This is a genomic window from Brevibacillus sedimenti, from assembly GCF_020923495.1.
GTDB classification, from domain to species: domain Bacteria; phylum Bacillota; class Bacilli; order Brevibacillales; family Brevibacillaceae; genus Brevibacillus; species Brevibacillus aydinogluensis.
This window is the reverse complement of the sequence record NZ_CP064048.1, coordinates 3,176,894-3,233,870: the sequence shown is the minus strand read 5'-3', so window position 1 is coordinate 3,233,870 and position 56,977 is coordinate 3,176,894. Positions and strand designations below refer to the sequence as shown.

At 58.6% G+C, this 56,977-nt stretch carries 55 protein-coding genes (2 of these 55 cut by a window edge); 36 read left to right on the top strand and 19 right to left on the bottom strand.

Annotated elements, in window-relative coordinates:
- Positions 1–11 carry the beginning of a small acid-soluble spore protein P gene (locus tag IRT44_RS15890; protein ID WP_230076979.1) on the bottom strand. The gene continues 142 nt to the left of window position 1, outside the view, so the window shows 11 of its 153 coding nt (coding positions 1–11); it begins with the start codon at positions 9–11; the stop codon falls past the left edge of the window.
- Between the two features lie 195 nt (positions 12–206).
- Here IRT44_RS15890 and IRT44_RS15885 point away from each other — a divergent pair, with 195 nt between their 5' ends.
- On the top strand, positions 207–1,094 hold the full coding sequence (locus tag IRT44_RS15885; protein WP_230076978.1) for a HEPN domain-containing protein: 888 nt from the start codon (positions 207–209) through the stop codon (positions 1,092–1,094).
- Positions 1,095–1,264: 170 nt separating this feature from the next.
- Here the strand turns inward: IRT44_RS15885 and IRT44_RS15880 are convergent, their stop codons facing one another.
- The gene (locus tag IRT44_RS15880; RefSeq protein ID WP_230076977.1) at positions 1,265–2,317 is read right to left on the bottom strand and encodes a phosphodiester glycosidase family protein; all 1,053 of its coding nucleotides are present in this window, start codon (positions 2,315–2,317) and stop codon (positions 1,265–1,267) included.
- A gap of 121 nt (positions 2,318–2,438) precedes the next feature.
- On the opposite strand from IRT44_RS15880, the gene IRT44_RS15875 reads away from it, so the two are divergent.
- The 3 genes from IRT44_RS15875 (at position 2,439) to IRT44_RS15865 (ending at position 4,107) form a co-directional block, all read left to right on the top strand.
- Entirely contained in the window at positions 2,439–2,582 is a 144-nt protein-coding gene (locus tag IRT44_RS15875) for a hypothetical protein (protein ID WP_171566721.1), read from the top strand.
- A gap of 141 nt (positions 2,583–2,723) precedes the next feature.
- Positions 2,724–3,914 (top strand): DEAD/DEAH box helicase, encoded by a 1,191-nt coding sequence (locus IRT44_RS15870; RefSeq protein WP_171566722.1) that lies wholly within the window; start codon positions 2,724–2,726, stop codon positions 3,912–3,914.
- Between the two features lie 37 nt (positions 3,915–3,951).
- Positions 3,952–4,107, top strand: a complete 156-nt coding sequence (locus IRT44_RS15865) for a hypothetical protein (RefSeq protein ID WP_171566723.1) — start codon at positions 3,952–3,954, stop codon at positions 4,105–4,107.
- A 30-nt stretch (positions 4,108–4,137) separates the two neighbouring features.
- Here IRT44_RS15865 and IRT44_RS15860 read toward each other — a convergent pair whose 3' ends face one another.
- A complete protein-coding gene (locus IRT44_RS15860; protein ID WP_230076976.1) occupies positions 4,138–4,974 on the bottom strand; it encodes a serine/threonine protein kinase in 837 nt (278 codons plus the stop codon).
- A gap of 109 nt (positions 4,975–5,083) precedes the next feature.
- Here IRT44_RS15860 and IRT44_RS15855 point away from each other — a divergent pair, with 109 nt between their 5' ends.
- Together IRT44_RS15855 and IRT44_RS15850 are read left to right on the top strand one after the other, a co-directional pair.
- The gene (locus IRT44_RS15855) at positions 5,084–6,196 is read left to right on the top strand and encodes a DUF3900 domain-containing protein (RefSeq protein ID WP_230076975.1); all 1,113 of its coding nucleotides are present in this window, start codon (positions 5,084–5,086) and stop codon (positions 6,194–6,196) included.
- A 26-nt stretch (positions 6,197–6,222) separates the two neighbouring features.
- Positions 6,223–7,071 carry a DUF1444 family protein gene (locus tag IRT44_RS15850; RefSeq protein ID WP_230076974.1) on the top strand — a complete coding sequence of 283 codons (849 nt, stop codon included), beginning with the start codon at positions 6,223–6,225 and terminating at the stop codon, positions 7,069–7,071.
- Here the strand turns inward: IRT44_RS15850 and IRT44_RS15845 are convergent.
- The 3 genes from IRT44_RS15845 to IRT44_RS15835 form a co-directional block, all read right to left on the bottom strand.
- Positions 7,068–8,009, bottom strand: coding sequence for a hypothetical protein (locus IRT44_RS15845; protein WP_230076973.1), 942 nt, complete (start codon positions 8,007–8,009; stop codon positions 7,068–7,070). The genes IRT44_RS15850 and IRT44_RS15845 overlap by 4 nt on opposite strands.
- A gap of 23 nt (positions 8,010–8,032) precedes the next feature.
- Positions 8,033–9,079 (bottom strand): DUF2515 family protein, encoded by a 1,047-nt coding sequence (locus IRT44_RS15840; protein WP_171566728.1) that lies wholly within the window; start codon positions 9,077–9,079, stop codon positions 8,033–8,035.
- A gap of 146 nt (positions 9,080–9,225) precedes the next feature.
- Positions 9,226–9,366 carry a hypothetical protein gene (locus IRT44_RS15835; RefSeq protein WP_171566729.1) on the bottom strand — a complete coding sequence of 47 codons (141 nt, stop codon included), beginning with the start codon at positions 9,364–9,366 and terminating at the stop codon, positions 9,226–9,228.
- 101 nt (positions 9,367–9,467) lie between these two features.
- Here IRT44_RS15835 and IRT44_RS15830 point away from each other — a divergent pair, with 101 nt between their 5' ends.
- The gene (locus tag IRT44_RS15830) at positions 9,468–9,788 is read left to right on the top strand and encodes an iron-sulfur cluster biosynthesis family protein (RefSeq protein WP_171566730.1); all 321 of its coding nucleotides are present in this window, start codon (positions 9,468–9,470) and stop codon (positions 9,786–9,788) included.
- Between the two features lie 9 nt (positions 9,789–9,797).
- On the opposite strand, the gene IRT44_RS15825 is transcribed toward IRT44_RS15830, so the two are convergent.
- The 4 genes from IRT44_RS15825 to IRT44_RS15810 form a co-directional block, all read right to left on the bottom strand.
- A complete protein-coding gene (locus IRT44_RS15825) occupies positions 9,798–10,247 on the bottom strand; it encodes a DUF441 domain-containing protein (protein WP_171566731.1) in 450 nt (149 codons plus the stop codon).
- 228 nt (positions 10,248–10,475) lie between these two features.
- Positions 10,476–10,784, bottom strand: a complete 309-nt coding sequence (locus IRT44_RS15820; RefSeq protein ID WP_171566732.1) for a DUF1811 family protein — start codon at positions 10,782–10,784, stop codon at positions 10,476–10,478.
- A gap of 375 nt (positions 10,785–11,159) precedes the next feature.
- Positions 11,160–11,783, bottom strand: a complete 624-nt coding sequence (locus tag IRT44_RS15815; protein WP_230076972.1) for a cell wall hydrolase — start codon at positions 11,781–11,783, stop codon at positions 11,160–11,162.
- A 236-nt stretch (positions 11,784–12,019) separates the two neighbouring features.
- Positions 12,020–12,712 carry a peptidylprolyl isomerase gene (locus IRT44_RS15810; RefSeq protein ID WP_171566734.1) on the bottom strand — a complete coding sequence of 231 codons (693 nt, stop codon included), beginning with the start codon at positions 12,710–12,712 and terminating at the stop codon, positions 12,020–12,022.
- 110 nt (positions 12,713–12,822) lie between these two features.
- Here IRT44_RS15810 and IRT44_RS15805 point away from each other — a divergent pair, with 110 nt between their 5' ends.
- The 8 genes from IRT44_RS15805 to IRT44_RS15770 all read left to right on the top strand — a co-directional run bounded on the left by IRT44_RS15805 (position 12,823) and on the right by IRT44_RS15770 (position 20,170).
- The gene (locus tag IRT44_RS15805; protein ID WP_171566735.1) at positions 12,823–13,998 is read left to right on the top strand and encodes a trans-sulfuration enzyme family protein; all 1,176 of its coding nucleotides are present in this window, start codon (positions 12,823–12,825) and stop codon (positions 13,996–13,998) included.
- Positions 13,999–14,287: 289 nt separating this feature from the next.
- A complete protein-coding gene (locus IRT44_RS15800; RefSeq protein ID WP_171566778.1) occupies positions 14,288–14,851 on the top strand; it encodes an RNA polymerase sigma factor in 564 nt (187 codons plus the stop codon).
- Entirely contained in the window at positions 14,848–15,921 is a 1,074-nt protein-coding gene (locus tag IRT44_RS15795; protein WP_171566736.1) for a PD40 domain-containing protein, read from the top strand. The genes IRT44_RS15800 and IRT44_RS15795 overlap by 4 nt, the downstream gene beginning before the upstream one ends.
- Positions 15,922–15,939: 18 nt before the next feature.
- Positions 15,940–17,022 (top strand): hypothetical protein, encoded by a 1,083-nt coding sequence (locus IRT44_RS15790; protein ID WP_230076971.1) that lies wholly within the window; start codon positions 15,940–15,942, stop codon positions 17,020–17,022.
- Positions 16,974–18,191 carry a hypothetical protein gene (locus tag IRT44_RS15785; protein ID WP_230076970.1) on the top strand — a complete coding sequence of 406 codons (1,218 nt, stop codon included), beginning with the start codon at positions 16,974–16,976 and terminating at the stop codon, positions 18,189–18,191. Before IRT44_RS15790 ends, IRT44_RS15785 begins: the two co-directional genes overlap by 49 nt.
- On the top strand, positions 18,184–19,110 hold the full coding sequence (locus IRT44_RS15780) for an ABC transporter ATP-binding protein (RefSeq protein ID WP_171566738.1): 927 nt from the start codon (positions 18,184–18,186) through the stop codon (positions 19,108–19,110). Before IRT44_RS15785 ends, IRT44_RS15780 begins: the two co-directional genes overlap by 8 nt.
- The gene (locus IRT44_RS15775; RefSeq protein ID WP_230076969.1) at positions 19,110–19,976 is read left to right on the top strand and encodes an ABC transporter permease; all 867 of its coding nucleotides are present in this window, start codon (positions 19,110–19,112) and stop codon (positions 19,974–19,976) included. The genes IRT44_RS15780 and IRT44_RS15775 overlap by 1 nt, the downstream gene beginning before the upstream one ends.
- A 23-nt stretch (positions 19,977–19,999) precedes the next feature.
- Entirely contained in the window at positions 20,000–20,170 is a 171-nt protein-coding gene (locus IRT44_RS15770) for a hypothetical protein (protein ID WP_171566740.1), read from the top strand.
- A 49-nt stretch (positions 20,171–20,219) separates the two neighbouring features.
- Here the strand turns inward: IRT44_RS15770 and IRT44_RS15765 are convergent, their stop codons facing one another.
- Positions 20,220–21,137: a TIGR01777 family oxidoreductase gene (locus IRT44_RS15765; RefSeq protein WP_230076968.1), complete on the bottom strand. Its 918-nt coding sequence runs from the start codon at positions 21,135–21,137 to the stop codon at positions 20,220–20,222.
- Between the two features lie 187 nt (positions 21,138–21,324).
- Here IRT44_RS15765 and IRT44_RS15760 point away from each other — a divergent pair, with 187 nt between their 5' ends.
- Together IRT44_RS15760 and IRT44_RS15755 are read left to right on the top strand one after the other, a co-directional pair.
- Positions 21,325–22,761: an ATP-binding protein gene (locus IRT44_RS15760; RefSeq protein ID WP_216369499.1), complete on the top strand. Its 1,437-nt coding sequence runs from the start codon at positions 21,325–21,327 to the stop codon at positions 22,759–22,761.
- 82 nt (positions 22,762–22,843) lie between these two features.
- Positions 22,844–23,149 carry a DUF1292 domain-containing protein gene (locus IRT44_RS15755; RefSeq protein ID WP_171566742.1) on the top strand — a complete coding sequence of 102 codons (306 nt, stop codon included), beginning with the start codon at positions 22,844–22,846 and terminating at the stop codon, positions 23,147–23,149.
- Positions 23,150–23,607: 458 nt separating this feature from the next.
- Here IRT44_RS15755 and IRT44_RS15750 read toward each other — a convergent pair whose 3' ends face one another.
- Positions 23,608–23,985 carry a YflT domain-containing protein gene (locus IRT44_RS15750; protein ID WP_171566743.1) on the bottom strand — a complete coding sequence of 126 codons (378 nt, stop codon included), beginning with the start codon at positions 23,983–23,985 and terminating at the stop codon, positions 23,608–23,610.
- Positions 23,986–24,256: 271 nt separating this feature from the next.
- Between IRT44_RS15750 and IRT44_RS15745 the strand changes: the two genes are divergently transcribed.
- The 9 genes from IRT44_RS15745 to IRT44_RS15705 all read left to right on the top strand — a co-directional run bounded on the left by IRT44_RS15745 (position 24,257) and on the right by IRT44_RS15705 (position 37,726).
- Positions 24,257–25,126: a hypothetical protein gene (locus IRT44_RS15745; protein WP_230076967.1), complete on the top strand. Its 870-nt coding sequence runs from the start codon at positions 24,257–24,259 to the stop codon at positions 25,124–25,126.
- 23 nt (positions 25,127–25,149) lie between these two features.
- Entirely contained in the window at positions 25,150–26,280 is a 1,131-nt protein-coding gene (locus IRT44_RS15740) for an Rv1355c family protein (protein ID WP_044898058.1), read from the top strand.
- Positions 26,281–26,358: 78 nt separating this feature from the next.
- Positions 26,359–27,111, top strand: a complete 753-nt coding sequence (locus IRT44_RS15735; protein WP_029099103.1) for a YebC/PmpR family DNA-binding transcriptional regulator — start codon at positions 26,359–26,361, stop codon at positions 27,109–27,111.
- A gap of 312 nt (positions 27,112–27,423) precedes the next feature.
- Positions 27,424–29,385, top strand: coding sequence for a DNA gyrase/topoisomerase IV subunit B (locus IRT44_RS15730; RefSeq protein ID WP_230076966.1), 1,962 nt, complete (start codon positions 27,424–27,426; stop codon positions 29,383–29,385).
- Between the two features lie 2 nt (positions 29,386–29,387).
- Positions 29,388–31,940 carry a DNA topoisomerase IV subunit A gene (gene parC, locus IRT44_RS15725; protein ID WP_230076965.1) on the top strand — a complete coding sequence of 851 codons (2,553 nt, stop codon included), beginning with the start codon at positions 29,388–29,390 and terminating at the stop codon, positions 31,938–31,940.
- Between the two features lie 5 nt (positions 31,941–31,945).
- Complete coding sequence (locus tag IRT44_RS15720) at positions 31,946–32,272, top strand: hypothetical protein (RefSeq protein WP_230076964.1); 327 nt, start codon at positions 31,946–31,948, stop codon at positions 32,270–32,272.
- Between the two features lie 201 nt (positions 32,273–32,473).
- Positions 32,474–32,677 (top strand): hypothetical protein, encoded by a 204-nt coding sequence (locus IRT44_RS15715; protein ID WP_171566750.1) that lies wholly within the window; start codon positions 32,474–32,476, stop codon positions 32,675–32,677.
- A 231-nt stretch (positions 32,678–32,908) separates the two neighbouring features.
- A complete protein-coding gene (locus tag IRT44_RS15710) occupies positions 32,909–35,320 on the top strand; it encodes an AAA family ATPase (RefSeq protein WP_230076963.1) in 2,412 nt (803 codons plus the stop codon).
- A gap of 180 nt (positions 35,321–35,500) precedes the next feature.
- The gene (locus tag IRT44_RS15705; protein ID WP_230076962.1) at positions 35,501–37,726 is read left to right on the top strand and encodes a S8 family serine peptidase; all 2,226 of its coding nucleotides are present in this window, start codon (positions 35,501–35,503) and stop codon (positions 37,724–37,726) included.
- A gap of 45 nt (positions 37,727–37,771) precedes the next feature.
- Here IRT44_RS15705 and IRT44_RS15700 read toward each other — a convergent pair whose 3' ends face one another.
- Positions 37,772–38,752 (bottom strand): PucR family transcriptional regulator, encoded by a 981-nt coding sequence (locus IRT44_RS15700; RefSeq protein ID WP_230076961.1) that lies wholly within the window; start codon positions 38,750–38,752, stop codon positions 37,772–37,774.
- A gap of 5 nt (positions 38,753–38,757) precedes the next feature.
- Positions 38,758–39,447 (bottom strand): PucR family transcriptional regulator ligand-binding domain-containing protein, encoded by a 690-nt coding sequence (locus IRT44_RS15695; protein ID WP_230076960.1) that lies wholly within the window; start codon positions 39,445–39,447, stop codon positions 38,758–38,760.
- Positions 39,448–39,572: 125 nt separating this feature from the next.
- Here IRT44_RS15695 and IRT44_RS15690 point away from each other — a divergent pair, with 125 nt between their 5' ends.
- The 4 genes from IRT44_RS15690 (at position 39,573) to IRT44_RS15675 (ending at position 44,975) form a co-directional block, all read left to right on the top strand.
- Positions 39,573–41,081 carry a CoA-acylating methylmalonate-semialdehyde dehydrogenase gene (locus tag IRT44_RS15690; RefSeq protein WP_171566754.1) on the top strand — a complete coding sequence of 503 codons (1,509 nt, stop codon included), beginning with the start codon at positions 39,573–39,575 and terminating at the stop codon, positions 41,079–41,081.
- An 18-nt stretch (positions 41,082–41,099) separates the two neighbouring features.
- Positions 41,100–42,464 (top strand): aspartate aminotransferase family protein, encoded by a 1,365-nt coding sequence (locus IRT44_RS15685; protein ID WP_171566755.1) that lies wholly within the window; start codon positions 41,100–41,102, stop codon positions 42,462–42,464.
- A gap of 219 nt (positions 42,465–42,683) precedes the next feature.
- A complete protein-coding gene (locus tag IRT44_RS15680) occupies positions 42,684–43,541 on the top strand; it encodes an AraC family transcriptional regulator (RefSeq protein ID WP_230076959.1) in 858 nt (285 codons plus the stop codon).
- Between the two features lie 99 nt (positions 43,542–43,640).
- Complete coding sequence (locus IRT44_RS15675; RefSeq protein WP_171566757.1) at positions 43,641–44,975, top strand: hypothetical protein; 1,335 nt, start codon at positions 43,641–43,643, stop codon at positions 44,973–44,975.
- A 1-nt stretch (position 44,976) separates the two neighbouring features.
- Here the strand turns inward: IRT44_RS15675 and IRT44_RS15670 are convergent, their stop codons facing one another.
- Positions 44,977–45,390, bottom strand: a complete 414-nt coding sequence (locus tag IRT44_RS15670; protein WP_171566758.1) for a hypothetical protein — start codon at positions 45,388–45,390, stop codon at positions 44,977–44,979.
- Between the two features lie 9 nt (positions 45,391–45,399).
- Entirely contained in the window at positions 45,400–45,942 is a 543-nt protein-coding gene (locus IRT44_RS15665) for a hypothetical protein (RefSeq protein ID WP_171566759.1), read from the bottom strand.
- 194 nt (positions 45,943–46,136) lie between these two features.
- Between IRT44_RS15665 and IRT44_RS15660 the strand changes: the two genes are divergently transcribed.
- From IRT44_RS15660 to IRT44_RS15645, 4 genes are all read left to right on the top strand, one after another.
- The gene (locus IRT44_RS15660; protein WP_230076958.1) at positions 46,137–47,504 is read left to right on the top strand and encodes an NAD(P)-dependent oxidoreductase; all 1,368 of its coding nucleotides are present in this window, start codon (positions 46,137–46,139) and stop codon (positions 47,502–47,504) included.
- A 27-nt stretch (positions 47,505–47,531) separates the two neighbouring features.
- Positions 47,532–48,818, top strand: a complete 1,287-nt coding sequence (gene preA, locus IRT44_RS15655) for an NAD-dependent dihydropyrimidine dehydrogenase subunit PreA (RefSeq protein ID WP_230076957.1) — start codon at positions 47,532–47,534, stop codon at positions 48,816–48,818.
- 94 nt (positions 48,819–48,912) lie between these two features.
- Positions 48,913–50,298, top strand: coding sequence for a dihydropyrimidinase (gene hydA, locus IRT44_RS15650; protein ID WP_212132514.1), 1,386 nt, complete (start codon positions 48,913–48,915; stop codon positions 50,296–50,298).
- A 19-nt stretch (positions 50,299–50,317) separates the two neighbouring features.
- Entirely contained in the window at positions 50,318–51,208 is an 891-nt protein-coding gene (locus IRT44_RS15645) for a nitrilase-related carbon-nitrogen hydrolase (RefSeq protein ID WP_171566763.1), read from the top strand.
- A gap of 6 nt (positions 51,209–51,214) precedes the next feature.
- Here IRT44_RS15645 and IRT44_RS15640 read toward each other — a convergent pair whose 3' ends face one another.
- A complete protein-coding gene (locus tag IRT44_RS15640) occupies positions 51,215–51,373 on the bottom strand; it encodes a hypothetical protein (protein WP_171566764.1) in 159 nt (52 codons plus the stop codon).
- A 26-nt stretch (positions 51,374–51,399) separates the two neighbouring features.
- Here IRT44_RS15640 and IRT44_RS15635 point away from each other — a divergent pair, with 26 nt between their 5' ends.
- Both IRT44_RS15635 and IRT44_RS15630 read left to right on the top strand, forming a co-directional pair.
- Positions 51,400–51,918 (top strand): hypothetical protein, encoded by a 519-nt coding sequence (locus IRT44_RS15635; protein WP_171566765.1) that lies wholly within the window; start codon positions 51,400–51,402, stop codon positions 51,916–51,918.
- A gap of 160 nt (positions 51,919–52,078) precedes the next feature.
- Positions 52,079–53,791 carry a methyl-accepting chemotaxis protein gene (locus IRT44_RS15630; protein WP_171566766.1) on the top strand — a complete coding sequence of 571 codons (1,713 nt, stop codon included), beginning with the start codon at positions 52,079–52,081 and terminating at the stop codon, positions 53,789–53,791.
- A gap of 58 nt (positions 53,792–53,849) precedes the next feature.
- On the opposite strand, the gene IRT44_RS15625 is transcribed toward IRT44_RS15630, so the two are convergent.
- Together IRT44_RS15625 and IRT44_RS15620 are read right to left on the bottom strand one after the other, a co-directional pair.
- Positions 53,850–55,340 (bottom strand): NCS1 family nucleobase:cation symporter-1, encoded by a 1,491-nt coding sequence (locus IRT44_RS15625; RefSeq protein ID WP_171566767.1) that lies wholly within the window; start codon positions 55,338–55,340, stop codon positions 53,850–53,852.
- Positions 55,341–55,513: 173 nt separating this feature from the next.
- Positions 55,514–56,977, bottom strand: partial view of a menaquinone biosynthesis decarboxylase gene (locus IRT44_RS15620; protein WP_212132512.1) — the 3' portion only. Its footprint extends 297 nt past the window's final position; only the last 1,464 of its 1,761 coding nucleotides appear in the window; the start codon falls outside the window, past its right edge; it ends in the stop codon at positions 55,514–55,516.

Below are 56,977 nucleotides of genomic sequence, written 5' to 3'. Positions count from 1 at the left end.
TTGTCCATCATCATATCAACTCCTTTTTGTATAGCATGCCGGACAAGCAGGATGACGAACCATAGGAATTGCTGGTATTCTATAAGGAAGCATGTTGCAGACTGCAGAGTAGATGACATAACATTTATTATGTAATCTTTTTGGGCTGAACCAAGACTGCCCGTCGGCCGGACGCACCTGTAAAGAGCCGGAAAGGAGACACGCCCATGCCGTATCTGATTGCCCCGGTCTTTAACTCAACGACGCTCAGACCGGTTCGGATTGAATTACCTCAGTCGTTTCTGCTGCTGTCGGGAGAAGAAAAACTGTACAAGCTGGCCTCCCGTTTTCTTAAAAACCAAATGGACGAGAGCCGTCTGCTGTTTGACCGCAAAGTAAGGGCGGACAGCCTGTTTTTGTTTGCCGAATACCCTGATTTGAAGGTAAGGCAGGACCAAGCCTGGATCGAAGAAATTGAACAAAAGCTGAACCTGTCGGCATTGGACGGCATCTGCTCCATCCCGTACATCATCACGGCCCAGCCGCCGGTGTTTGGGATCACCTATTTGAAGCGGTCCAATGACGGGAAGAAATTTATCTTCGACGAGCGGACCGAAGAAATTTTTCAGTCCCTCATCTGGGACAAGCCGTCCCTGCCTCAACTGGCCGTTCGCCGCTACGCCCTCTCCCTGGAGAAGAAAAATCTGGAGGATCAACTGCTGGACTTGTGGATTGCGCTGGAATCGCTGTTTGTGCCCGACGGCAAAAAAGGAGAGATCACCTACAAGCTGCGGCTGCGCATGGCCTATTACTTCGGGGATACGTATGCCGAACGGGAACAGGTGGCCCAGTTTGTCAAGCGCTCCTACAACCACCGCTCGGAGATCGTCCACAGCGGGAAGATGCTGGGCAAAGCGTTGGAGCACGATGTGCGCCGCCTGCGGCAAATGGCGCGCGCGGTTATTTTAAACACGGCGATGGAGGGCATTACGCTGCAGGAATTGCGCATACGGCTGGACGAGCTGGTCATCGCCGGAGAGAGTTACGCCAGCCGGTACAAGCCCGCCTTCTTTGAACGAGTAAACTTGGAGTCGATAAACAAGCGAAAATCATGAGTGTTCTCCTGGAGATAAACTCCAGGTGCCGGACAAATCGAGTGGATGCAAAACAGGCAGCCCGACACTTTCTGTAAGCGGGCTGCCTGTTTTTGATGCGTGAGACTGACCATGCGGCGTGGCGGAATGCTGCGGATGGGGGCGTGGTTCAAACTGGACAACGGTTGGTCTTAGTAGACGGCCCATGCATTGGGCAAAAAGCGGCCGCGTTCGTACGGGCAGGATGTCCTGGTGATGGCTTCCCCGTTGTACAGCATCATCGAGCTGGACCCGCCGTCCATGGCCATCGCATTGACGACGCCCCGTGCTGCCAGGATTTCCGCGACGTCGTTCATGCTGGCCCCGATGGAGTGGCCGGGCTGCCGTCCGTCGATGACCAGGAACACGATGGTGCCGTCCGCTTTTTGGCCGACAGCGGTGCGCGGCTGTATCCCCCAGCTTTTGGCGGGCTTGTCCGCAAACAGGTTTTTGCCGTTGACGATGAGCTGCGGCCGGAAACTCATCGCGTCCCGAACGCCCATGTTTACCAACTCCTGGGCGGAGTAATTGCCGGTCACCAGCCTGCCGTCGTAAGTGATGCCCAAGGCTGTTTCCCCGCTCTTGGGGTTGTACCCCTGCAGGATTTTGCCGTCCTTGATCACCACGCCGTACGCTTTGGTTCCCTTGCCGTAGCCGTCCGGGTCGTAAAACCCGCTGGCGTTGACGATCCCGATGGCGTTGTACTTCTTGGCGAACTCGTCGAGAAGATCGCCCCGGTCTTTGCGCGTGGTGACGACCAGATGGACGCGGTTGGGATCGCTGATGTACATCAGCTTGCCTTTGAAATAATAACTGCCGCGCGCTTCGTCGATCTCCTCGATCTCGATCAGCTCCCTTGGCTTTTCCGGCGCGGGGATGTCGACCGGCCGGACGCCCGGCTGCTTCGTGTCCGCCACCGAATTAATGACGACAGGATTGCGAATCTGTCTTTTTAGTTCTTCCAATTTGTCGTCGGGCAAAAACGTGTACGGTGCCCAGTAGTCGTGCTGCGTCGTCAGCAGCGTGCCGGCTGCCCATTCCCGCAGCTCTTCGCCCGTATCCGTGCAAAACAGAAAGAGCGCGCCTCCCAGGGCAAGGGTGGAAAACGTGAACGTGCAGACAGCCGTCAACCGCCAGAACCAGTTCCACCGCCGGCTGCGCCGATGCCTTCGCTTCCGCGTCAAGGTTCGTGACAAGGTGGTCATGCGTGATCTTCCCTACATTCATATTTATTTTTGTCGTATAAGTTTGACGATCGGACGGGAAAAAAGTTTCAGGGGACAGCGGGAGCGTTGGCGGACAGACTAACTGCAGGAGGTGAGGCGCATGCGCGGTTATGACAAGGAATTTCAACAACAGGTGGAAGAGTACATGAAAAATCCGCCCGGGACGCACAACCAGCACAGCGAGAAAGATCGGCACGACAAAATGGAAAAACGGGAAACCCGTCTCGATTCCAACAACCGTTGAGGGCATCAGGCGGATTTCAGCCGGATGGATCAGGTGGACGTACGGGTTGGATCAAGCGTTGAGGCATCCTGATTGGCGGTTTCGCTTGGCAGTCATTTGTGGTAAGCTTACCCATGATCATGTCTTGCCAGGAGGATTGTTGTGAGTACCACGTTTGCTGATTTCAAGCTGAGCGCACCGCTGTTGGAAGCGCTTGAGGAACGAAACATGAAGCGGCCCACACCCGTGCAGCAGGATGCCATTCCCGTCATTCAGAGCGGCCGAAACGCTCTGGTGGAATCGCCGACGGGAACGGGGAAAACGCTGGCCTATCTGCTGCCGCTGATCGACAAAGTGGAAGCGGACACCAAGGAGCTGCAGGTGCTGGTGTTGGCACCGACGCATGAATTGGTAATGCAGATTGCCAGAGAGGCGGAGCCGCTGCTTGCAAAAAAAGGGGCAACCGTGGTGCCGATCATCGGCGGCGTCGATGTGAAGCGGCAGGTGGAGCGCCTGAAAAAACGGCCGGCGCTGATTGCCGCCACACCGGGACGTCTGCTGGAGCTGATTGAGCAGCGGAAAGTAAAGGTGCACACCGTCAAAGCAGTGGTGGTGGATGAAGCCGACCGTCTTTTGGACGAAGGGTTTTCGCGACCGGTCCAGGACGTGTTGAAACGGACGATGCGGGACACGCAGCGGCTGTTTTTCTCCGCTACCTTATCAGAACAGGTGGTGCAGCTTGCCTCGGCGCTTGCCGCCGAACCAGTGGTGATCCGATCGGCGGCGCCGGAGAACACGGCGGGTGTGGCGCACATGTACCTGGTCAGCGATCCCCGCAAAAAGGCGGACACGCTGCGTCGGCTGCTGCGTCTCGTCAACGCACGCGCGTCGATCGTGTTTGTCAATCAGATCGACAAGGTGGAGGAGATCACCGCCAAGCTCACATATCACCACCTGCCGTGCCGGTTGCTGCACCGTGACGCCAGCAAGGAGGAGCGGGCCCATACTTTGCAGCAGTTTCGCAACGGTGCATTTCCCGTCCTGATTACCACGGACGTGGCGGCCCGCGGTCTTGACATACCGGGCGTGGAATGCATCGTCCATTACGATCCCGCTCCCGATGCGGATACCTACATCCACCGCAGCGGCCGTACCGGCCGGATGGGACGGGCGGGTCTGGTCTTTTCCATTGTCACGCCGCAGGAGTTGTTTATCGTCCGCAAGTTTGCCAAGCAGACCGGTTTGTCCATCGTGGAAAAAGCGATGTCGTACGGTGCGCTGGTCGATCCCTCTGAGCTGCGCAAAAAGAACAGCGGCCGCGTACATAAGAAAGGACGCTTTCGTACAAAGTAGGAAAAGGAATACCTATTGATGCCCACAGGAGGTCCCCATGCGCAAAGATCGATTGGATGAAGAAGCTCTGCTGGTAAACGGCCCTGTTGGCGGCGAGCGCCTCTCCAAAAGCGAGCGGCAAACGCTGCGCCGGGAAGCGGGGGAACTGAAACGGCAGATGGAAACGGCCAAGAAGCAGCCGATTCACGAGTAAGCAAAAAAGAGCAGACGCAATCGGTATTGTTCATCGATTGGACTGCTCTTTTTTCACGTTCAAATACCCATCCAGATCAGCGAGCCACTCCTCGACACTGTCGTATGCCGGGTCGATTTGCAGCAGGCGGCGGATCATCTCCCGGATCTGCGGGGAGAGCGTCAACTCTTCTTCCCAACTGCGCTCCGGCTGGTTCTCATCTGCGCGATACCCGGAGTAGAGCAAAAACAGGAAAAAGTGGCCGAGGGCATACAGGTCGCTTGTCGGCTCCACTTGCCGCTTCAACTGTTTTTCCTCCGGATAGTCACTCAGGTCCTGGGCGATGTAGGTGGGCGGATCTCCCTGGAACCGGGCCAGTCCGAAGTCGATCAGATGGAGCCTGCCTTCCTGCCAGATCACGTTGGGGATGCGGATGTCGCGATGAATGACGTTTTTTTCGTGCAGATACGCGACCAGCTCATCCACCTGCCGCATCAAGCGGGCCGCTTCCCACTCACTGAGCGCGGTCCCCTCTTCGAACAGCAGCTCTTCCAGCGTCGGCCCGGCGATGTATGACATCACCAGAAACGAATCGTTCCCGTGCCGAAACGACTCCAGCCAGCGCGGGATCTGCGGGTGGGAGAGGGCGGCCAGCACTCGCTGTTCGTAGTGCTGCATCGCTTCTCCCTTGGGGGAGCGGCGCAGGCTGGGCTTCACCTGTTTGATCACGACAACCCGTCCGGACGGGAGATGGACGGCCCGGTAGGCGATTCCGTAGCTGCCCATGCCCAGCACCTCTTCGATCCGGTAGCTGCCGACCAGCATGCCGGGCTTGTACGGTCTGTCGCGCACGTTGAGGTTCCACCAGGCGCAAAGCTGTTTCCACATGAAGTGTCCCTCCTGTCTCCATGATACCATTTTCGGAAAAACGCCTGACCGTTTTTTCCGGCTTTGCTATAATCATGTCGTTCAGATATGGGACAGGAGCGAAGAACTGATGAATTTTGTCATCGATTGGCTGACGTTTTTTTTGATCGAACAACCGGAAGGAGAGGGAGGCGCCAAGCACGTTCGGATGAGCCGGTTCTTGTCCGGGGATGAATACCAGAAAAGCGAGCTGCGCCCGTTCTTGGACGGGGAATTTGCCCGGATTGCCAAGCGCAAGGTGGAGCCGAACCCGAAGAGCGAAGCCAGCCCAACCAAGCTGGGCCGCTTTGTGCTGGAGGAGGGACATCCGCTGGAGTCCAACCCCAATTACGCCCTGCTGCAGCGGCTCTTGGCCGCAGAGACGCCGGGGGAGAGCAGGGAACCTTGTCAGGAGCTGGTTCAGTCCTATCTGCGCACATCCCAGGTGAGGGGCGGGGTGCTCCTGGTCGTCCGCACACGGCTGGAAACGCTGGACGACCGGTACGTATTCATACTCAAATGCGACTTTGAACAGAAAACGGCCATCATCACTGATGAACACAGCCTGATCGCCAACGTCAACATGGCGATCAGCGCGAAAAACATGAAGTCGCTGATGTACCCGCACATGGTCGAGCAGGGGATGAACGATCCGTATCACGTGAAGATCCATCAATTTTCCCATGCCCGGTACTTTGAAGAATTTATGCGTTTCATTGAATATCCGCAAACGCTGACCCAGCTCGTCTCGGAAGAAGTGCTGTCACTGGCCCGTCAGCACATCGAATACGTCTATCCGGAAGAAACGGAGGAGCGGCAGCGGGCAGAAGAGGAGATCGAGCTGATCGCCGCCAGCCCCAAGCGGGAACTGGCCGAAAAATGGGAACACGACACGGTGATGGAAGCCGCGCAGATCATCACCGAGCGGCAGCCGGAAGCAGAGCTGAAATTCAAGCTGGACCACATGCAGGTGCGGGCACTGTTGGCCGACTACGGGATCAATCTGCACATCGCCAAGACAAACGGCCGGTACGTGGTGCTGCTGGAAGGAGATGCGCTGCAGTTCGAACGGGGCGTATCACCTGTGGAATTTGCCAAGCCCAAAAGCCTGCATGAGGTCATAAGCGAGATTGAGGAACGCAGCCGTTCCTGCTCGGCAGCGCCGCCCGCCGCCGATCCGGACGACCGGCCGCCGTGGGAGTGAGATATGACAAACGAGGGGGAATCATCATGACAAACAATGTGCGCCAGTCACTGAAGCGGCGGGTCGTCGAACTGATCGGCAGGGAACTGCCGGACGAGCTGTTTTGCGAAGCGGAGGAGGACAGCCTCAGCATCATGCGGCGAGCGGACGGCTCGCCAATCGTGTCCGCGATCCCGTTGGAGCCGCTTTATCGCCGCGTAGAGGACAAGCCGGATGAGCGGCGGACGGCTCTATACGCATTTGTCTCCCGCGTGCTCGCCGCCGTTCGCGGGCAGACGGCTGATCGCACCTTGGCCGGACGGGAAAGTCGGATCTATCCAGTCCTGCGGCATGCCTCGCTGCTCCGGGAGAATTCCGGGCGCTGGGTGTCTCGTCCGCACACGGAGGAGACGGCCATCCTGTACGCCTTGGACCACGGTGAGGGGTATACCCTGATTGAACGGGTGGCGTTGGCGGAAGCGGGCTGGTCGGAGGAGGAGCTGCACCGCCATGCGATGGCCAATCTGCAGGGACTGCCCGTTCCCATCAAGACACAGCTGGTGGGACCCAACCGCATTCATTTTATCAGTCCGCGCGACGGGTATGCAGCCAGCCGCGTGCTGCTCACATCCATGCTGGAGGAGATGGAACGCAGCAAGACAGGGGATGCCCTCGGCGTGGCTGTTCCCCATCAGGACGTGTTGATCGTGGCCGATCTGCACGGTGAGACCGGGGCCACGCTGCTGGCCCGGCTCGCGCAAGATTTCGCGGCCAAAGGGCCCGTGCCAATCTGTCCGCTCCCCTTTTTCTGGGAAAAGGGTGAATTGGTGCCGTTCCTGGTGGTGCAGCATGGCACTCACCCCCGCGTCAGGAAGCAGACGAACCGTCGAGATTAGGCGGCGGATGCACCGGCAGCCTGCATCAGTTCGATAAACCGGCCCGATTCGTGGATGAGCCAGTAGGGATGGCGTGGACCGCGTATGTACAGTTCAGCCGCAGTCTGCAGCATGCGCTCCACCCTGCGCATGTCGCCCACCCGTCTGGCGCATTCTCCCATGATCATCCAGGGGTACAGGTCGCCGGTCTGAAAGATGTCGTAGTGGGGAAAGGCGGCCGTAATGCGCTCGTACAGGCCGCTGGTTGCATCGGGGGAGGCCAGTCCGTACACGATCGGAAACGCCTGGGAGGTGACGTCCGGGTACCACTTGCGCCAGCCGGGATACTTGCGATCGTACATCGCGTAGGCTGCCCGCGCCGGGCTGTACATCGCCGCAATTCCCCTGCGGCAGGCTTCCGCCCGATACCGCGCTTCCTTCGCCAGCGCGTCGTCACCGATAGCTGCAAACAGGGTGGCCGCATCTTCCAGTCCGACGGCCACTTCGCAATTGTCCATCAAATATTTGACCCGATACGAATGCTTCGCCCAGGTCAACCCGTCTTTTTGCTGCAGCCGCCCCACTGCCTGAAGCATTTTGGCCAACTCATCCCGGCGCTGCCGCAGCCAGTCTGTGTCGCCGGTGAGCCGCAGCCATTCCACAAGCAGACTGAAAAGCGTGGCGTGATAGCTGTCCTCGCTGTCGGCATTGCCGGTGTCCACTTCCCGTTCGCCGTCCAGCCGGTAGTCGTTGATGTAACCGCGTTCGTTGACGTGGTCCAGATACCAATCCACGTACTTTCGCACTGCCTCCCCTTCGCCGAGCCGGACCAGGGAGATCAGCGCCAGGTTGGTGAAGTACGGATTGATCTGGACGCGCCTGGGGGCCAGCCGAAATGCGCCGCTCGACAGTTGGCAGCCCAGCAGATACGCCTTCTGGTTTTCGATCAATGATTTCACGCTTCCGACACCTCCACATCGTGTCATTTCATGGCCGTAATCCTCTCCAACCCTTTCTCGGCGAGCTGCAGCGAGCGCAGATACGCCTCGCTCTCCATTGTCGGCAGATCATCCTCGTCTTCCAGCGCCTCCAGCCATTTCTCGTCACGATACCAGTCCACGCCGTCAGCCGGGGCGTGTTCCACATCCGGCCAGACAGCGCTCAGCACTGGGCTGTACAGCTTGGGACAGCCCGGCCGCAGCGCAGTGCCGTCGATGCGCGGCACGTAGACGGGGGCCGCTATTTCGTCGTGAGGTTTGGGAGAAAACAGGTGGGGCCAGTAATCGGCACGCGATCCCGTATGCGGAATGCGCTCCGCCCACCTGACAATCGCCTCGTGCCGTTGGTCATCGGCGTAGAGGAGCCGGTACAGCGTCTTGCCTGTGGATATGCGCTGCCGGACAGCGGGAAAACGGTTTGTCGCGATGCCGACGATGCTCAGCCGCCGGTCGGCGGGATGGGCCTTGTAGGGAAACAACACCTGGTTGAGCGAAAGCACGGACTGCACCTGATCCGTGAGGTTGGCTAAGACCTGCTCTCGGATGAACGGTTTGCGCACCACGCGCTGCTCAATGTACTGCTGTTCGTTGACGATCAGGGCGCGGGTGAGCCGCACGCTGTCCTTCTTTTCCAGAAACTCGCGCCACACTGGCTGCATGAAGCGGGAGACACCGAGGTGGGGCAGGAGGTGAGTCAGATCGGTTCCTGTCCGCTTCATCTCCGCATAGAGCAGCAGTTGGGCGTAGGCGTCGTGAAAAATCAGCCAGTTGTTTCGCTCCAAAAACCAGAAAAACGCCCGGATGTCCTGCTCGTCGATCAGGCGGGGGAGCCATTCGCCGCACAGATCGGTCATGCTCCAGCCGCTGTTGCGGGAGACCAGGTGGGCAAGCAGGGCCCAGTGCACTTCCGGGTGCTCGCGATAGAATGCGAGGTAGGCGGCCGTGCGGCTCACATTGTTGCGGTTGGCTGCCGCTGTCCGCCGACGAATCTCAGCGACCAGCGACATGTCGTGCGTGATGAAGGAAGACATGATGTTGCGCTCCTTGTGCAGTGGTTTTTCAGCAGGTGATACGCCAAGCGGCCCATTGGAGAACAGGGCTTTGGACGTGTCGGTGAAAAGTCATCCAACGGCTTGGGGCGTGAAAAAAGCAGGTCTCTGGCGACCCGCTCCTTCCGTCATCCAATCATTTCCAGAACGAGAAGCCTCATCTGCAGCCTCTCCCAGGCTTCTTCCCACGAGTTTCCGCAAATGACGACCAGTTCCGATTGGTATTCCGCTTCTGCGATGAAGATGCCGTCTCGTTCGTATATGCGCATGTGCAATCGTCCTTTCCTTGCTGCCTTTCAACTATTCTATGCTATGATGGGAAGGAAGATGCATCCAAAACGGACAAGACGGAAGAAATGGAGGACCATGCATGCGTGTAACTTTGACGGATGCAGCCCGTTCTGTTCTCACAGCGCTGGCCAACGAACGAAAGCAGGCGCTGCGAATCAACGGAGAACTGACAGGGGGCTGCGGCATGACGGTGGAATACAGCCTGTGTTGGGACGAACCGCTGAGCGGCGATCGGGTGCTGGAGGTAGAGGGGATGACCCTGTTGGTGGACAAGGAGACCGAGACCTATGTCGGAGCGGAGGAGTTGGTCATCGATTACCGTGAGCAACAGGGCTTTCGGCTGGTGACGCCGCAGGAGATTCTCGCCTACGGCCTGAAGGTCAAGGAGCGGTGGGGCTGACACCGCCGCTCACTTTGGGAGAAATTGCAGGAGAAAGGCGAGCATGCCGGCCGCGATGAGCGGTCCGACCGGGACGCCGCGGAAAAAGGTGACGCCAATGATCGTGCCGAGCAAAATGCCGGTGACGACCAGCGGATTTTGCGTCATCAAGCTGGCCCCCTTCCCGCCCAGATAGGCGACAAAAATGCCGATCAGGACGGCGAGAACGGACTGCCAGTGAGTAAAGATGGAAAGAATCGTATCAGGGCGGATCTTGCCGCTCGCCAGAGGCGAAAGCACCCCGATCGTTAACACGACAATGCCAATCTGCAGGCCGTACTGTTCCAGAAAAGGGAACATTCGCTCCAGGTGGAGCAGGCGGATGAGCAGCAAAATCGCCACCGCAATGGAGACGGCCGGATTGTTGCCGACAATGCCCAGCGCCAGAAGCGCGAGCAGAACAAGATTGATGACATCCATAGTTGACGAAACTCGCTTTCTTTATTTTGCCCCTATTATATCCAATGCGGGGCAGTGTGTGGACAATATTTGACAGTCAAGCACCGCACCCGGGCCGTCCATGGAAGGAACGGGCGGTGCTTCTGAAACGGTGTGCAATGAAACAGCCGGCTGCAGCGAAGCGCCGGCTGTGTGGCGTCAGCGTCAATCACAGGGACAACGGCCGCAACCTTCCCCAGCTGCTATCGCCTACACCCACGGCTCCAGCATGCCGACGGGATAGCCGACAGGCTCCGGTGAAGCGGGAAATTTGCCCCAGGCAAACACGCCGTTAAAGTATTCGATCGTAAACGGTTCGTCGTGGCCGTAGACTCGATAGCTACCGCCGACGCGAAACTCTGCGGTTCCGATGTAATACGATTTGGCCAGGAAAAATTTTTGCTGCAGGACGGCGTACTGTGACTCGTCACCGGCCTGCTTCTTTTCTTCTGCCGCGAGGCGCAGCCGTTCCATCTCTTCCTGCAGTTCGGCAAGGGTCATTTGACTGTACAAGCGCACGGTGCCCCCTCCTTTCATCCCTATCATTGTAACAGGAAACAGGGGTTTCGGCCACGGAGCAAAGGCGGCGGATAAAAAATGGCACTCCCAATGCAGGAGTGCCCAAGGGTAGGGGGCGATTGAGAAAAAAACCGATGGGCGCGGCGGACGCCGTTGGCAATCAGGCCAAACGTCACCGCCAGCAACAAGGTGCGTCACAGTAATCATGACGAGTTGGGGTCACAATTGAGACTTGCATGACGACAAAAGCATCGGTGCTTTTCTCAATGATTGAAAAAGTGCGTACTGGTACAGATTAGCAAATAATTGTAAACTAACGGTAAAATAAAAATAAAGTTATGTTAAATGTGATGCCAATAACAGGCATGCCTGCGGTCAGCGCGCAAACACGTGGTTGGCGATTCGCACCGTCAGCGGTCTCGTCCGAATCCAATCGGACGTCGCCGTTTTCGGATTGTAGAAGTAGAGGGACCCGCGAGATGGATCCTTGCCGTTAACGGCGTCCCGGACGGCCTTGCGCGCCGTATCGTTCGTCTTATACGTTAGATGGCCGTCATTTACAGGTGAAAAGGCGTTGGGTTGATAGATGACCTCTCGCACCGTGTTGGGAAATTGGGGCGATTTTACACGATTCAATACGACCGCCGCGATGGCCACTTGGCCTTCGTAGGGTTCGCCCCGGCCTTCCGCGTAAACGAGTCGGGCCAGCAGTTCCAGTTCACGTTCGGTCAGCCGAACACGCGCTCTTGTGGCCGTGCGCCGCTCGTCACGACTCGCCCGGACCGCTGGGCGCCGCTCCTGTTGTCGGGGTTCAAGAGTTTTGGGGACGTCCGTCGCCCGTGCCATAGGTCCATGTGGTCGAGGCTCGTTCTGGGCGGGCGCGGTTTTTTTCGCCTGGGGTGCCGTTGCGCTGGTCGGCGTCACCAGCAGGCACACCAAGAGCAGCAAAATGCTGCCGGAAAAGAAGAAAAAGCGCGTTCGCGCCTCTCGTTTCATCACGAAGACATCACACTCCTTTTCGCTCTTAGCTTGCGGTCGCGTAAAGCGAATCGGGTCATTTGCAAGTCTATCGGTGAAACAACTGTGGTTCAAGAGGGAATGGATTCCATGCCCGCCAAAACAGCTCAGCCGGACCGCCGCGCGCATTGGGTGAACACGAGCGGACGGAACCGGAAAAGTCGGGCTGCGTCAAAAGCAAACGGCGCCGATCAAGAGACTGGCGCCGTTTGCTCCGCTTATTTTTCCTGAATGGTAATCGTTTTGATTTTGATCGGATCGGCAGGCATGCTCGCTTCGCCCGTAAGCGGGTTGTTTTTCACCTTGACGGATTCAATTTTTTTCACGACGTCCATGCCGCTGATTACCTTGCCGAAGATGGTGTAGTACGGGGTGTGCTTCAGGTTTTTCACATCATCGCCGGAGCCGATGAAGAACTGGCTGCCGTTGGTGTTGGCACCAGCGTTGGCCATGGCGACGACGCCCGGTTCGTAGACGTGGCCGTTGTTCAGCTCGTCTTCGAAATTGTAGCCCGGACCGCCGGTTCCGTTGCCCAGCGGATCGCCTGTCTGGATCATGAAATCCTTGATCACGCGGTGGAACGTCAAACCGTCATAAAACTTGTCCTTTGCCAAAAAGACGAAATTATTTACCGTTATGGGCGCGTCTTTGGCAAACAGTTCCACCGTGATGTCGCCCATCGTCGTGGAGATAACCGCCTGGTATTTTTTGTTTTTGTCAATTTGCATGGCCGGAGGTGTGGCGTACTTTTTCTCGCCCGTCGGCCCCGGCGGTTGTGCCGGTTCCTTGGAATTTTCCTTGACAGGCGGCTTCGGTTGAGGGGGCGCCGTTTCACTGCTTCCGCCGGAACATCCCGCAATCAATGCGGCTGCTGTCAGACATGCGAGTAGGGTGGTAAACAGTCGTTTCATCTTGTGCACCTTCCTTTCCTGCTTGTCCTGATATGGGGACGCAGAGGATTATAGCACAAACATGCAAGAGAACGCCAATAGGGTGGTCGGAATGGCCGGCGCGTGATAGAATGTTAGAAAAGTTGACGCTGGAGGGATTTCTGGTGGGCGAGCGCTTCGAGACGAAAACAGTACATATCGGCCACAAGCCGCTTCAACAGGTGGCCAGCAAGTCTACCCCCATTTATCAAACGTCCGTGTTTGCCTTTTCTGGGCTGGAGGATGTAGAGCGATACTACGCAGGAGAAGGAGAGTACCTGTACACCCGCAACGGCAACCCGAACCAAACGGAACTGGCATTGGCTGTTGCCCGGTTGGAACAGGCGGAGGCAGGCGTCAGTGCCGCGTCCGGGATGGGCGCAATCATGGCCGGCCTGCTCGCCGTACTGGGACCGGGCGACCACGTACTCGCCTCCCATGAACTGTACGGCGGAACCTATGCGCTGCTGCACAAGGAACTGTCCCGGTTCGGGATCGAACTGGAGTGCATTGACCTGAGCCGAAAGGAATCGCTGGCGGCCCATGTCCGGCCGCAGACCAAGCTCCTTTTCACCGAGACGATTACCAACCCGCTGCTGTCGGTGCCGGATCTGCCATATTGGATACGCGAAGCAAAACAGTACGGACTCGCCGTCATGGTGGACAACACGTTTGCCACTCCGTATCTGGTCCGGCCGATTCAACTGGGAGCCGATCTGGTGGTGCACAGCGCGACGAAGTACATCGGCGGCCACAGCGACGTCACGGCGGGCGTTCTGGTCGGCCGGCAGGATCTGGTGGAAAGGGCCGCGGAGATCGTGGTCAACTACGGCGCGTCCCTCAGCCCGTTTGAAGCGTGGCTGACCGCCCGCGGGCTGAAGACGTTGGCGCTGCGCATGGAGCGGCAGTGCGACAACGCGAGTGCAGTGGCGCAGTTTTTACGGAACCATCCGGCGGTCAAGCACACCTATTATCCGGACCCGGCTTCCACTTCGTTTTTTCACACCGATAAGCAAGGAGCGATGATCTCGTTCTGCCTGGCGGACGAAGAAAAGGTGTACGACTTCTTCCGCTCCCTCGACTGGATCAAGCTGGCCCCGTCTCTGGCGGGTGTGGAGACAAGCGTGTCTCATCCCGTCACCACCTCCCACCGCGCATTGTCGGAAGAGCAGCGGCGGGAAGCCGGCATCACCCAGGGGCTGATTCGCCTTTCGGTCGGCATAGAGGCGGTAGAGGACATCATCGCCGAACTGGACCGGGCACTCTAGGTCCTGAGACGGCAGCTTTGCATCACCTCAAAAAATTTTCTGCCAGCCTTGTGACTTTTTTCCGCCTCCATACGTAATACTCATTTGGATAATAAAGCATCTGTATGAGGTCCGTTCACGGGACGGCCGCATTCGCGGATGCTTTTTCCTCGTCCGCAAGCGCTGACCGGAAAGGGGTGCTTGCTTTTGCGTTTGAAACGAGAAGACCTGACCGCGCCGGAGTGTGCCCGCGTCGTTGGAACACGGCGATCGGGCTTCCGGCCGATACGGCGGGGTGGAGGAAATCACGATGGCAATGGCGATGAAGCGTTCGACGCGCCCGTCGTCAGACTCTTCGGCCGAGTATTACGAGTCCCGCGATTTTACCGAGTTGTACGACGAGTACTTTGACCGCGTCAACCGCTATTTGCGCTGCCGCGTGCAAAATCCGTGGGATGCCGACGACTTGACGACGACAGTGTTTTTAAAAGCGCTTGAAAAATTTGATCAATACAGCAGAACCAGTCCGTTTGCTTCCTGGATATTTCGCATCGCTCACAATACGTACGTCGATTTCATGCGAAAAAACCGGGAGTTTCCAGTCGATCAGGACGACCTGCTCGGCGGTGAACCGGACGATACATGGCAGCCGGAACGGCAGGCGCTGACCAACGAAGAGATTCGCCTGCTGCGCGACCGGTTGGACAAGTTGACGCAGGATCAGCGTGACGTCCTGACCCTGCGTTATTTTGCCGATCTGAAAATCAGCCAGGTGGCGGAAGTGCTGGGCAAAACGGAATCGAGCGTAAAGATGATCTCCTATCGCGCTTTGCATCAGCTACAGAAGATGTACGAAAGGGGAGAGGGCGAATGAGAGACGAGAAGCACATCCCCACCGACTGGTCAGAAGATCATTCCGTCGCCCAACTGCTGGCCCATCTGCAAAAGCTTCGCCGGTCCGTGCCGGTGAACTACCAGCTGAAAGCGGAGTTGAAAAAACAGCTGTTGCAGCGGATCAAGGAACTGGACAAGGAGCGGCAGCAAAGCCTGGTGGGGTCCCGGCCAAACAGGTTCCGCCTGGTCTGGAGCCTGGCAGGTGGGGTGGTCCTGCTCGTGCTGGCTGTCTGGTACGGCTTCTGGCCGCATGGTGTGCTGTCGGTTCGGCAGCCGTCGCTGCTCGCCATGGAAGCGGTGATCGATCAGGAGCGGGTCGATCTGAATGCCGACGGTACGCGGATCGCGTACGTGACGGGCGGTTCAACCATCCGCACGTATGCGCTGCATGAGCCGGATAAAAAAGTGGACCTGTCACTGCCGGTCGATCACGGCGATTTCACTTCCCTGTCCTGGAGCAATCGGGCCGACCAGTTGGCCGTGGTGGAGCAGCAGGGAGAGACGTCCCGGCTCTGGATCGTGGACGTGCCCGACGACAAGCAGTCGGGCAGCAGCCGTTTGATCAAGGAGGAAGAGGGGGCTGCGTTTCGTTCTCCCAATTGGTCGCCGGCCGACGACAGCATTGTCTATACGCGCACGAGCGACGGCGTGGAGGAGATATGGGTAAGCAGCATCGTTTCCATGCGGGATTGGAAGGTGGCAGAAGGCAGTCAACCGGAGTGGTCGCCCGACGGACGCCTGCTTGCCTTTACAAAACAGGGCAGCGTGTTCGTGATGGAAATGCGCTCCGGTCGGACTACGCTCGTCGGTCGAGGCGGCTGGCCGTCCTGGAACAGTGAGTCCAGCCTGACGTTCACCACTCCGGAAGGCACCCTCGCGGAAGCGGAAGTAAACGAACAGCCGCCTGTGCTAAAAGAGGTGCCGATCCGATCATGGAAGGGCGGACGTCTGGTGCGGGCTCACTGGGCGGCTGACCGCGAGCACTTGCTGCTGCTCCAGGCTGGCGACGAGACAGAGAACACATTGGTCGTCTCACTGGCGTCACGATAACGAGCGGAGGAGAACGAGATGAACAGGAGTTGGCTGCTCGTCTTCGCGGTCGTGTGGTTGAGTTTCGCCGCTCAGCCGGCTGCCGCCGAAGGCAGCGTTGAGATGAAAGTACACATGCCGTTCAACGGAGTGTTCAAATACGATGCCTGGGTACGACTGGAAGTGACCGTGCACTCGCAGGAACAGCCGTTTTCCGGTTTGGTCGAGCTGTCCAATGCAAGAAAACCGAGAAAAACCGGGTATGGCGTGCTTCGGCAGCCGGTAAAGCTGACGGCAGGCGAAAGCAAGACGATCGCCTTTGACATGCCGGCGCAATTGTTTTTGGAAGAATGGCGGCTCTGGCTGACCCAGGGTGACAAGGTGGTCGCGTCGGAAAAGCTGCGGATGCGTTTTCCCAATGAGGGACGCATCATTGGCGTGCTGGATTCCGGCAGCGGCGCTTTTCATGTATTGACGCTGACACAGCGGCAGATGGACGGCGGCCACGTCCTCGTGCAAAACCTGACCGCCGAGATGCTGCCGGACGAGCCATGGCTGTACCGCAACCTGGATATTCTCGCGCTGATTGGAGAACAGGTGAAGCAGCTGCGCGATGAACAGGTAAGGGCGATTACAGAGTGGATCAAGAGCGGCGGCGTCGTCATTTTGTCCGCCGGACCCGGTCAGGAGGAAGCAGTCCGGCGGTTTGCCGATGTTTTGCCGATCGAGCCGAAAAGCGGACGCGTCGATCTGAAACAGGCGCTCTCTGCCTATATGCCGGCGAAAAATCTGCCTGACGGAAGCATTCCCGTTTACAACAGCACGCTGCCGCTGTTCGTTGCCCAAGAGGCGGGCCACGGCCGGCTGCTGTTTGTCAATTATGACGTGACGACAGAGCCGCTTGCGTCCTGGCAGCACGGTGACGAGTTGTGGCAAAACGTCCTGATCCGTCATGGTGTGCAGGATGTGCTCGAACAGGGACGGCGCATCAACCAGTTCAATCGCCACTTGCTCGAGCTGAGCCGCTACATTCCCGACGTGCAACCGCCTCATCCCGTCTGGATCGCCGTGCTGTGGGTCGTGTACGTAGGGGCGGTGGCCCCGGCACTTATTTGCTATTGAAGCGGTTGAACCGGCGGCAGTGGGCGTGGGGCGTCATTCCGGGAATGGCTGTGCTCTTGATGGTCGGGGTCTTTTTCATCGGCAAGCCGATGGTCGTCCGGGAAAACAGCAGTTACTCCGTCAATCGGGTGCGGATTCTCGATGGGCAGCTGGCTGAAGTGGAGTCAGCGTCCACGTTTCTTTCGGTCAGCAAAGATCGTTTCAGGACGGAGGTCCAGCCGGGGATTGTTGCCCTGCCGCTTTCCTACAACCGATATAATTTCCAACCGGACGGGTTGATGTCGGAAAAGCAGGCGGACACGACATACGTCCTGGAGTTTCAGAAAGTGCCGTATCTGACGCCGCGGCAGGTGGTCGGATTCGGACTGATGCGCGATGCAGGCGAGTTTGCGGCCAGCCTTTACGTGCGAAAAGACAGGCTGCGCGGGACGGTGACCAACAACACGGCATTTCCGCTGGAGACGGCCTACGTGGAGGTGGGACCGCAGCGGATTCCGCTCGGCAGCATGCGGCCGGGAGAAACGAAGCGGGTCGACGCCAAACTGGAGCCGCTCTACCTGCCCAGCCGAAGTGATTACGAGAATACGAGTCCCTCTGTGGAAGAGCGTATCCGCTGGATGAAGGACGACGTGCTGTCAGTCGAGGGCGGTGATTCTGTGCGAATTCTCGGCGTCAACAGCCAGCCCATCCCGCTCATCACCTTTCAGGAAGAGCATCGTTCCCACTACTGGAACGTGATCAGCCAAACGGTGCGGCTTCAACCGGATAAGCGCGGCGTGATCACGTATCCGTACGGTCTGCTGGACGTGAGCATACAAGAGTCGACCGGAGAATTGGAGCCGAAATCGCCTTATCTGTGGGATGTGGCAAAAGGCAGCGTCACGTTTTCGCTGAAGCTGGGTCAGGCGAGACACCACGCGGAGCGGCTCATCGTGCCGCTCGACCACAGTTCGTTCCGCCCGTTTCAGAAAGCGATTTTCCACCAAAAGAGCGGGCAGTGGAAGCCGCTGCCAAGAGACAAGCGATTGGTCCTCGAGGCGGACTTGAGCGAGTACCTGACGCCCGACGGCACTGTCCTGCTTCGCTTCTCCCACCCGGGTGCAAAGCGTCTTTCGCTGCCGATCCCGTTCTTCCAGGTAGAGGGGAGGGAACCTGTGCGCCATGATTGAAACGATCCATCTGAGCAAGCGATACGGCAGCCTGCGGGCGCTTAGCGACCTCAATCTGCGGATTGAGCAGGGAAAGGTGTTCGGCTTCATCGGTCCCAATGGCGCGGGGAAGACGACCACCATGCAGATTTTGTCCACGTTGCTGGAGCCGAGTGAGGGACAGGCGTTTGTCTGCGGCTACGACGTGATGAAGGAGCCTGCGGACGTTCGGCAGTCGATTGGGTACATGCCTGATTTTTTCGGCGTTTATGACAACCTGACGGTGCGAGAGTACCTGGACTTTTACGCCGGGGCCTACAAGATTCCGGCGAACAAACGGAATGCCCTGATCGCCGATCTGCTGGAATTGGTCAACCTGTCCAACAAAGTGGACGCCTACGTCGATTCGCTCTCCCGGGGCATGCAGCAGCGTCTGGGACTGGCGCGGTGCCTGGTCCACGATCCCGCGGTGCTGATTCTGGACGAGCCCGCTTCCGGACTTGACCCGCGCGCCCGCATTGAGCTCAGGGAAATCCTGAAACAGCTTCGCGCGATGGGCAAGACGATCCTGATCAGCTCCCACATTCTGCCAGAGTTGGCGGAGCTGTGCGACGAGATCGGCGTGATCGAGCAGGGCAGGCTGATCGCCTGCGGAGCGCTGGATGACGTAAGCGTCCGAGCCCGCGGCATTACGCTCATGCTGGTGCGGACGCTGACCAATCGCCATCAGGCGGGACACGTTCTGTCACAGTGTCCCCTGGTAAAGGATCTGGAGGAACAGGAAGACGGGTTTCGCTTTCGGTTTGTCGGAGGCGAAGCGGAAAAAGCCCAATTGCTGCAAGAATTGGTGAACGCGGGTGCGACTGTCACGTACTTTGGCGAGTCCAGCGAAAACCTGGAAGCCGTCTTTTTGGCCATCACGGAAGGAGTGGGAGGCTGATGCGGGATTTTCTGTCCAATCCGATCCTCGTCAAGGAACTGCGGGAACGGTTCCGCACAAAGCGGACCGTGTGGATTCTCACGCTGTTTCTGCTGATCATGGGAGGCATTCCGCTTGGGCTGCTGCTGATCAGCCCGTCCAGTGCGGGAACGCTGGGAGAAAACGGGGAACTGTTCCTCATCTCGGCAGCGATCCATTACGCCATGATCTGCTTTGTCGTTCCGGCGCTGACAGCGGGCGCCATCAGCGGCGAGAGGGAACGTCAGACGCTCAACATTTTGCTCACTACCCAGCTGTCGCCCCGCACGATCGTCTGGAGCAAGCTGGTCACGTCGCTCGCCTTTACCAGCCTGCTTCTGACCGCGTCCATGCCCCTGTACAGCCTGGTCATGCTGTACGGCAGCGTGTCGCCGGAACAGGTGGTGAAGCTGGTCCTGTTCTTCGCCGTCAACATCCTTTTTCTGGGATCGCTTGGCTTGTTCTGTTCCACCTGGATCAAGCGAACCGCCGTCAGCACGATTACCGCGTACGGCATCGCGTTTTGCTTTGTCGTCGGAACCGGCCTGCTGTTTTTCTTCCTCGGCGAAATTTTGCAGCAGATCGATCCGGAACGGTATTCCCAGGCAGTGGTGTGGAGTCTTCCGGAACTGCAAATTCTGGCTGGAATCAACCCGGTGATCGTGCTCTTCGCCATCCTCGACGATTCGCTGATGCCGTCGGTGGAGTTTGCCTTTACCCCCTGGCTGTTTTTTGCCTGCTGTTACCTGGCGCTGAGCGTGCTGTTCATGCTGTGGAGCGGATATCTGCTGAAACCGGTGCGGCGCAGGTGGTGGAGTTGGAAGAAGCGCCCGGTTCGTGTACAATAGGAAGGGTATAAGGGGGGAACGTCGTGAGCGACCAGCAAGTCCAGATTCTCGACTTTGAAGAACTGCTTCGGTATATCGAACGCCGCCTCGCCGAATCCGGCAAATACGTCCAGCGGGATGCCATCATTGCCATCTTGCAGGCGGAAGAGGCGTTCCTGATGGAAAAAGGCGTGCTGCAAGAAGTAAAAGAATAGAATCGAGGGCAGCCTGCGGGGGACCGCAGGCTGTTTCTTTTTGGCGGGACTACGGCTTGCCGAGCAGGTCGAACAGCGCTGCCTCCAGGTCTGGATGGCGGAAGCGAAAACCGTGATCCGCCAACCGCTTTGGCACACAATTTCTGCCGGTCAGTGCCAGGCTTGGTTCCGTCCGCATGAAGACGTATGCTCCCAGCCACACCAGAGGCGCAGGAGTCGGGGGTGCCCACCCCTTGTTCAGCACCTTTCTCAGCACAGCCATGAATTCCTTGTTTGTGACCGGGTGCGGCCCGGTCGCGTTGTAGATGCCGGTCATCCTGTCGTCTTCGACAGCTGCGAGGAAGATCTGGTTCATATCGTCAATATGCAGCCAGCTGATGTACTGATTGCCCTTCCCGATGGTTCCTCCCAGGTTGTACCGGGTCAGCTTGATCATCGGTTCAAGCGCGCCGCCGTCGCGACCCAGTACAAAGCCGATCCGCAATAGCACTTGTCTGGTCGAAGGCAGCTTCCTGGAAAAAAAGGCTGTTTCCCATTGTTTGCAGACGTCAGCGGAAAATCCCGTTCCATGTGGGGCATCCTCGTCGCAGAGGTTTCGCGTGTCGCCGAAAATGGCCAGGGACCCCGCCTGAACAAAGACTTTGGGCGGATGCTTGCAGGTCAAAATGGTGTCGGCCAACACGTTGACGGAATCCAGGCGGGAGCGGATGATTTCGTCCCGGTTTTTTTTGGTATAGATGCAGTTGACGCTTTTCCCGGTGAGGTTGATGACGGCATGGCTTCCGTCGATTTCGTCCGTCCACGTGTCGATGGTCGCGCCGTCCCAGTGAACGTACCGGACATGATTTCGTTCGGTCGACGCGCCTCTCGTCAAGATGACGACGTCATATCCTTTCTGAGTCAACAACGCAGCCAGTGATTGCCCGAGAAAACCGGAACCCCCTGCGAGAATGATTTTTTTCTTCACACGACCACCCTTTCTCGGAGAGATGTGCCCACAACCCATCCAATTATACCAAAAATAGAAAGATTTTGACAAAACCATGCGGGCGCAGATTGCGGAAGATACGATTTTTTAGGAAAAAAGAGGAAACGTGGAAGGCACAGCGAATTCTTGTTGCATCTCATTCTCAGGGTAAAGGAGTGCTCGCCTGTTGCAAGCAGGGATCTACACCGGAAAACCGTCGGTCGACTTGAACAAGGACGAACTGCGCCGAACTGTGGAAAATCTGCACAATCACATTTTCAAGTACAAGCGTGACGCAGACGGTCAGTTCGTGTTCACCCTCTCGGAAGGAAAGTTGGCCAGAGAGTTCGGACTGACGACGGACAGCATCAGCGGCAAGCGGCTGCAAGACGTATTGCAGTTGTGCAGCGATGACATCATGTCCATGTACGAAAAGGCGTATGACGGCCATGTGGTGGAGTATGAGTCAACCATGGGGGAACGAATTTTTACGACGACCCTCTCCCCGATCATCGAACAGGGGCGTGTCGTGGAAGTGGTCGGCTCCTCGACGGAGATTACGGAGCGCAAGCGCATCGAGCATGAACTGCAGGAAGCGGAGGAATTGTACCGCAGTCTGGTCGAGGACACGTTGGTCGGCGTGTACATTGCGTACGTGAACGAACACAGCTTCGTCTACGTCAATCCCCGCATGGCCGAGATGTTCGGCTACACCCAGGAGGACATGATGCGGCTGGGAGCGGTCGATCTGGTCGTGCCGCAGGAACGGGAGATTGTGCTGAAAAACCAGAGCCGCCGCAGCAAGGGAGACCGCTCGCCCATTCGTTATCAGTTTCACGGTCTGCGCAGCGACGGCAACATTGTTCATCTCGAAGTGCTGCAGAAGACCACGATCTACAAGGGGAAGCCGGCCGTAATCGGCATTCTGCAGGACATCACGGAGCGAAAACAGGCGGAGGAGATGGTCCGCAAGTCGGAACTGCTCTCCGTCATCGGTCAGCTGGCGGCCGGAGTGGCGCACGAGATCCGCAACCCCCTGACCTCGCTCAAGGGCTTTTTGCAGCTGATGTACTCCCACCATCAGGACAAGCAGCAGTACTTTACCATCATGTTGTCGGAGTTAAACCGGATCGACAAAATTATCAGTGAACTGCTCGTGCTGGCCAAACCGCAGGACATCGCCTTCAAGGAGAGGGACGTCGTTCCCATGCTGGAGCATATTATCGTGCTGGCGGAGACACACGCCGTCATGCACAACGTCCGCATCTTCATCCATCACGAACCCAATCTGCCTGCGGTCATGTGCGAGGAGAACCAGCTCAAACAGGTGTTTCTCAATCTTTTGAAAAACGCCATCGAGGCCATGCCGGACGGAGGCGAAGTGCACGTGAGCGTGCGGCGGGAGGAAGACACGGTTGTCATCAGCTTCCGCGATCAAGGCTGCGGCATTCCCGAAGATCGTCTGGCGAGACTGGGGGAGCCGTTTTACACGACCAAGGAGAACGGGACAGGTCTGGGGTTGATGGTCAGCTACCGGATTATTCACAACCACGGCGGAACCATTTCCGTCACGAGTCAGCTGCACCAAGGTTCCACCTTCGAGGTGAGGCTGCCTGTCAGCTGACAGCCATGCGTGTTTGCGTCTTTGCGAAAAAACCTGTATGATGGACACGTATCATGAATCTTTCAATAAGGACGTGAACACATTGACCGCAGAAAACAAAGACCTGGAACTGGGCGACATCATTACGCTGGACGACGAAAACGGCGAACCGCTTGGCGACTTCGAAGTCATCGCCTTGTTTGAACTAAACGGAAAGGAATACGTCGCCTTGACCGACGCTGTTGAAGACGAGGCGCAAGCAGACGACGTGGATGAAGAAGTGGACATCTTCGTATTCCAGGTCGACGGCGGTGAAATGGTGCCGCTGGAGGAAAACGAGGAAGCAGCCGTCTACGTCAAGCTCAACGAAGTGCTGGAAGGCATCGAACTGGTCGACGAAACAAAGTAAGCATCACAAAAACACATGCAATAAAGCCGCTGCGGCATAGCAGCGGCTTCAGCGTGTAGACAAAGTCCGGTGGTGTCATGGGTGATGAGGCCCGCTCGCTCACTTGACGACCAGCAAAGAAGTGGATGATGTCCGCTCCAAAACGCGACGCGGGCAGGGGGGCAAACATCTGGGTAGTTCAACGAAGTGAGACTTGTGCCCCCTGTTTTCCCCGCGTCCTGCGTTTTTTCGCTTGGCAGGTCGTCAAAGGAGCTCGCTTTGCCCATCACCCCATGCCTCGTACTTTTTCTCCACCTTGGTTGATCAATGTGCAGGCCTTGCGGCCTGGAACCGATGGGAAAATCGGTTCCTTACGAACTCGTAATGATAAAAAATGCACTTTGTCTTCAGTCAGAGGCCGCTGCGGCATAGCAGCGGCTTTTTTCAGTGCGCGAAAGGCACCTCTCTTATGCGAGGAATCAGTTGCTCATCTTTATGATATTGTCCTTGAGATCCCGCACGACCAGCAGGCAGGAGTAATCCGACTCCTGCAGCTCGCGGAACAGTGCCGAGGCTTCGTCCTTGCTCAGCCCCAGCTTCTCCAAACGAGTCCGCAGCTCTTCGCCGCCGTTTTCAAAGACATGTGCTTTGCTGTCGATATCGCCGATGACATCCTCGGAATGGCTGCTGTACTTGTAGTAGTTGTCGCGCTGGTTGGAGTGGTTTTTGTCCGGATTCCACCGTAGGACCCAGATATCGTCCTTGTGGTAGCCGGAGGAATTAAGCGCCTGAATGTCGGAGACCAGCTCCTGGTCATAGCGGTGAAACTTCACAAACGGTTTTGTTGCGCTGATCAAGGAACTTCCCCCTTTGTCTGCCTTGGGTTTTCAACTCCTCCATAGCTTGCCCCATCTTCAGGCAATTAGCCGAAAAACATGGTGTTGACCACACGGTTCGACGTTTGAAAAGAACAAAAAGTTTAAAAAATTGGAAAACGTTGTATGTTTTTGGAGGAAAACCGTGCATTTTGTAGAACTTTTTTCCTGTTTCAAAAATCTCATCCCATCCGTGGCCGTCCGCTGTCGACAGACACGGCGCCCTGCATGGGAGATTGGAGGAACAAACGGAATGGTGTACTCCCGCTCTTGTCAAACGGTAACAGAATTGGTCCCTTTTAGTTCCAGCCCATTCAGCTTGCTGCCGAACGATTGGTTGGTGCAGTCTTCCTCAGCGGGTATCAAAAACACCAAGCTGACCTGCTTGTTCGACAAGCTGGTGCGTCCCGTCCGTGAACAGCGACATGCATGTCTCGACACCGCCTTGTACGAGTGCAGGACACTGGACGAGACGGAAACGCATCTGCACGAGCAGGTGAACGACATCGTCAATTTCAGCTACAACCTCCGCTATCTGCATGACCAGCTTGAGTTTGAAGATGTCGGCACCCATACGGAAAAACAGGCGCACGTGTTTGCCGTCGTCCAGCAGGTCGGCAGCCATCCGCTGGTGCTGACGACCGCGCGGGCCGTGGTGGACGACGAACTGGACTGTTACGAGCTGTTTGCTGGCGTAAACAAGCCGGCAAAAGCGGCGGAGTTCGTCCGCTTCGCTTTTCATCCGCTGCTGGATTTTATCGGCAAAGACGAAGGGACGAAGCGGTATCGACCGCTCCTCGATCTGCACAAGCGCTACCTGTTTCGCCTTCTGCTCCGCCACATGTTCGCGTTCATGGAAGCGCGGGAAATCCGCACGGTCTTTGCCATCCTGCCGCTTCACGTCAAAGTGTTTCTGGAACAGACAGGCATTCAGCTGACCAGAGTGCCCGCTGCGGTTCCCGCTGCATCGGACAAACACGCGTTCATGCGGCAGGCTTTTTACAAGTACTGGCGGCCGGATGCAAAAACCTGCCGGCAGCCGGCCCTGTACACGGTAGGCTTTTGCATGTCGCCGCTGGTGCAGACCGTGGACGGGCTCAGCATTGTGATTGATCAGGAGTGACGAAAGAAAGGGGGAAGTTTATCATGACGGACCTGCGTTCGCTGCTGGCCGAACGAACAGAGATGAGAAGAGAGGACTGGCTGTTTGCCCCGCTGTTTTTCCGCCTCCAGCGGGAGGATGACCGCCGCCGCTTGCAGGACCTGTGCCGCAGGCAAGACGATGTCGTGATTCTCAATCCGTTTCGCGGACAGGTGGAGGAACTGATCAAGGCGAAGCATCCGGACCGCCGGTTCAGCCGGGAAGAGCTGTCCGAGGCGGTCGAAGACTATCTGGGGGAGGCTCCCGAGGAAAAAGGCGTATGGGTGTACTACCCCTGGCGCAGGACCCTCGTGCACCTGCTGGACGAGGAGGAGTTCGTGTTTGTGCGGACGAACCGGAACCGAAACAAGATCACGCAGCAGGAACAAGAGGTGTTGTCCCGGAAGGCGATCGGGGTGATCGGCCTTTCCGTCGGCCAGTCCCTCGCGCTCACGCTGGCGATGGAACGGGTGTGCGGCGAGATTCGCCTGGCCGATTTCGACACGCTGGAACTCTCCAACCTAAACCGTATCCGGACCGGCGTTCACCACCTGGGCATGCCGAAAATCATTGTCACGGCGCGGGAGATTGCGGAGATCGATCCCTTTTTGAAAGTGGTCTGCTTTGCCGACGGGGCCAACGAGGAGAATCTGGACCGCTTTCTGTTGGAAGGCGGACGGCTGGACATCCTGGTGGATGAATGCGACAGCCTGAACATGAAGATCCTGAGCCGGCTCAAAGCCAGGGCGCTGGGCATTCCCGTCGTGATGGACACGAGCGACAGGGGACTTGTGGACGTGGAACGGTTCGACCTTGAACCGGACCGGCCGATTTTGCACGGGTTGGTCGACGGATTGGACTACGACACCCTGAAGGGGCTGTCCAACCAGGAGAAAATCCCCCATGTGCTGCGGATCGTCGGGGACGACGCCATCTCGGCGCGCTTGCGAGCGTCATTGGCGGAGGTGGGCAAAACCGTCTGCACCTGGCCGCAGTTGGCCTCGTCCGTCACGCTGGGAGCGGCCGTGGGCACCGACGTCTGCCGCCGGATCGCGCTCGGGCAGTTTCGCGCTTCCGGCCGATATTACGTCGATCTGGAACAGTTGATCGCCGACGGGAACTGCCTGGTTGTCTGAGGTTTGGCTTTGACCGATCTTCCCCTCTAGTGCTACACTTAGACATGGTATTTCTGTATGTGATGAGGAGAGTTGGTTATGCCGAAGTTCAAACTGTTTGCCGCCAAAAAAGGCGCAGCCGACCAGAAAAGGAACAACCAATTTGTCAAATTTGCCCGGCAGATTTACGTGGAGGCGAAGAAAGGCGGGCCGGACCCGAACGCCAATCTGAAGCTGAAAGCGATCATCGCCAACGCGCGAGCCATCAATATGCCGGTGGAAAATATCGAACGCGCGATCAAAAAGGCGACGGACACCGGAAACGCCGACAACTACGAAGAAATCCGCTACGAAGGATACGGACCGGGCGGCGTGGCCGTCATCGTCGAATGCCTGACGGACAACCGCAACCGGACCGCGGCCGACGTGCGCGCCATCTTCAACAAGCGCGGCGGCAACCTGGGGGAGACCGGTTCCGTCAGCTTCATGTTTGACAAGAAAGGCGTCATCACCATCGACCGCGAAGCGTTTCCCGTCGACGAGGACACCATCCTGATGCAGGCGCTCGAAGCCGGTGCCGAGGACATGGTGACCAACGAGGACTCCTACGAGATTTTGACCCACCCGCACGAGCTGGAACAGGTCAAAAGCGGACTGGAAGCGGAAGGCTACACGTTTGCAAACGCGTCCGTTCAGTGGATTCCGCAGAACACCGTCAAGATCAGCGGCGAGGATGCAGCGAAAATGCTCAAGATGATGGAGGCTTTCGAAGAGAACGACGACGTCCAAAACGTCTACGCCAACTACGAAATTGACGACGAGGAAATGGAACGCCTGCTGAACGAAAAATAACGCGGCGCATTCGGCCATCTCGCTAGGGCGAGGTGGCCTTTTTTCGGGCCTCACCCGTCACAGCGCGAGCGACGGCCGGGTGGTTTTTTTGCCCGCGGAATCGCATTTTCTCACCGTCCACCGACAGCGGGCGTTGAATACAATCAATTCCATACGGTACAATAGCGATTAAGTGTTCGCTTTTTACCCGGACGGAGAACGGAACGTCACGTCCGTTCCGCACAAGGGCGACCACGGCTCCGCTTTTCGCCCAGGGCGCGGCCGGCGCCGCGTTTCCTTGCGCAAGTTGAAGAAGCAGAGGGGAGAACGCGATTGAAGGAAACAGATACGCTTACGTATACCGAAGAAGACATTCAGGTGCTGGAAGGCCTGATTGCCGTGCGCAAACGGCCGGGCATGTACATAGGTTCCACCGGCAGCCGCGGTCTGCACCATCTCCTGTGGGAGATTGTGGACAACGCCAAGGACGAAACGCTGGCCGGTTTTAACGATACGATCATCGTCACCCTGCACAAGGACGGCAGCGTCAGCGTGGAGGACCACGGGCGGGGTATCCCCACCGGCATGCACAAGACGGGCCGCCCGGTGCCGGAAGTGATTTTTACCACGCTGCATGCCGGCGGCAAGTTTGGCGGCGGCGGATACAAAAAGAGCGGGGGACTGCACGGGGTCGGTTCCAGCGTGGTAGTCGCCCTCTCCAAATGGCTGGAGGTGGAGATCCACCGCGACGGCAAGATTCACAAACAGCGGTATGCCTACGTGGTGGACGAACAAGGCAACGAACACGTGGGCAAGCCCGTGACCGGCCTGGAAGTGGTCGGCACCACCAGGCGAACCGGTGTGACCGTGCGCTTTCTGCCGGACGACGCGGTGTTTGGCAGCGCCCGGTTTGATTACGAGACGATCCGCGACCGTTTGCGCGAGACGGCGTTTTTGCTGAAAAAGCTGCGCCTGGTGCTGATTGACGAGCGCGGACCCGAGGTCAAACGGGAGGAGTTTTACTTCGAGGACGGGCTTAAATCCTACGTCGAGTACCTCAACGAAGGCAAACAAACGCTCCACCCGGTGGTCTATTTCGAGGGGGAAAAGGAAAACGTTTACGTCGAGCTGGCGTTTCAGTACAACGACGGCTACACGGAAACGCTCGTCTCGTACGTCAACTCCATTCCGACGACGGACGGCGGCACGCACGTAACCGGCTTCCGCAACGGAACCACGCGGGTGTTCAACGAATTTGCCCGTAAAAAAGGCTTCCTCAAGGAGAAGGACCCCAACCTGTCGGGCAACGACCTGCGCGAAGGCTTCCTCGGGGTGCTGTCCCTGCAGATGGCCGATGTCCAGTTTGAGTCTCAAACCAAGGACAAGCTGGGCAACGAAGAGGCGCGGACCATTGTGGAGCAGATCGTCTCGGAAAAACTCGGATTTTTCCTCGAGGAAAACCCGGAGATCGGCAAGTTGTTGATCGAAAAGGCGATTCGTTCCGCGGAAATTCGTGAGGAACTGCGCAAACAGCGGGAAGCGCTGCGCGGCGACAAGAAGGGCAAAAACGCCAAGAAGCGGAAATCCATCTCCGACAAATTCGCGCCGCCGCAGTACAAGGACCCCAAGCGCAATGAGCTGTTCCTCGTCGAGGGGGATTCGGCCGGCGGTTCGGCCAAGCAGGCGCGCAACTCCGAGTTTCAGGCGATTTTTGGCCTGAAGGGTAAACCGCTCAACACCGAAAAGGCGAAGCTGTCCGACATCCTCGCCAACGAGGAGTTCCGCACCATTCTGGAGGTGCTGGAGACCGATATCGGAGAAGACTTTTCCATCGAAAACTGCGCGTTTGACAAAATCATCATCATGTCCGACGCCGACGTGGACGGGTCGCACATCCAGACGCTGCTGCTGACGTTTTTCTTCCGCTACATGCAGCCGCTGATCGCCGCAGGCAAGCTGTACATCTCCCAGCCGCCGCTGTATCAGGTGCGAAAGGAAAACCGCGGCAAGCCGGCGGACGTGGTCTACTGTTGGAACGACTACGAGCTGGAGCAGGCTCTCAAGCGGCTGGGGCGCGGTGCGGAAGTGCAGCGCTACAAGGGCTTGGGCGAGATGAACGCCGACCAGCTCTGGGAGACGACGATGAATCCGGAGACGCGCAAGCTGATCAAGGTGCAGTTGGAAGACCTCGCCCATTGCGAAAAACTGGTCACCGTCCTGATGGGCGACAAGGTGCCGCCCCGGCGCGAGTGGATCGAGAACCATGTCACCTTTGAAGTGGGAGAGGATGAATAAGCATGCTGTCCAATCAGATCATCGAACAGAGTTTCGCGGAAATCATGGGGAAGCGTTTCAGCGACTACGCCAACCTGGTCATCTTGTCCCGCGCCATTCCCGATGCCCGCGACGGCCTCAAACCGGTGCAGCGCCGCATCCTGTACGCGATGTACCAGGAGGGCAATACGCATGACAAGCCGTACCGCAAATCGGCCAAGACGGTCGGGTATGTGATGGGGACCTACCATCCGCACGGGGACAGCGCCATTTACGAGACGATGGTACGGATGGCGCAGTGGTGGAAAATGCGTCAGGTGTTGATTCAGGGTCATGGCAACTTCGGGAGCCTGGACGCCGACCCGCCGGCAGCGATGCGTTACACCGAGTCCCGCCTGTCCGCGCTGGCCAACGAAATGCTGCGCGACATCGAAAAAGACACGGTCACCTTTATCCCCAACTACGACAACTCGGCACAGCAGCCGGCCGTGCTGCCGTCCCGTTTTCCCAACCTGCTCGTCAACGGAGCGTCGGGGATTGCGGTCGGGTTTGCGACGGAGATTCCGACGCACAACCTGGGGGAAGTGATCGACGCGGCGATCGCCCAGATGAAAAAGCCGGACATCACGCTGGACGAGCTGATGCATCATATCAAAGGGCCCGATTTTCCGACCGGCGGCATCGTCCAGGGCACATCCGGCATTCGCAAGGCGTTTGAGACGGGGCGCGGACAATTTGTCATCCGCGGCCGCAGCCACGTGGAGGAGCCCAAAGGCACCAAGGTGAAAAAGATCGTCATCTCGGAGATTCCGTATGACGTGATCAAATCGAAGCTGGTCGCCCAGATTGACGAACTGGTGATGGAGCGCAAGATCGAGGGGGCGCTGGCTGTCCGCGACGAGACCGGCCGTAAAGAGGCGGAGCAAAAGAAGGTGCGGATTGTCATCGACATCCGAAAAGACGCGGACGAAAATGCGATCCTCAACTATTTGTACAAAAACACCGACCTGCAGATCTATTACAACTACAACATGAACGTCATCCACGAGGGAACGATCCGGCAGATGGGGCTGAAGGAGCTTTTGGCCGCCTACATCGACCACCAGAAAGACGTGGTGACGCGCCGTACCCAGTACGACCTGGACAAAAAGCAAAGACGGGAGCACGTCGTACAGGGGCTGATCCGGGCCAAGTCGATCCTGCGGCAGATCGTGGAGACGATCATGAACTCCGAAGACCGGGCCGACGCCAGAAAAAACATCATGGAGCAGTACGGGTTCACGGAGGCACAGGCGGAGGCGATCCTGTCCATCCAGTTGGCGTCGCTCACCCGGTTGGATATCGTCAAGCTGGAGAAGGAGCTGGCAACGCTGTCCAAAGAGATCGAGGTATTGAAGGCGATTCTTGGCAGCGAGAAAAAGCTGATCCAGGTGATTACCGCCGAGCTGAACGAAATCAAGAAAAAGTACGCGGAGCCGCGTCTGACCGAGATCCAGGGAGAGATCGAGGAGGTCAAGGTGGATATCGCGATGCAGATCAACGCGGAAGACTGCGTCGTGACCTTGACCAACGAAGGCTACATCAAGCGCACCAGCCCGCGCTCGTTCAAGTCGATGGGCGGGACAATCGAGACCTGCGGCGTCAAGGAAGGGGACAAGGTCCGCTATTTTGCGGAGGCCAACACCTCCCACACGGCCTTGTTCTTCACCCAGGACGGCAAGTATTTTGCCACGCTGGTCAACTCCATTCCCGACGACAAGTGGAAAGAGATCGGGACCGCGCTGGTCAACGTCATCCCGCTGGACAAGCAGCAGCACATCGTCGGGTTTGCGATCGTGGACGATTTCAAGCAGCCGCTCTACGTCTATCACGTCAGCCGCTCCGGCTTGATCAAGCGGACGGCGCTGACCGAGTACGAGACAAATCGTTCCGGCGCGCTGGTGGCGGCCAAGCTGAAAGCAGAGGGAGACGAGTTTGTCACGGCGTTTGTGGCAGGTGAAGAGGGTGCCTTCCTCGCGGTGACCAAAGACGGCATGGGCATCCGCTTCCCGCGCAGCGAGGTGAGTGCGACCGGCCGGGCGTCCAGCGGCGTCAAGGCGATTTCGCTTGCGGCTGGTGACGAGGTAGTCGCCCTGCTGCCGACGGAGGCGGAAGATGCGCGGTCGTTCAATCTGCTGACGGCCGAAGGACAAGTGAAACGCACCTTGATCTCCGCCATCCCGCTGCAGGGCCGGGCAGGCAAAGGGGTCCAGGTGATTCGCAAGCGGAAAACCAATCCGCATCGGGTGGTGGCGGTGACTGTGGAAGACACGCTCTACGCTTTGACGGACAGAAACGAGTGGGTACTGGTGCCGACCGAACAGGTGGCTGTGACGGAACAAGGGGGGGCGGCTCGCAGCGTGGTGGACGGCGGCGTGGAAGCCGTCGCCTATGAAGCCGTTTTGCCGGACGAAGCGGAAAAAGCGGCGGAGCCCCCGAAAGGGTCGGCCGAAGCGGAACCGGACAAAACACCCCGGGATGGTAATGCGGTAACCCAATTCAGCTTGTTCGACAATTCTGCGGATGAAAAGGAATGATGCACATGGCCAAGCCGTTTGAACGATTTGCTTCTGAACTGAACGCTCAGCAGGTGTCGCTGCTGCTGGATACCGTCCAGTATTTTGAAGAGGCGCCGAAGCTGCTCTCCATCCCTGACCGGCAGGGGACAAGCATTCCGGTGCCGATTACGGCCGACACGCTGCGCGCAATCCTGGCCGTTCTGGACGAAAACAAGCCGATGGACAAACAAGTGTTTGTCTTTGACTGGCAGGAGGGCAGCCAAGAGGAGACTGATCTGCTGCTGGTCGAGCTTCCGGATGGTACCATCATACGCCAGCCGACTGACTACCAGGCGTTTTCGCCGGTATAGGGTCCTGTCGGATATGAATGTCCTGTCCGCGACTGCTTACTCCCTGACCGCATGCAGCCTGCGGGACGCACTGCCAGTTTCACTGTGTTTCGCTGTGCCCAGGCAGGCAGCAGCCGCGTCTTGAGCAGTCGAAGCGCACTGCCCCGGGGATGAAGCGGGCCGCAGGCGGACACACTATGGCGGGAGGTGTGTCCGAACGATATGGAACGAACCATCAACGTGAACGGCAGCGCATACACGTTTTCCGCTACGTACGACGGTGATTCGCAGTACAACGTGCAGGTGCACAGCGGCGACAAACTGATTACCATGTTCAAGGTCGCCGCCGAGTCGGAACAGGACGTATTTGCAGCAGCCCAGGCCCGCTTCAAGGCCGACGTGGACATTGGCAACGTAAAGCTGTAGTGTAGGGAACAACACAACAGAAACGAGCAACCTCCTATGACGGGAGGTTGTTCAGCATGCAGACAAAGTTCGTGGCGCATGGGTGATCGGGCCTGAGCAACCTCCTAATGACGGGAGGTTGCTTTTTTGCCGTGTGCCAGGAGTGTGTTTTCGATCATTGCCTTTTTCACCAAAATTGAAGTATGGTACAACTGGAGTACACACGAAAAACCAGAAAAGGAGAGGGGCACGATGCAGCAGCGAGCAGCGGACCGGTTGGAAGTTGTGTGGAGGTGGCGGGGGCACCCACCTGACATACGACAGCTGTCGGAAGGGGAGCTAATCCCGCTCCTCCGCTTGATCGAGGAGCGGCGCGGAACGGACGAGGACAAACGGCTGGATCAGGCGGAAGCGGTGGTGCTCACCTGGCTGGCTGCTCTCCGCATGGAAAAGCGGGGAGGCTACGGGTTGGCCGAGGAATGGCTGTCCCGTGCCGTCCGGCTGGACCCTGCCTACCGGCCGTCCGCCGAACTGCGGGTGCGCCTGTACCTGACCCGTCTGAAGGAACACCGCCTCGACGGCAGCTATCCGCTGATCCGCGAAACGGATAACGCCGCTACCCGCAGGCGGAACGCAGAGCAGCTGAAACAAGCCGCCGAGGCCGAGTTGCAAGCCCTTCCGTCATGGCAGGCTCTGGCTGCCGCCGCGCGCGAAGCGGCCGAAGCGGCCGGGGACGAAACAGCGGTGCACGCGGCAGCCGGCGTGGAGCGGTTGTACGCGGAGCGGGAGCGCCTGCTCGGCGATATGCTGGAGAGGACCCAGGCCTATGCGGCCTCGCTGCAGGGCATGTTTTATTCGGCGGAAATGCTGGCTGCCTTGCAGGAGAGCGTCAAACGCTTGACCGCACAGCAGGAAGAACATGAACGGCTGCTGTCCATTGACGGGGAATCGGACGATGCAGAGATGCCTGGAGGCGGGCGCGGGCAGTCAGCCCTGGAGGAACTGGAAGGGCTGATCGGGCTGGACGAGATCAAGGAGCGCGTGCGTAAGCTGGCCCGCTTCCTGCGGTATCGGCAGCTCCGTGAGGAAAAAGGTTGGCACCTGACCGATCAGCTGCCCCTCCATCTGGTGCTGATGGGCAATCCGGGGACGGGGAAGACCACGCTGGCCCGTCTGATCGGCCGTCTGTATCACGAGCTGGGACTTCTGGAGCGCGGCGACGTGGTGGAAGTGGACCGCTCCCATCTGGTCGGGGCGTATGTGGGACAGACGGAACAGCGGGTGATGGAGGCGGTCAAACGGGCGGTCGGGGGCGTGCTGTTTATTGACGAAGCCTACAGCCTGAAGCGGGCTGACAGCTCGGGCAGCGATTACGGCCAGGCTGCAATCGACACGCTGGTGGCCGCGATGACCGGCGGCGAATACGCCGGCCGGTTTGTGGTGATGCTGGCCGGTTATCCGGAGGAGATGCGGCAGTTTTTGTACGCCAATCCGGGGCTGCGCAGCCGTTTTCCAGAGACGGGCCACTTCTTATTGCCCGACTATACGACCGACGAACTGGTGGCGATTGCCGAGCAGGTGGCCGGCCGAAACGATTTTTCCTTCACGCCGGAAGCGCGGCGGGCTTTGCGGCAGCGAATCGAACAGGCTCGTGTGGACCACACCTTCGGCAATGCCCGGACGGTGGCCAATCTCGTGATGGAAGCGATTTTTGCAAAGGGGCGGCGTCTTGACGAACCGGATGAGCTGAAGTGGGACGACTTCACCATTCTCTACCCCAAAGACGTTGGCGGTCTGGACGCGCTGCCGGATGTCCAGCCGGCGAGAGAAAAGCTGGCGTCCTTGATTGGCCTGGATGAAGTAAAGGCGGAACTGAACAAAATCGCCGCGTTTGCCTCGGTGCAGCGGAAGCGGGCCGCCTGCGGACTGCCGACCGTTCCCGTTGAGCTGCACGCCGTATTCACCGGCAGTCCGGGCACGGGGAAAACGACGGTCGCCCGCCTGTATGCGGAGATGCTGCAGGAAATCGGCTATCTGAAACGGGGCCATCTGGTCACGGCCAGCCGGGCCGATCTGGTAGCCGGATACGTCGGGCAGACGGCGGCGCTGACCCGGCGCAAAATCCGCGAAGCGCTGGGCGGCGTCCTGTTTATCGACGAGGCGTACGCACTGCTGGAGGGCGGCGAACGGGACTACGGTCGGGAAGCGATTCACACGCTGGTGGAGGAAATGTCCCGTCATGGCGAAAACCTGGTGGTCGTGCTGGCCGGCTATCCGTCGGAGATGCAGCGTTTGCTGGCGAGCAATCCGGGCCTGTTTTCCCGCTTCAAAAAATACCTCCACTTCCCCGATTACACGACAGACGAGCTCACCCGCATGCTGCTGCAGGCGGTCACGCAGGCGGGATACCGGCTCGGCGGCGATGTGGAGGAGCGCATTCGGCAGCAGTTGGAACAAGCGGCTCAAGCGGGGACGCTCACTGGCAACGGTCGGATGGTGCACAACCTGCTGCAGGAAGCCTTGCAATACCAGGCGCTCCGGCTGACGCAGGCGGGCGACGACAGCTCGGACATTGAGCAGTTGAGCCGTTTGGAATGGGTTGATTTTCAGCCGTTGTTTCCAAATGGCGCACCGGCGTCAGGAACGTCTGTCCACGGAGGGTGACGAGTCGGTGCAGGGAAGTTCTTCATCCTGGATCGGGGACTGTTCCTCGATCCTTTTTTGTCTTAAGGAAATATTCAGACTCTTTCCCATCGTCGAATTTTGCCGTATAATGGAAACATTATACAACAATGGGAAGAGGGTGTTGATTCTTTGCGGTTCAAATGGCATGCGGCACTATCCATGACACTGGTCGTATCCTTGATGGTCGGTCAACTGCCTGTCAGCGCCAAGCGGGAAGAGGGGCGCAAGGGCAGACTGGCGATCGAGGCGAAAGAGGAACTTTCACTCGCTTCCCAAACGTCGCAGAAGGGAAGCACGGATCTGATCGTCATACAGTTTGACGGTCCGGTGGTGGAAGAGTGGAAGGAGCAGGTGGAAGACCTGGGCGTAACCCTGGGGGATTACATACCCGATTACGCGTTCATTGCCCGGGTGGACGAGGAAAAAGCGCGGCGGGCGCTGAAAAAGCTGCCGTTCGTCAGGGACGTCCTCCCGTTTCATCCCGTCTCCAAGGTGTCGCCGTCGCTGCGCTCCACCCTCGGCAAGCGGGCGGATGTGGAGGTAGCGGTCATCGGGTTTGACCACCGTGTCGACATGGAGCGCACCTTGAAGCGGATCGTGAAAGACGGGGAAGCCAGACAAGTGAAAAGCCTGGAGGAAGCTCCCCACATCTCGATGGCGCGGCTGAGCGGCCGCAGTCTGGAAGAGGTAATCCAATCCGACGAGGTCATCGCCGTCGTTCCCGTTTTGGAGCGAAAACTTCGCAATGACCGGGCGGCGGCAATCATCCATTCCGACTACCTGGCCTCCACCGGCTACACCGGCGAAGGGCAGATTGTCGGCGTAGCGGACAGCGGCCTGGACACCGGCGATCCCGATCAGATCCACCCGGATTTTGAAGGCCAGGTGAAAGAGCTCTATGCCATCGGGCGCCAAGGGGATGCCAGCGACCCTGACGGCCACGGCACTCACGTGGCGGGCTCGATCGTGGGCACCGGCAAAGCGTCAGACGGCCAGTACAAAGGCATGGCTCCCGATGCGAAGCTCGTCTTTCATTCCATGCTGGACGAAGACGGATATCTGGCCGGAGATGTCCATGACATTCTGGAGGAGGCTTACGCGGAAGGCGCGCGCATCCACTCCGATTCCTGGGGCGTCGATGACTATGGCGAATACGGCCTGGACTCGTTTTTGTTCGACCAGTTCCTCTGGGAACATCCGGACATGACGGCATTGGTGGCGGCCGGCAATTCGGGCGTATACGGATACGAGACCATCGGCACGCCGGCGACAGCCAAAAACGTGATCGCCGTGGGCGCTACCGAGAACGACCGGCCGGAGCTGGATGATTACGAAGCGGACGACCCGGACGAGGTAGCCGAATTCAGCAGCCGGGGGACGACGGCGGACGGCCGCCTCAAGCCCGATCTGGTCGCGCCGGGAAGCTACATCCTGTCCACGCGTTCCTCTTTGGCACCCGACGAGAATTATCACGGACATTTTGATGAGTTCTACGCCTATCTCAGCGGGACAAGCATGGCGACGCCAGTGTTGGCCGGCGGTGTGGCCCAAGTCCGTCAGTACCTGCAGGAAAACGGCGTGGACAATCCAAGCGGGGCGTTGATCAAGGCAATGCTCATCAGCGGCGCCGACGATTTGGACGAAGACATGCGCTTGCAGGGTTTTGGACGAGCCAACCTGCAGCGTGCGATCGAGACGAGCTTTGTGGATGAGAAAAAGGGAATGAAAACAGGGGATGAAGCCACCTACCGTCTCAAGGTGACGGACGATTCCCAACCGCTGGCCATCACCCTGGCCTGGACAGATTACCCGGCTTCCCTGGCAGCCACGCGCACGCTGGTCAACGATCTGAACCTGCGAGTAGTAACGCCAAGCGGCGAGACCTTGAACGGCAACGACTTTTTCCGCTATCCCTACGACGATGAAGTGGACAACCTCAACAACGTGGAGCAGGTCTGGATCAAGCATCCCGAGGAAGGCATCTACACGGTGACGGTAGAGGGCTACAACATCCCCAAGGGGCCTCAGCCGTACGCTCTGGCAGCCAACGGCAAGCTGCTGTCCGACGATTGGATAACAGAAGTCAAAACGGGGCGACTTATCGAAAATTCGCGTAATAACAGGGATCACACGTATTGGATCCGGGCCAAGCAGGCGGGTGAAATGACCGTGACTGCGGAATGGATCGGCGATGCCGATGTCAATCTGTACGTCTACGATGGTGACAGAAATCTGATCGGCTCCACCGACAGCGAAGACAATCCCGAAACGCTGACGGTGGATTTGGCCGAACCCGGACCGTACCGAATCGTCATTCAACTGGAAAAAGGCAGGATGGCTTGGTATGACATGCAAATTACCTATCCGGCCAGATCCCGCCGTTGAGGCAGACACACAGACAACCCCAATTGAACGGCGCGTCCCGTCACGTCAGCGTGACGGTCGCGCCGTTTGTTCGTCCGGACGGAAGGGGGCAGCGGCCGGTCTGTGGTTCAGCCATTCATAGGCACGCAGGGCAATTTCGAGACAAAGCCGGTGGTGCGGATGGGCATAGTCAGGCGGAAGGATCTCTTCAATCTTTTCCAGACGGTGATACAAGGTTTGGCGGTGAATGTAGAGTTTCGTGGCCGTCTCCTGCTTGGAGAGGTTGGAATCAAGGTAGACACGCAGTGTGTGGACGAGCTGTGTGCCGTGTTTTTCGTCGTAGTCGATCAGCGCCCCCAGGTAATCGTTGATGAACGGCTTCAACACCGATTCATGCGGAACGTGAAAGAGCAGGCGAAACAGGCCAAGATCGGCAAAATAGGGGCTTGGAGAATCGTGCTGAAAGGCGAGCGCCTGTTCCGCCTCTGTCAGGTGCCTGCCGGCCTCCCCCAGCCGAGTGCCTGGACGGCTGACGCCAAACAGCACGTCCGTGTCCGCTCCCATCACCTGCCGGCAGATGCGTTTCATCTCGGCCATTGCCTTGTCCAGAGAGCGGCGGGCGTCTGCAGCTTTGTACGGGCCGATCACGAGCAGGTAAAAGCGGCTGCCCTTGCAGCGGATAAACGGGCGAAAGCCCAGCCGCGAGAGGAGCGAACGGAATACACCTGTCAGTTCGTGCGGCGGCAGGGGAGCGGCGTGCTCGTCGCCGTCACGCCGCAGGGACATCAGCAGGATATGGTAGACGGGCGCCTTTCCTGTCCCGGCCAGCCCGAGCAGCGCGCGAATCTGCTCTTCCGTCAGCGAACGGTTGATGATCAGGTCGTCAAACAGCCGGTTTTCCGTCGCGAGCGCCTGCTCTTCGGCAAACATTCGGCGCATCAGGACCTGGGCCAGAGCGCTGACTGTGTAATCCAGCGTGAGCAGCAGGTACTCGTCCGCTTCCCGTTCGTACAGAATCACGCCGAGGTACGCTAGCAGATGGCCCATCGCGGTCACCGGCTGGTAGACGATGCGCTTTTTGTCGGACAGGGCGAGGACGCCATTTCCCCCTCCGCCGAGGGAACAGCGGGAAAGGCGGAGCGCATCATGGACGCAAGTTCGCTCTGAACGGTCTGCGGGAGCGACGGCACAAATTGCGGAGGCGCTTCCGGTGTGTACAAAAACACCTGTGTTCCCACGGCCGCCTGAAAATGCTGCAGCATCCTGGAAATGCCCTGCGTCTGCAGGCTCAAACGCTGCAGGCCGCGCGAGTAAGACTCCAGATTGCGCAGCGCCTGCATCTGCCGGTTGATCAGATGTTCATGGAGATCGAGCGTGATGTCGACGAATCGTACAGGTTGGTGGAACACGATCAGGGGAAAATCGTGATGGTCGGCCAGTTCCAGCATGTCATCCGGCACGTGCGGGATATAGGCGCCCAGCTCGATACAGAGGCCGACCGCTTTGCGGCGAATCAGCTCGGACAGATAGGCCAGCCGTTTCTCTTTGGCCTCGCCGAATCCAAGGCCGGTGGACAGGATCAGTTCGCCGCCGTTGAGGAACTGACAGGTGTCGGCCGATTCCAGCACGTGGACCCAGCGGATGGGACGGGACAACCCGCGGCTGCCGGCCACCACCTCCGCATCGCAAAACAGCGGCCGTCTGATGACATCGGCCACGGTAAGACGCCAGTCGCTGTTCATGCTTTTCCTCCTCTTGACAGTATGTATGATGAATACTACCCAACTACTTGCAGTTTGTCTAGTGATGTCGTGTGAAAAATTCAGATAAGATGGAACTATCAAACAAATTGTAAGGAGTTGAAGCAATGAGTACGACGACCGTAGGGCCCATGCTGAAGAACTACATCGCCGGCGAGTGGGTGCAGTCCCAGTCCGACCGTTACGAGGACATCCCCAATCCGGCGACAGGCGAGCTTTTGTCGCGCGTCCCGCTGTCGACCAAAGACGACGTGGACAAGGCTGTCCAGGCAGCCAAGGCGGCGTTTCCCGCCTGGAGCGAGACCCCGGTGGTGGAGCGGGCGCGCATCATGTTTCGCTTCCAGCATTTGCTGTGGGAAAACCAGGACGAACTGGCGCGGATGATCACGCTGGAAAACGGAAAGAACCTGCCCGAGGCGCACGCCGAACTGCTGCGCGGGATTGAGATGGTGGAGTTTGCCGCCGGGATGCCGACGCTGTTGATGAGCGAGTCGCTGCCCAACATTGCCAAGGGCATCGACTGTCAGGTAATCCGCTTTCCGCTGGGCGTCGTGGCCGGCATCACGCCGTTCAACTTCCCGCTGATGGTGCCGATGTGGATGTACCCGATTGCCATTACAGCGGGCAACACCTTTGTGCTGAAACCGTCCGAGCGCACGCCGCTCTCCTGCATCCGGATTGCCGAACTGCTGAAGGAAGCGGGCCTGCCGGACGGGGTGTTCAACGTGGTCAACGGCGCTCACGACGTCGTCAACGGCCTGCTGGAGCATCCGGATGTGAAAGCCATTTCGTTCGTCGGTTCCCAGCCCGTCGCGGAGTACGTCTACAAAACGGCTTCTGCTCACGGCAAACGGGTGCAGGCGCTGGCCGGCGCGAAAAACCATCATCTCGTCATGCCTGACACCGACCTGCGCCGCGCCGCCAAAACGATTGTCAGCTCAGCATTTGGCTGTGCAGGGGAGCGCTGTATGGCGGCCAGTGTCGTCGTCGCGGTGGAGGAGATCGCCGACGAGCTGATTCAATACCTGGTCGAAGAGTCCGACGCGCTGAAGATGGGCAACGGACTGGAGCCGGGCGTCGATCTGGGGCCAGTCATCCGGCCGGCTCATCTGGAAAAAGTGCACGGCTACATCGAGAAAGGGATCGCTGCCGGTGCCCGTCTGGTCCGGGACGGCCGGGAAGACGCCAAGGCCAAACGGGAGGGCTTTTTCCTCGGTCCGACCATCTTCGACCACGCGGATGCGGAAATGGTCATCGTCCGCGACGAGATTTTTGCGCCGGTGTTAAGCGTGCTGCGGGTCCGCGATTTTGAAGAGGGGCTGGCGGTCATCAGCAAGTCGCGTTTCGGCAACGGTGCCACCATTTACACCAACAACGGCAAATGGGGGCGGGAGTTCGTCCAGCGCGTCGAGGCCGGCATGGTCGGTGTCAACGTGGGCGTTCCGGCGCCGATGGGCTTCTTTGCCTTCTCCGGCTGGAAGCATTCGTTCTACGGCGACCTGCACGCCAACGGCAAGGACGGCGTCGAGTTTTTCACCAAGAAAAAGACGGTGACGTCCCGCTGGTTTGACGACGGCGATACCGCCATCGGATCGCAGAAAGTGTTTGTGAAATAACGAAAGGAGGAACGGCAGATGACTCAAGAGCAGCGGACGCAAATCCTTGACAAGGAAGAGCTGTTGGCAAAGGACCGGGCCCACATGTGGCACCACATGTCCCCGTACAACCCCAACCCGATGATCGTCACCGGAGCGAGCGGTTCCTGGGTGACCGATATCGACGGCAACCGGTATCTGGACGGGATGTCCGGCCTGTGGTGCGTCAACATCGGGTACGGTCGGGAGGAACTGGCGCAGGCGGCCTACGAGCAGTTGAAATCGCTCGCCTATTTCCCGCTGACGCAAAGCCACGTGCCGGCGATCAAGCTCTCGGAAAAAGTGAGCGAATGGCTGGGCGGCGAGTACCGCGTCTTCTTTTCCAACAGCGGATCGGAAGCGAACGAAGTGGCGTTCAAAATCGCCCGACAGTACCACCACCAAAACGGCCAGCCCGGCCGGTACAAGTTCATATCCCGCCATCGCGCCTATCACGGCAATACGATGGGAGCGTTGGCGGCGACCGGCCAGTCGATCCGCAAGCATAAATACGAGCCGCTGGCGCCAGGCTTTCTGCACGTCTCGCCGCCGTACTGCTACCGCTGTCCGTTCGGCAAATCGTACGGCAGTTGCAGCCTGGAGTGCGCGCAGGTCTATGACGAGGTGATCAACTGGGAAGGGGCGGAGACCGTGGCCGGCGTCATCATGGAGCCGGTGATCACCGGCGGCGGCGTGATCGTTCCTCCGCCGGAGTACCTGCCGAAAGTGCGGGAAATCTGCGACAAATACGGTGTTCTCTTGATCGTGGACGAAGTGATCTGCGGCTTTGGCCGTTCCGGGCGGAAATTCGGCCACCAGAACTTCGGCGTCAAGCCGGACATCGTGACGATGGCCAAAGGGATCACCAGCGCCTATTTGCCGTTATCAGCGACGGCGGTACGGGCAGACATCGCCGACAAGTTCAACGAACAGGGGGTAAACCTGCACTTCCGCCACGTCAACACCTTTGGCGGCAATCCCGCGGCCTGTGCAGTGGCATTGAAAAACCTGGAGATCATGGAAGAAGAAAAGCTGATCGAAAAGGCGGAACGGCTCGGCGTGGAACTGCGGGAAAAGCTTGCGTTCCTGGAGAATCACCCGCATGTGGGCGACATCCGCAGCTTCGGCTTCCTGATGGGCATTGAAATGGTGGAGAATCGGGACACCAAGGAACCGGCCGCCCCCGACAAGCTGACCAGGGTGATCGCCGCCTGTAAGCAGCGCGGCCTGATCATCGGCCGCAACGGGGACACGGTTCCCGGCTACAACAACATCCTGACGCTCTCCCCGCCGTTCTCCACGACCAGCGACGACCTTGATTTCATCGCCCGCGTCCTGCGGGAAGCGTTTGAGGAATTGGCCTAGTACAGGCACAAAATTCTCGATAAAAGCGATACGGCACTGTTTCCCGCGGGCAGCGCGGCCTTTCCAGCCCGGCCCCCTGGGAAAACGGTGCCGTTTTTTTGCAGGAAAAACAGCGGCGAAGTGGAAGTGATGCGGGATGACCTTGCAATCTTGTGCACAAAATGCAAGGCGTTGCGTTTGCGATTGGGTTAACATACATACCAAAAGGATGGCGTGAGAATGGATTGGGTCAAACGAATGAATGAGGCGATTCGTTACATCGAAGATCATCTTGCCGACGAGATTGATTACGCGGAAGCGGCCAAAGTGGCCTGCTGCTCTGCGTACCACTTTCAACGCATGTTTTCTTTCATGGCCGAAGTATCGCTGTCGGAATACATCAGGAGACGGCGTCTCACCTTGGCGGCATTTGAACTGCAAAACAGCCGGATCAAAGTCGTGGATCTTGCCCTCAAGTACGGCTATGATTCGCCCGAGGCATTTGCCCGGGCGTTTCAAAACCTGCACGGCACGACGCCGACGGCTGCACGCAGCGCCGGGACAAGACTGAAGGCCTTTCCGCGCATATCCTTTCAATTTTCAATCAAAGGCGCTGTGGAAATGAGCTACAGGATCGAGGACGTCGGCGGATTTTCCCTGGTCGGCTGGAAAGAGCGCGTCAACACGGAACAGGCGTTTCACACGGTGCCCGGCATCTGGAAGGATGCAGGTGAGCGGGGAATTTTTGAAAAACTATGGGAGATGCGCAAGGCAAACCACCCGATGTGCGGAATCCTGGGGGTCTGTGCGAATGGAGAATGGGGCAGGAGCGAAGCATTTGACTATATCATGGCGATTGTGTCTGACCAACTGCCGCCAGACGGCATGGTCAAAATGAACGTTCCGGCAGCGACGTGGGCCGTGTTTGAGGTGCCCGGCTCCCCGGACGGTATGCAGGATATCTGGAAACGTCTCTACACGGAGTGGCTTCCCGCCTCCGCCTATGATCTGGCTGATTTGCCCGCAATCGAATGTTATCTGCCAGTCGAAGAGAAGAGAAACGAGCTGTGGATTCCGGTCGTACGAAGACAATCTTGACACGCCGCGGTCAGGATGGTAACGTTATGCTCAATCATAAATCAAAGTAAACAAACAGGATTAATAGGTTATTTCATAACGTTACAAGGAGGATTTGCCATGTCCAAGTCTCGTCCCCTGATTCATGCGGCGGCATCAGCCGCCCTGCTCGCCGCGATCGGCATGCCCACAGCCGTATGGGCCACACCCGCCGTCCCGCCTGTCGCAGCTGTCGTCCAATCGACACCGGCCAAAACCGTTACAAACGAGTGGGCTGCTTACATCGAACGACAGTACGGCGTCAAGCTGTCTGGCGAAGTCACGCCCGCTCAGTTTGCTGCCGCGTTGGGCAGCATTTTGGGGACGGCTTCCGGTCTAACGGAAGCACCACCGTCGATTCCGTCGCTGTTCCCGCAAGGCACAGCTGATGCCGGCAAACTGCCCGTTTGGGAAGCGCTCAGCGCGGCCGTGAAGGCGGCCGAACTGAAGGAACTGGCCTACACCTATACCGAGGAAAAAGTGGCTGCTGCCTGGAAAAAGGCGGGATGGACCTATACGAAGAACGGCGTCGTCCCGCATCAGGCGGCACAGGAATTGGCGGCCGCATTGGACAGCGGACTGGTCGCCCCCGACGCGCTGACGGGCGTAACAGCGAATGCCGCCACGACGGCGGATCTGGCGTATCAACTCCTCGGCAAAGTCGCCGAATTTCACGGTCAAAGCCAGAACGCGCTCGGGTATCTGAGCGATGACGACATCATAGGGAAGCTGGTCCAAGCCTGGAATGAGTCGCAGATCATCCGGGCCGAAGACCTGCAAAAAGTCGTGGACGAAGCGCTCAAGCAAAACCTGATCACCGGCTATAACTTGAAAGACACGCGGTTTGATCCCCATTTTGCTCCGGAGCGCACCATCACTTACGGCCACAGCGACATCGTTCACGCCATCCAGCTGATCGGCCTCCTGCGCAGCGAGGGCATTCAGGCCAGGGTGCAGCTGGAGCCGAAAACGTCCGCATTCGTCTATCTGAAAGAGTGGGGAGAACCGGTCCAGACGGAGGATTACCGTGTGGTGCCGATAGAGAACGGCAACCACATCGCCTACGCCAAAGAGTACGACCTGAGCTTTGAATTTGCCAGCGTCGAGGAGAAGCAGCGCTTTGAGCCGCTCATTCTCCGATACGCCAAACGCAACCAGGAAGACGTGACCGGCCTGTTGAAAGGTTCCTGGTGGCAGCCGCTCTACTATTCGCTGACAGAGCTGGAGGGGTATCCGGTGATCACCAACCACGTGCTGAAGGACGGCCGATTCATCGCCCAGACGTTCACCTTGAGTGAACAGTCACAACAGGTCATCGGCGGGCTGAAGAAAATCAACCCGGCGGTTACGATCTCCAGCTACCAGTTCTGGGTGGATCAGCCGTTTTACCAGTACCTGAAAGGAGAGTACAAGTAATCTAGTTTTGTTCGCCGCGACCTTTGTCCTGCTCGGCCAGATACGCCTTCATCCCGCGGATGACCATGTCGAGAATCACGTCATGCTGGGTCTTGCTGCCGACGCGGGCGCGGATTTGCTCCAGCTCCGCAGCCAGTTCGGAATCCAGGTGCAGATTGATGGTCTTTCCTTTGCTGCGGGGGTGAATCTCGTAATGGCCGGAGCACTGCCGGCCGCTGCCGTCCACTACCGCATCGGTGCCGAGCAGCTTCCGGTCGGGCAAATACAGGCACGGCGCTTCCAAAACGATATGGGTCAGTTCCTCGCTGAACCGGATGGCGAGGGGCTGCCCCTTTTTTTTGTGAAAATCGCGGATTTGCCGCGAGCGCTCCTGATTTTCCGGCGTATTGGCCAGCGTGACGACAGCCAGTTCCATAGTTCCTCCTTACGAGACAGGCAGGCGGGAAGCAGGATGTTCCGGCGGGAGCAGGTCCGCTTCCGGGATTCCGCTCACCACTTCGCCGCTGCTTTCCACCTGCACCGTGTATAGAAAACGATCCACCGCCAGCTCTGCCGAGATGACCACTGCCCATTCCTGCTGCGTTCCCCGCGTGATCCGGACACGGTCCAGCACATCGTACGCCGGCGTCAACAATCCCTTTTCATACAAAAAGCGAAACACGTCCTCGCGTGGGTAGAGAAACCGCTTGTTGCCCTGTTTCCCGGTGAGCAGGGGGAAGGCTTCCCGCTCGTCGATGACGGCGCCGAGGTGTCCTTCATCCGCCCAGCGTTTGATCGTCGCCATGCTGCCCATCCGTCCGTGCCGGGCGGCGAGCAGATCGAGGATTTCCCGCGAGGACAGGTACGCGCTGCGGCGGCGGCGCTGTTCTTCGTACGCGGCCCGCTCCGCTTCCAACTGCTTAAGTTGTTCGGTCGCCTCTGCGATTTGGCGGCGGAGCCGGGCGATCAGCAGGTCGTAATCCTTCATGCCCGCTTCATCCCTTCCACGTTTTGGTAACAGCGTATTCACCGCTGAAACCATTCATGCCATCCGGGTTGAATTGATTTCAGTGGCAAGCTACCGGAAACCGCGATGAAACGATCATAAAACTGTCATTTCCCACATTGATTAATAGCAAGCACCTGCCAGGTGGAAAAAACGTGTGAGGAGGTTGTTGGAAGATGAGCGTCCATCATGAACCAGCGGCTGCGCGAGCGGAACTGGAACACCGATTCCGGGAAGTGGTCCCGGCGCTGAAGCCGAAAGAAGCAATCGACGAAGCCAACCGCTGCCTGTACTGCTACGACGCCCCCTGTATCAAGGCCTGTCCCACCTCGATCGACATTCCCTCCTTTATCAAAAAGATCGCGACCGGCAATATGTACGGATCAGCCCGAACGATCATGGAAGCCAATCCCGTGGGCGCGAGCTGTGCCCGCGTCTGTCCCACCGAAGTGCTGTGCGAGGGTGCCTGTGTGTTGAATCACGCGTCTCACCCCATCATGATCGGGCGCCTGCAGCGTTACGCCACTGATTGGGCGATGAAAAACGGAGCGGTGCTGTTTCAGGCCGGAGAGAAAAACGGCAAACGGGTGGCCGTTGTCGGTGCAGGGCCGGCAGGGCTGTCGGCAGCGCGGGAGCTGGCGCGGCTGGGTTATGAGGTAACCGTCTACGAGGCGAAGGAAAAAGCGGGCGGCCTCAACACGTACGGCATCGTCTCGTTTCGGCTCCCTCAGGAGATTCCGCTGTGGGAGGCGGAACAAGTCGCGGCGATGGGCGTGACGTTCGTCACCAACACCCGGGTGGGCGAGGACGTACAGCCCGAGGAACTTCTGCAGCAGTATGATTCGGTCCTGCTCGCCGTAGGGATGGGAGCGGTCCCCCCGCTTCACATCGAAGGAGAGGATTTGGACGGCGTGCTGGACGCCATCTCCCTGGTGGAGGAGACGAAAACCAAGCCGCTTACGGACGCGATGATCGGCAAAAAGGTGGTCGTCATCGGCGCGGGCAACACGGCGATTGACGCGGCCACCTGTTCAAAGCGGCTGGGTGCCGCGAACGTCCGGATACTCTACCGGCGGACAGAGCGGGAGATGACCTGTTACCAGTTTGAATACGAGTTCGCCAAGCAGGAGGGCGTGGAATTCCGCTGGCTGGTGGCCCCCACCCGCATTCTGGGCGAAAACGGCCGGGTGACCGGGCTGGAGTTGATACGGATGGAGTTGGGCGAGCCGGATGAAAAGGGACGGAAGCGGCCCGTGCCGGTTCCCGGCAGCCAGTTTGTCATTCAGACGGACTTTGTGGTAAAGGCGATCGGCCAGCAGCGTCACGTGCCTTTGATCGAAGCGTTCGGGCTGGCGCATCGGAACGGGATCGTCCAGGTGGAGGAAGGCACCTACCGCACGTCCAATCCGCGTGTATACGCTGCCGGAGATGTGATCTTCGGAGGCGGCAAGACGGATGCAATGGTGGTCGATGCCGCCAATCACGGCAAACGGGCCGCGCACGCCATCCACGCCGCGCTGAGCGGTCAGGCGCAGCCGGCGTGATGCAGGGAGAAAAGGAGGCGAAGTACCATGGCAGATCTCAGCATCAACCTGGCGGGCATTTCATCCCCCAATCCGTTCTGGCTGGCATCGGCGCCGCCAACCAACTCCGGCTACCAGGTCCAGCGGGCGTTTGAGGCGGGCTGGGGCGGAGCGGTGTGGAAGACGTTGGGTGAGCCGATTATCAACGTCAGTTCCCGGTTTGCCGGCCTGCACGTCGGCGGGCAGCGGATGATCGGCTTCAACAACATCGAGCTGATTACGGATCGTCCGCTCGAGGTGAATCTGAAAGAGATCGAAGAGACGAAAAAGAAATTTCCCAAACACGCACTGATCGCTTCGCTGATGGTGGAAAACAAGCGGGAAGCCTGGCATGAGATTGTGAAAAAAGTGGAGGCTGTCGGTGTGGACGGACTGGAGCTGAATTTCGGCTGTCCGCATGGAATGGCGGAGCAGGGCATGGGCTCGGCGGTCGGTCAGCACCCCGATCTGATCATCCAGCAGGTGGAATGGGTAAAGGAAGTGGCGCAGACCCCCGTCATCGTCAAGCTGACGCCCAATATCACCGACATCCGCTATACCGCTCGGGCGGCAGTGGAAGGCGGAGCGGATGCCATCAGCCTGATCAACACGATCAACAGCTTGATGGGTGTCGATCTGGACAGCTGGCTGCCGATCCCGCACGTGGACGGCAAAGGCGCGCACGGCGGATACTGCGGCCCGGCCGTAAAACCGATCGCCCTCAACATGGTGGCGGAGTGCGCCCGCGATCCGAAGGTAAATGTCCCGATCTCCGGCATCGGCGGAATCTCCACCTGGCGTGACGCCGTCGAGTTTTTGCTGATGGGAGCGACGGGAGTGCAAGTGTGTACAGCGGCGATGCACCACGGTTTTCGCATCGTCGAGGACATGATCGACGGGCTGAACAACTACCTCGATCAGCGCGGCATCAAATCAGTCATGGACATCGTCGGCAAAGCGGTCCACACCTACTCCGACTGGGGCAACCTCAATCTCAACTACAAGGTGGTCGCCCGTATCAACGAAGAGACGTGCATCCATTGCAACAAGTGCCACATCGCCTGCGAAGACACGTCGCACCAATGCATCGACATCGTTTTGGATGAAGCGTCCGGCAAGGAGAGACTGGTCGTCAGGGAGGAGGACTGTGTCGGCTGCAACCTCTGTTCGATCGTCTGTCCGGTGGAGGGGACGATCGAAATGGTGGAGGTGCCGACGGGGCAGCCGCCGCTTTCCTGGAATCAGCGGCAGGCCGCGTTGGCAGCCCAGGGAAACTGCGGGACAGGCTGCGAGTAAGTCATGCGGGTAGGCCTTTTTGCATAGCTTGTACTGACAGGGGGCACGCGCCCGTGCCCATACGCCAATGGAGCGGGGAAGGGAGGAAGCGCGCATGAAAAAAGTGATTCGCGGCGGCACCGTGGTGACAGCCGCCGATACCTACCGGGCGGACGTCTTGATTGAAGGGGAGAGGGTCACGGCCATCGGCAGCGAACTGGAAGCGAACGGCGCAGAGGAGATTGACGCCACCGGCTGTTACGTCCTGCCAGGAGGGATTGATCCGCACACGCATCTCGACATGCCGTTTGGCGGGACTGTAACGGCAGACGACTTTTTTACCGGCACCAAAGCAGCGGCGTTCGGGGGCACGACCACCATCATCGACTTTTGCCTGACGAAAAAAGGGGAGACGCTTCGCTCGGCCATCGCCACCTGGCACGAAAAAGCGCGCGGCAAGGCCGTCATCGACTACGGGTTTCACCTGATGATCGCCGAGGCGAACGACCAGGTGCTGGAAGAGTTGGAGAGCGTGGTCACAACCGAGGGCATCACCTCGCTGAAAGTGTTTATGGCCTATAAAAACGTGTTTCAGGCGGACGACGAGACGCTGTTTAAAACGCTCGTGCGCGCAAGAGAACTGGGGGCGCTGGTGCAGGTGCACGCAGAGAACGGGGACGTGCTGGACTACCTGACCAAGAAAGCGCTGAAGGAAGGAAATACCGCGCCGATCTACCACGCCCTGACCCGACCGCCGGAAGCGGAAGGAGAAGCGACCGGGCGGGCCATCGCACTGACCGCCTTGGCCGATGCCCAACTGTACGTCGTCCACGTCTCCTGCGCGGCTGCCGTGCAGCGAATCGCGGAAGCGCGTGAACGGGGACTCAACGTCTTCGGCGAGACCTGCCCGCAGTATCTGGCGCTTGACATCACCGCCCTTGAAAAGCCTGGTTTTGAAGGGGCCAAATACGTCTGGTCACCGCCGCTGCGCGAAAAGTGGAACCAGGACGTGCTGTGGAACGCGCTGAAAAACGGCATCCTGCAGACGGTCGGATCGGACCACTGCTCATTCAACTATATCGGCCAAAAAGAGCTGGGCCGGGACGACTTTACGAAGATTCCCAACGGCGGGCCGCTGATCGAGGACCGCTTGACCATCCTTTATTCCGAAGGCGTCCGTCAAGGGCGAATCAGTCTGAACCAGTTCGTCGACGTTTGCTCGACAAAGGCGGCCAAACTGTTCGGGATGTTCCCGAGAAAAGGCACCATTGCCGTGGGTTCTGACGCGGACATCGTCATCTTCGATCCGCGCGTCAAACGGACGATCTCCGCGAAGACCCACCACATGAACGTCGATTACAACCCGTTTGAAGGCATGGAGGTATACGGCGAGATCGTCTCTGTCCTGTCGCGGGGAGCGTTTGTTGTACGTGACAAGCAGTTTGTCGGCCAGGCGGGTGCGGGACAATTCATCAAGCGCGCCGCGTTTGAACGGCCGTAACAGGAAGGAGGAAGACAGCATGGGAAACAAGGTGACGATTGGGCTGATCCAGGCGAAAAACGACGTGCACGGGGACGAACCGGTGCACGTCCACAAGGAAAAGGCAATCGAAAAACACGTGCGGATGGTCCGCGAAGCGGCGGAAAAGGGAGCCCAGATCATCTGTCTGCAGGAAATCTTCTTCGGCCCGTATTTTTGCGCCGAACAAAACACCAAGTGGTATGAGGCGGCCGAAGAAGTGCCCGACGGCCCGACGACGCAGCTCTTTCAGTCGTTGGCACGCGAACTGGGGACGGTAATCATTCTGCCCGTGTACGAAAAGGTGGGCATCGGGACCTACTACAACACGGCAGCGGTAATTGACGCGGACGGGACGTACCTCGGCAAGTACCGCAAGCAGCACATACCGCACGTGGCGGCGGGCGGTAACGGCTGCGGATTTTGGGAAAAGTACTACTTCAAACCGGGCAATCTGGGGTACCCGGTGTTTGACACGGCGTTTGCCAAGGTGGGCGTCTACATCTGCTACGACCGCCATTTTCCCGAAGGGGCGCGGCTGCTCGGCCTGAACGGGGCGGAGATCGTCTTCAACCCGTCGGCCACCGTGGCCGGTCTCTCCGAGTACCTCTGGAAGCTGGAGCAGCCCGCCCACGCCGTCGCCAACGGATACTACGTGGCGGCGATCAACAGGGTGGGGGTGGAACCCCCGTGGAATATGGGCGAGTTTTACGGACAGTCCTACCTCGTCGATCCGCGCGGGCAAATTGTCGCCATCGGCAGCCGCGACCAGGACGAAGTGGTCATCGCCGTGATGGATAAACACCTGATCCATGAAGTGCGCAATACCTGGCAGTTTTATCGCGACCGCAGACCGGAGACGTACGAGGACATGGTCAAACTCCTTCCGTAACGCGGATCAACCATACGGCAGGGCGATGCTGCAGGCTTCTGACAGCCAGGCCTGCTCGCCCTGCCCTTCTCTGTCAGCCTGCGCCCGGCCAGGTGCAGATGCCGCCGGACGAATCGCGTCGGACGCGCCGGGCAGGGTGTTTTCATCTGCCGATGGTGTCCTCATGATTGTTCAGATAAGGGGAGGCGGGCATGAAGCAGATTGTTTATCGCGGGGTGGAGTACAAGGAAGCGCTGCGCGTAGTGGCGGCCCAGCGTTACGAGCGGGAGGAACGGCGCAGGTTCGTCAACGGCGCCAGTGCAAAAGCCGTATTTGGCCCCGGCGTCTACCTGGTCAGCAACCCGAAGATCGCCGCACAGTACGCGATCTGTCACGCGGAAACCACCTGGGATCAGGCTGCCATCCTCGCCCAGGAAGTGGAGGTGGACGGACTGGCGGAGCTGGACGAGCGATACGGGGAGAACGAACTGCGGGCGGACGCCCTGCGCTGGCGTCATACGCCGGAGCAGTTGTCGCGTTTGTCAGCAGCGAAATGTCACGAGGAATGGCTGGAGTGGACCGGGGATGAGATCCGGGCCTTTCTGCTGGATCGGGGCTTTGCCGGGATCCGCTACCGCATCAGCCGGGAGCTCACCTATTATGTCTGTTACAAGCCGCACGAGCAGATCAGCCGCATTTCACTGCTGACCGTGTTTGACATACCGGAATAGTCAGAAAGTATCGACTTGCCTACCCCTTTTTTGGTAGAATTAGACAACAAGCGACATTTTTCTCAGAGGTCCGTCCGATTTGTCAGGACTTCTGGCGCATTTATATTTGTGACATCATTCCTGCGATTCTGCCAGGGAAAAAAGGGGATGGCAAAAACATATGAAGCTGCTTCGCAATCTGAGCACACGGGCAAAGCTGTTCAATCTGGTCATGCTGATGGTCACGTTTCTGCTGATCGTCGGGGGGGCCGGGTACTGGCACCTGAATCGGGCAGAAATGCGAATGGGAGCGATGTACCAGGATCAACTGCTGCCGATCAAGAGCATCAATGACTTGCGCGCCCAAACCCGGGCGATCGAAGCCAGCGTGTACAAGATGATCCTGGAGACCAGTCCTACGAAACAGCTCGAAATCAAACAACAGATTGAGACGCGCATCAAGGATTCCAATCAGCTGTTGACGCAGTTGGAACAAAGCAATCTGGACAAGCGGGAAACAGCGTTTCTCCAGACGTTGAAGGACTTGAACGAAAAGTACCAGGGTGATCGCACCCGGGTTATCCAGTTGATCGAAGAAGGCAACCAGGATGAGGCGTACAATTATTTTCGCGCGACGGAAGCGACACTGGACGGCATCAACCAGGAATTGAAGTCGTGGGCGGATTACAACTCGCAGACGGCCGAAGACATTCACCGTCAAAATACGCAGGAATCGCGGGAGGCGGAGATGACGCTGATCATCACCATCGGAGCGGCTCTGCTGCTGGCGATGTCCATCGGGTACGTGATCGCCCGGATGATCGCCGATCCGCTGAAGAAAGTAGCGTCCAAACTGGATGAGTTGGCCGGGGGTGATCTGACCGTGCAGCCGGTCGACTTTGAGGGCAAGGACGAGGTGGGCACGCTGGGACAGGCCTTCAACAAGCTGGTCATTCAGCTTCGCTCGTTGATCGGCGAGGTGAAGCTGGCGGGCGAGCAGGTGGCGGCTTCGTCCGAGCAGTTGACGTCCAGTGCCGAGCAGACGGCCAAGGCCGCCGAACAAGCTGCCGCCGCCATCCAGGAAATCGCGACCGGCTCCGAAGTGCAGACGCAGCGGACTGCGGAGAGCGTGCGGGTCATGGAGGAGTTGGGCACGGCCATCCAGCGGATTGCCGCGACCGCCGGCACCGTCTCCGAGTCTTCGGTGCGGGCGGCGCAAGAGGCGGAACAGGGCAACGAATACATCGTCAAGGCCGTGGAACAAATGTCTGCTGTCCAAGCGGCGGTGAATCGCGCCGCCGAGATGGTGACACTGCTGGGGGCTCGTTCGGAAGCGATCGGTGAAATCGTTCAGGTGATCACCGGCATTGCGTCGCAGACCAACCTGCTCGCCCTGAACGCTGCGATCGAAGCGGCGCGGGCCGGCGAACAAGGCAGGGGATTTGCCGTCGTGGCCGACGAAGTGCGCAAGCTGGCGGAGCAGTCCGAGAATTCGGCGCAGGAGATCGCCCGCCTCATTGGCGATATTCAGCTTGAGACCGGCCAGGTGATTGCCGCGATGAACCAGGGCACAGCGGAGACGGAGGCGGGCAGCGTGGCGGTTCGGGAAGCGGGTATGGCGTTTCAGCGCATCGTCAGCGCAGCCCAGGCGGTCGCCGAGCAGATTCAGGAGGTCTCGGCGGCAACTGAGCAGATGACGGCAGGTGTCCAGCAGGTCGCCTCGTCCATGGATGAAATGAATCGTCTGGCGCAGGAAGCGGCCGTTCACACCCAGGGTGCAGCTGCCAACTCCGAGGAACAGCTCGCCTCCATGCAGGAAATCGCACGTTCGAGCGAAAATCTGAACCGTCTGTCGCAGCAATTGCAGCAGATGATCAGCCGGTTCATCACCTGATCGAACAAAACAAAGACTGGCAGGACGTTTGGTTCTGCCAGTCTTTTTTGCGCGCCGCTCAGGAAGCCTGCTGCTCGACGCTTCGGGCGGTGATGTTCTCGTAGTCTGCTGCGCTCATCCGGTTCGGGGTGTTTTTCATCAGCCAGGTGTAGATGACGAGGGAAATCAACAGGCCGCAGGTCCAGGCGTTGTCCCAGACAATGGTCAGGCCGGGGATCAGCTTGCAGACAAACGGCACGGCGATGCCGATCAGCATGGCCCAGATGGCCCGCATGTTATAACCGCTTTTGTACGAATACATGCCGTTCAGCCGGTACAGTTCAACCAGATGGATGCGCCGTTTGCGCACCAGCCAGTAATCGGCGATGGCGATCCCGTCGATGGGACCGAGCAGAGCCCCGTACGTCCCCAACCAGAGGAAGATGTAGTTGCTGAAGTTCTCCAGGATGTACCATGGCTGCATCAGCAGGGCGATGATTCCGGTGAGGATCGCTCCGGCGCCAAACGACATCCGGCGCGGTACCAGGTTTTCAAAGGCGCGGGCCGGTGCCACGACGTTGGCTGCCACGTTTGTCGTCAGCGTCGCCAAAATAATCCCCAATGTTCCCAAAAAGATCGCCAGCGGGGAGAATTTGGCCAGCACCGCTGCCGGGTCCCAGATGGCTTCTCCGTAGATGACCACTGTGGCGGATGCTACGGCCACGCCGATGAACGAGAACCCGCCCATGGTAGTCGGCAGGGCGACGGACTGTCCGACCATTTGGGCTTTCTGACTCTTGGCGTAACGGCAGAAGTCCGGGATGTTCAGCGCCATCGTCGACCAGAAGGCGATCGCGCCCGTCAAGGCGGGGAAAAACACCTTCAGGAAGTCGGCGGTCGTGGTCAGTTTGGACGGAGCGGAGAGCATCGGTCCCCAGCCGCCCGCTTTGGTGATCGCCCAGACGAGCAGCGCCAGGCCCATGACAATCAGTGTGGGCGCGGCCCAGAACTCCATCCGTCTGATCGCTTCCGGCCCGCGGTAGGCGATCCAGACGTTCAGCGCCCAGAAGCCAAAAAAGGCGATCCAGGTGTGGCCGGGAACGTTGCCCCAGCCGCCCAACGATTGCAGCAGGGTGTCGATGGCCGTCCCGCCAAACCAGCAGTTGATGCCGAACCATCCCGCGCCGATCAAACCGCGGGCCAAGGCGGGAATGTGAGCCCCTTTGGAGCCAAACCAAAGACGGGCGAAGACCGGATACGGAATGCCAAATTTCGTTCCGGCGTGAGAGTTGAGCAAAATAGGAATGAGGACGATACAGTTGCCGAGAATGATCGTCAAAATGGCCTGCCACCAGTTCATGCCAAGCGAGATGAGCCCGGCTGCCATCGCATAGGTGGGCAGACAGATGGACATGCCGATCCAGAGACTGGCGAAGTTGTAGGTGGTCCAGCTGTGCTCCTCCCGGTTTGTGGGACGGAGGCCGTCGTTGTACAGCGGACTATCCCGGATCAAATTTTCGCCATCTTTCGTCAACGTGACGATGCCGTCCACCTCTACCTGTGTCTTCATCGCAATCCCTCCTTTTGTGAATAATCCCGAGCGCGGCCAAGCCGATCGGTTGTCTTGGGCGCCGGATGCTACATTATATTGGGCTGTATGACCTGTGATTACAGAATTTTCGGACATTAAAAAGCCCGGAACAAGCTGTTCCGGGTTCGGTTGTTGCTGTCGAACACAGTCGATTATTTGGGAAAATATTCCTTCCAGCGACGATCCACCAGAGCGGCGATGTCGGGCCGGGTCTCCACTTCATCGGGATAAAACGGCTTCATTCGGGCATCGACGATGAGCGGTCCCTCGTACCGGATCTTGTTGCGGACAATCGTCGAACGGGCGTACAGGTCGTGAGCCGGGTCGAAGCGGGTAAAGACGGTCCAGAGGAAGCGGCTCTGGCTCTCGGCGATGGACGCGTCATCCACGATGCAGATCATCGGCCAGTCGCTCAGGTGCTCGTTGGCGTAGGGCAGCAGTTCTTCCCCCAGTTCCGGCCGTTCTTCAAAACCGGGGCCAGAAATGACCAGACAGCCCGGGCAGAACGCTTCGATTTTGGCAATGCCGGGGATGCCTTCGCCGCTGTACGCGTGCGGCAGCTCACGCACCGGATCGCCGATGCCCAGCATGACTCCCTTGGAGCCATGGTTGAACTTGCGGCCTGTGTAGTCGAGCGTATCGTTTGACGTGTCGTTTACAATCAAGAGGTCGCGCTCCGGCTGGAAGCGGGCGAGCACGATTTCCAACAAGTGCTTGAAATTGCTCAGGTCGCACGGAACGTCCGTCACCATCAAAAACTTGGTCAGGGTCAGCTGTCCTTCACCCAGGATGCGAAACGCGTGGGCCATCGCTTCCTTGTAATAGCTCTCCCTGACGATCGCTCCGGCCAGTGCGTGGAAACCGGTCTCGCCGTATGTCCACAGCGCCTTGACGCCGGGCATGACGATCGGGAAGAGCGGGGACAGCAGCCGCTGCAGGTACTCTCCGATGAAGAAGTCTTCCTGCCGAGGCTTGCCGACGACTGTGGCCGGGTAGATCGCGTCTTTGCGCCGCCACATCTGCTTTACGTGGAAGACAGGAAAGTCGTGCGTCCAGGAATAGTAACCAAAATGGTCGCCGAACGGTCCTTCCGGTCGGCGCGTGTGCGGCGGGACTTCTCCGGCAAAGACGAACTCCGCTTCCGCCACGATCCGGTGCGGATGGTTGGGTACTTCGGCCATATGCAGCTTGTCACCCATCAGCAGCGAAGCGAATACCAATTCCGGCACCATCTCTGGCAGCGGCGCGATGGCCGAAATGATCAGCGCCGGCGGTCCGCCGATCGTGAGCGTCACAGGGAGCGGCTGGTTCCGCTTTTCCGCCTCGTGGTAGTGGAAACCGCCGCCTTTGTGAATCTGCCAGTGCATGCCGGTCGTGTTTTTGTCGTAGATCTGGATGCGGTACATGCCCAGGTTGTGTTCTTTGGTCTCGGGGTGCTCCGTGTAGACGAGCGGCAGGGTGACGAACGGACCGCCGTCCAGATGCCAGCTTGTGAGCGCCGGCAATTGGGTCATGTCCACGTCGGTCGTGGACAGCTCCATGACCGGTGCTTTGGATTGCGGCACGGTTCTGGTCCCGGTGCGCAAGATTCCCATGAGCGGCGAACGCAGTTCCCA

Coding starts and splice junctions, on each gene's coding strand:
- IRT44_RS15795 (WP_171566736.1), top strand. CDS start 14,848: ATGAGAGACGAGAAGCACATCCCCACCGACTGGTCAGAAGATCATTCC.
- IRT44_RS15690 (WP_171566754.1), top strand. CDS start 39,573: ATGAGTACGACGACCGTAGGGCCCATGCTGAAGAACTACATCGCCGGC.
- IRT44_RS15660 (WP_230076958.1), top strand. CDS start 46,137: ATGAGCGTCCATCATGAACCAGCGGCTGCGCGAGCGGAACTGGAACAC.
- IRT44_RS15665 (WP_171566759.1), bottom strand. CDS start 45,942: ATGAAGGATTACGACCTGCTGATCGCCCGGCTCCGCCGCCAAATCGCA.
- IRT44_RS15625 (WP_171566767.1), bottom strand. CDS start 55,340: ATGAAGACACAGGTAGAGGTGGACGGCATCGTCACGTTGACGAAAGAT.
- IRT44_RS15735 (WP_029099103.1), top strand. CDS start 26,359: ATGCCGAAGTTCAAACTGTTTGCCGCCAAAAAAGGCGCAGCCGACCAG.
- IRT44_RS15710 (WP_230076963.1), top strand. CDS start 32,909: ATGCAGCAGCGAGCAGCGGACCGGTTGGAAGTTGTGTGGAGGTGGCGG.
- IRT44_RS15800 (WP_171566778.1), top strand. CDS start 14,288: ATGGCAATGGCGATGAAGCGTTCGACGCGCCCGTCGTCAGACTCTTCG.
- IRT44_RS15745 (WP_230076967.1), top strand. CDS start 24,257: ATGGTGTACTCCCGCTCTTGTCAAACGGTAACAGAATTGGTCCCTTTT.
- IRT44_RS15680 (WP_230076959.1), top strand. CDS start 42,684: ATGGATTGGGTCAAACGAATGAATGAGGCGATTCGTTACATCGAAGAT.
- IRT44_RS15875 (WP_171566721.1), top strand. CDS start 2,439: ATGCGCGGTTATGACAAGGAATTTCAACAACAGGTGGAAGAGTACATG.
- hydA (WP_212132514.1), top strand. CDS start 48,913: ATGAAAAAAGTGATTCGCGGCGGCACCGTGGTGACAGCCGCCGATACC.
- IRT44_RS15840 (WP_171566728.1), bottom strand. CDS start 9,079: ATGTCTTCCTTCATCACGCACGACATGTCGCTGGTCGCTGAGATTCGT.
- IRT44_RS15850 (WP_230076974.1), top strand. CDS start 6,223: ATGACAAACAATGTGCGCCAGTCACTGAAGCGGCGGGTCGTCGAACTG.
- IRT44_RS15695 (WP_230076960.1), bottom strand. CDS start 39,447: ATGAACAGCGACTGGCGTCTTACCGTGGCCGATGTCATCAGACGGCCG.
- IRT44_RS15775 (WP_230076969.1), top strand. CDS start 19,110: ATGCGGGATTTTCTGTCCAATCCGATCCTCGTCAAGGAACTGCGGGAA.
- IRT44_RS15855 (WP_230076975.1), top strand. CDS start 5,084: ATGAATTTTGTCATCGATTGGCTGACGTTTTTTTTGATCGAACAACCG.
- IRT44_RS15805 (WP_171566735.1), top strand. CDS start 12,823: ATGTTAGAAAAGTTGACGCTGGAGGGATTTCTGGTGGGCGAGCGCTTC.
- IRT44_RS15635 (WP_171566765.1), top strand. CDS start 51,400: ATGAAGCAGATTGTTTATCGCGGGGTGGAGTACAAGGAAGCGCTGCGC.
- IRT44_RS15880 (WP_230076977.1), bottom strand. CDS start 2,317: ATGACCACCTTGTCACGAACCTTGACGCGGAAGCGAAGGCATCGGCGC.
- parC (WP_230076965.1), top strand. CDS start 29,388: ATGCTGTCCAATCAGATCATCGAACAGAGTTTCGCGGAAATCATGGGG.
- IRT44_RS15630 (WP_171566766.1), top strand. CDS start 52,079: ATGAAGCTGCTTCGCAATCTGAGCACACGGGCAAAGCTGTTCAATCTG.
- IRT44_RS15645 (WP_171566763.1), top strand. CDS start 50,318: ATGGGAAACAAGGTGACGATTGGGCTGATCCAGGCGAAAAACGACGTG.
- IRT44_RS15740 (WP_044898058.1), top strand. CDS start 25,150: ATGACGGACCTGCGTTCGCTGCTGGCCGAACGAACAGAGATGAGAAGA.
- IRT44_RS15830 (WP_171566730.1), top strand. CDS start 9,468: ATGCGTGTAACTTTGACGGATGCAGCCCGTTCTGTTCTCACAGCGCTG.
- IRT44_RS15860 (WP_230076976.1), bottom strand. CDS start 4,974: ATGTGGAAACAGCTTTGCGCCTGGTGGAACCTCAACGTGCGCGACAGA.
- IRT44_RS15865 (WP_171566723.1), top strand. CDS start 3,952: ATGCGCAAAGATCGATTGGATGAAGAAGCTCTGCTGGTAAACGGCCCT.
- preA (WP_230076957.1), top strand. CDS start 47,532: ATGGCAGATCTCAGCATCAACCTGGCGGGCATTTCATCCCCCAATCCG.
- IRT44_RS15675 (WP_171566757.1), top strand. CDS start 43,641: ATGTCCAAGTCTCGTCCCCTGATTCATGCGGCGGCATCAGCCGCCCTG.
- IRT44_RS15670 (WP_171566758.1), bottom strand. CDS start 45,390: ATGGAACTGGCTGTCGTCACGCTGGCCAATACGCCGGAAAATCAGGAG.
- IRT44_RS15835 (WP_171566729.1), bottom strand. CDS start 9,366: ATGCGCATATACGAACGAGACGGCATCTTCATCGCAGAAGCGGAATAC.
- IRT44_RS15885 (WP_230076978.1), top strand. CDS start 207: ATGCCGTATCTGATTGCCCCGGTCTTTAACTCAACGACGCTCAGACCG.
- IRT44_RS15790 (WP_230076971.1), top strand. CDS start 15,940: ATGAACAGGAGTTGGCTGCTCGTCTTCGCGGTCGTGTGGTTGAGTTTC.
- IRT44_RS15780 (WP_171566738.1), top strand. CDS start 18,184: ATGATTGAAACGATCCATCTGAGCAAGCGATACGGCAGCCTGCGGGCG.
- IRT44_RS15810 (WP_171566734.1), bottom strand. CDS start 12,712: ATGAAACGACTGTTTACCACCCTACTCGCATGTCTGACAGCAGCCGCA.
- IRT44_RS15715 (WP_171566750.1), top strand. CDS start 32,474: ATGGAACGAACCATCAACGTGAACGGCAGCGCATACACGTTTTCCGCT.
- IRT44_RS15685 (WP_171566755.1), top strand. CDS start 41,100: ATGACTCAAGAGCAGCGGACGCAAATCCTTGACAAGGAAGAGCTGTTG.
- IRT44_RS15700 (WP_230076961.1), bottom strand. CDS start 38,752: ATGGGCCATCTGCTAGCGTACCTCGGCGTGATTCTGTACGAACGGGAA.
- IRT44_RS15640 (WP_171566764.1), bottom strand. CDS start 51,373: ATGAGGACACCATCGGCAGATGAAAACACCCTGCCCGGCGCGTCCGAC.
- IRT44_RS15720 (WP_230076964.1), top strand. CDS start 31,946: ATGGCCAAGCCGTTTGAACGATTTGCTTCTGAACTGAACGCTCAGCAG.
- IRT44_RS15825 (WP_171566731.1), bottom strand. CDS start 10,247: ATGGATGTCATCAATCTTGTTCTGCTCGCGCTTCTGGCGCTGGGCATT.
- IRT44_RS15705 (WP_230076962.1), top strand. CDS start 35,501: ATGACACTGGTCGTATCCTTGATGGTCGGTCAACTGCCTGTCAGCGCC.